This window comes from Nocardia inohanensis NBRC 100128, from assembly GCF_001612945.1.
GTDB lineage: Bacteria > Actinomycetota > Actinomycetes > Mycobacteriales > Mycobacteriaceae > Nocardia > Nocardia inohanensis.
In genome coordinates, this window is record NZ_BDBK01000010.1 from 56,256 (window position 1) to 113,926 (window position 57,671).

General features: G+C 67.6%; 54 protein-coding genes and 1 tRNA gene (1 of these 55 only partly in view). 21 read left to right on the forward strand and 34 right to left on the reverse strand.

The annotated features are described in order from the left end of the window. On the reverse strand, window positions 1-211 hold the start of the coding sequence (gene hutH, locus NI1_RS19925; protein WP_067822961.1) for a histidine ammonia-lyase. Its footprint begins 1,343 nt before the window's first position; 211 of the gene's 1,554 nt are visible here — the first part of the coding sequence; its start codon is at window positions 209-211; its stop codon lies off the left edge, out of view. A gap of 89 nt (window positions 212-300) precedes the next feature. Then, window positions 301-1,071, reverse strand: a complete 771-nt coding sequence (locus NI1_RS19930; RefSeq protein WP_157535219.1) for a hypothetical protein — start codon at window positions 1,069-1,071, stop codon at window positions 301-303. A gap of 78 nt (window positions 1,072-1,149) precedes the next feature. On the opposite strand from NI1_RS19930, the gene NI1_RS19935 reads away from it, so the two are divergent. Further along, window positions 1,150-1,881 (forward strand): DUF7873 family protein, encoded by a 732-nt coding sequence (locus tag NI1_RS19935; RefSeq protein ID WP_067822967.1) that lies wholly within the window; start codon window positions 1,150-1,152, stop codon window positions 1,879-1,881. A 560-nt stretch (window positions 1,882-2,441) separates the two neighbouring features. Beyond that, window positions 2,442-3,365, forward strand: coding sequence for a cutinase family protein (locus tag NI1_RS19940; RefSeq protein WP_084523451.1), 924 nt, complete (start codon window positions 2,442-2,444; stop codon window positions 3,363-3,365). 13 nt (window positions 3,366-3,378) lie between these two features. Here NI1_RS19940 and NI1_RS19945 read toward each other — a convergent pair whose 3' ends face one another. From NI1_RS19945 to NI1_RS19960, 4 genes are all read right to left on the reverse strand, one after another. Next, complete coding sequence (locus tag NI1_RS19945; RefSeq protein WP_245663314.1) at window positions 3,379-4,236, reverse strand: 1-acyl-sn-glycerol-3-phosphate acyltransferase; 858 nt, start codon at window positions 4,234-4,236, stop codon at window positions 3,379-3,381. A 29-nt stretch (window positions 4,237-4,265) separates the two neighbouring features. Then, window positions 4,266-4,727 (reverse strand): SRPBCC family protein, encoded by a 462-nt coding sequence (locus NI1_RS19950; RefSeq protein WP_067822969.1) that lies wholly within the window; start codon window positions 4,725-4,727, stop codon window positions 4,266-4,268. Window positions 4,728-4,898: 171 nt separating this feature from the next. Next, window positions 4,899-5,432: a hypothetical protein gene (locus tag NI1_RS19955; protein WP_067822972.1), complete on the reverse strand. Its 534-nt coding sequence runs from the start codon at window positions 5,430-5,432 to the stop codon at window positions 4,899-4,901. A 59-nt stretch (window positions 5,433-5,491) separates the two neighbouring features. Further along, on the reverse strand, window positions 5,492-6,118 hold the full coding sequence (locus NI1_RS19960) for a maleylpyruvate isomerase family mycothiol-dependent enzyme (protein ID WP_067822975.1): 627 nt from the start codon (window positions 6,116-6,118) through the stop codon (window positions 5,492-5,494). A 72-nt stretch (window positions 6,119-6,190) separates the two neighbouring features. Here NI1_RS19960 and NI1_RS19965 point away from each other — a divergent pair, with 72 nt between their 5' ends. Continuing rightward, window positions 6,191-7,123: a MerR family transcriptional regulator gene (locus NI1_RS19965; RefSeq protein WP_218026789.1), complete on the forward strand. Its 933-nt coding sequence runs from the start codon at window positions 6,191-6,193 to the stop codon at window positions 7,121-7,123. On the opposite strand, the gene NI1_RS19970 is transcribed toward NI1_RS19965, so the two are convergent. The 3 genes from NI1_RS19970 to NI1_RS19980 form a co-directional block, all read right to left on the reverse strand. Then, window positions 7,113-7,583: an RDD family protein gene (locus NI1_RS19970; protein ID WP_067822978.1), complete on the reverse strand. Its 471-nt coding sequence runs from the start codon at window positions 7,581-7,583 to the stop codon at window positions 7,113-7,115. The two genes, NI1_RS19965 and NI1_RS19970, sit on opposite strands and share 11 nt — an antisense overlap. A 192-nt stretch (window positions 7,584-7,775) precedes the next feature. Next, window positions 7,776-9,242, reverse strand: a complete 1,467-nt coding sequence (locus tag NI1_RS19975) for a glyceraldehyde-3-phosphate dehydrogenase (RefSeq protein WP_067823819.1) — start codon at window positions 9,240-9,242, stop codon at window positions 7,776-7,778. A gap of 105 nt (window positions 9,243-9,347) precedes the next feature. After that, window positions 9,348-11,396 carry a M3 family metallopeptidase gene (locus NI1_RS19980; protein ID WP_067822981.1) on the reverse strand — a complete coding sequence of 683 codons (2,049 nt, stop codon included), beginning with the start codon at window positions 11,394-11,396 and terminating at the stop codon, window positions 9,348-9,350. A 141-nt stretch (window positions 11,397-11,537) separates the two neighbouring features. Between NI1_RS19980 and NI1_RS19985 the strand changes: the two genes are divergently transcribed. Then, complete coding sequence (locus NI1_RS19985; RefSeq protein WP_067822984.1) at window positions 11,538-12,395, forward strand: SGNH/GDSL hydrolase family protein; 858 nt, start codon at window positions 11,538-11,540, stop codon at window positions 12,393-12,395. A 9-nt stretch (window positions 12,396-12,404) separates the two neighbouring features. On the opposite strand, the gene NI1_RS19990 is transcribed toward NI1_RS19985, so the two are convergent. From NI1_RS19990 to NI1_RS20005, 4 genes are all read right to left on the reverse strand, one after another. After that, complete coding sequence (locus tag NI1_RS19990) at window positions 12,405-13,094, reverse strand: hypothetical protein (protein ID WP_067822986.1); 690 nt, start codon at window positions 13,092-13,094, stop codon at window positions 12,405-12,407. Between the two features lie 248 nt (window positions 13,095-13,342). Continuing rightward, complete coding sequence (locus NI1_RS19995; protein ID WP_067822989.1) at window positions 13,343-14,854, reverse strand: hypothetical protein; 1,512 nt, start codon at window positions 14,852-14,854, stop codon at window positions 13,343-13,345. 150 nt (window positions 14,855-15,004) lie between these two features. Continuing rightward, window positions 15,005-15,874 (reverse strand): 3-hydroxyacyl-CoA dehydrogenase family protein, encoded by an 870-nt coding sequence (locus NI1_RS20000; protein WP_067822992.1) that lies wholly within the window; start codon window positions 15,872-15,874, stop codon window positions 15,005-15,007. 36 nt (window positions 15,875-15,910) lie between these two features. After that, entirely contained in the window at window positions 15,911-16,651 is a 741-nt protein-coding gene (locus NI1_RS20005) for an acetoacetate decarboxylase (RefSeq protein ID WP_067822995.1), read from the reverse strand. Window positions 16,652-16,782: 131 nt separating this feature from the next. Between NI1_RS20005 and NI1_RS20010 the strand changes: the two genes are divergently transcribed. Together NI1_RS20010 and NI1_RS20015 are read left to right on the forward strand one after the other, a co-directional pair. After that, window positions 16,783-17,664, forward strand: coding sequence for a LysR substrate-binding domain-containing protein (locus NI1_RS20010; protein WP_067822998.1), 882 nt, complete (start codon window positions 16,783-16,785; stop codon window positions 17,662-17,664). Window positions 17,665-17,719: 55 nt separating this feature from the next. Beyond that, window positions 17,720-18,631 carry a 2-hydroxyacid dehydrogenase gene (locus NI1_RS20015; protein ID WP_067823001.1) on the forward strand — a complete coding sequence of 304 codons (912 nt, stop codon included), beginning with the start codon at window positions 17,720-17,722 and terminating at the stop codon, window positions 18,629-18,631. A gap of 3 nt (window positions 18,632-18,634) precedes the next feature. On the opposite strand, the gene NI1_RS20020 is transcribed toward NI1_RS20015, so the two are convergent. After that, window positions 18,635-19,378 (reverse strand): VOC family protein, encoded by a 744-nt coding sequence (locus tag NI1_RS20020; protein WP_157535220.1) that lies wholly within the window; start codon window positions 19,376-19,378, stop codon window positions 18,635-18,637. A 156-nt stretch (window positions 19,379-19,534) separates the two neighbouring features. Here NI1_RS20020 and NI1_RS20025 point away from each other — a divergent pair, with 156 nt between their 5' ends. After that, the gene (locus tag NI1_RS20025) at window positions 19,535-20,113 is read left to right on the forward strand and encodes an NADPH-dependent F420 reductase (protein ID WP_067823007.1); all 579 of its coding nucleotides are present in this window, start codon (window positions 19,535-19,537) and stop codon (window positions 20,111-20,113) included. 69 nt (window positions 20,114-20,182) lie between these two features. Here NI1_RS20025 and NI1_RS20030 read toward each other — a convergent pair whose 3' ends face one another. The 3 genes from NI1_RS20030 to NI1_RS20040 form a co-directional block, all read right to left on the reverse strand. After that, window positions 20,183-21,514, reverse strand: coding sequence for a lipase family protein (locus NI1_RS20030; protein WP_084523453.1), 1,332 nt, complete (start codon window positions 21,512-21,514; stop codon window positions 20,183-20,185). Window positions 21,515-21,794: 280 nt separating this feature from the next. After that, the gene (locus tag NI1_RS20035; protein ID WP_067823014.1) at window positions 21,795-22,994 is read right to left on the reverse strand and encodes a lipid-transfer protein; all 1,200 of its coding nucleotides are present in this window, start codon (window positions 22,992-22,994) and stop codon (window positions 21,795-21,797) included. Further along, window positions 22,987-23,436 (reverse strand): Zn-ribbon domain-containing OB-fold protein, encoded by a 450-nt coding sequence (locus tag NI1_RS20040; RefSeq protein ID WP_067823017.1) that lies wholly within the window; start codon window positions 23,434-23,436, stop codon window positions 22,987-22,989. The genes NI1_RS20035 and NI1_RS20040 overlap by 8 nt, the downstream gene beginning before the upstream one ends. Window positions 23,437-23,564: 128 nt before the next feature. On the opposite strand from NI1_RS20040, the gene NI1_RS20045 reads away from it, so the two are divergent. Next, window positions 23,565-24,302 carry a GTP-binding protein gene (locus NI1_RS20045; RefSeq protein WP_067823020.1) on the forward strand — a complete coding sequence of 246 codons (738 nt, stop codon included), beginning with the start codon at window positions 23,565-23,567 and terminating at the stop codon, window positions 24,300-24,302. Here the strand turns inward: NI1_RS20045 and NI1_RS20050 are convergent. Genes NI1_RS20050 through NI1_RS20070 form a run of 5 tightly spaced genes read right to left on the reverse strand, consistent with a single transcriptional unit; the run spans window position 24,296 to window position 29,513 of the window. Next, on the reverse strand, window positions 24,296-25,177 hold the full coding sequence (locus NI1_RS20050) for a MerR family transcriptional regulator (RefSeq protein ID WP_084523454.1): 882 nt from the start codon (window positions 25,175-25,177) through the stop codon (window positions 24,296-24,298). The genes NI1_RS20045 and NI1_RS20050 overlap by 7 nt on opposite strands. Then, complete coding sequence (locus tag NI1_RS20055) at window positions 25,177-26,700, reverse strand: flavin-containing monooxygenase (RefSeq protein ID WP_067823022.1); 1,524 nt, start codon at window positions 26,698-26,700, stop codon at window positions 25,177-25,179. The genes NI1_RS20050 and NI1_RS20055 overlap by 1 nt, the downstream gene beginning before the upstream one ends. After that, a complete protein-coding gene (locus NI1_RS20060; protein WP_067823027.1) occupies window positions 26,697-27,617 on the reverse strand; it encodes a ferritin family protein in 921 nt (306 codons plus the stop codon). Before NI1_RS20060 ends, NI1_RS20055 begins: the two co-directional genes overlap by 4 nt. Before the next feature lies 1 nt (window position 27,618). Next, window positions 27,619-28,500: an SDR family NAD(P)-dependent oxidoreductase gene (locus NI1_RS20065; RefSeq protein ID WP_067823030.1), complete on the reverse strand. Its 882-nt coding sequence runs from the start codon at window positions 28,498-28,500 to the stop codon at window positions 27,619-27,621. A 2-nt stretch (window positions 28,501-28,502) separates the two neighbouring features. Beyond that, window positions 28,503-29,513, reverse strand: coding sequence for an alpha/beta hydrolase (locus NI1_RS20070; protein ID WP_245663316.1), 1,011 nt, complete (start codon window positions 29,511-29,513; stop codon window positions 28,503-28,505). 400 nt (window positions 29,514-29,913) lie between these two features. Between NI1_RS20070 and NI1_RS20075 the strand changes: the two genes are divergently transcribed. Beyond that, window positions 29,914-31,437 carry a mannitol dehydrogenase family protein gene (locus NI1_RS20075; protein WP_067823036.1) on the forward strand — a complete coding sequence of 508 codons (1,524 nt, stop codon included), beginning with the start codon at window positions 29,914-29,916 and terminating at the stop codon, window positions 31,435-31,437. After that, window positions 31,434-32,144 (forward strand): HAD family hydrolase, encoded by a 711-nt coding sequence (locus NI1_RS20080; protein WP_067823039.1) that lies wholly within the window; start codon window positions 31,434-31,436, stop codon window positions 32,142-32,144. The genes NI1_RS20075 and NI1_RS20080 overlap by 4 nt, the downstream gene beginning before the upstream one ends. On the opposite strand, the gene NI1_RS20085 is transcribed toward NI1_RS20080, so the two are convergent. Next, window positions 32,123-33,256 (reverse strand): GGDEF domain-containing protein, encoded by a 1,134-nt coding sequence (locus NI1_RS20085; protein ID WP_157535222.1) that lies wholly within the window; start codon window positions 33,254-33,256, stop codon window positions 32,123-32,125. The two genes, NI1_RS20080 and NI1_RS20085, sit on opposite strands and share 22 nt — an antisense overlap. A 228-nt stretch (window positions 33,257-33,484) precedes the next feature. Between NI1_RS20085 and NI1_RS20090 the strand changes: the two genes are divergently transcribed. Together NI1_RS20090 and NI1_RS20095 are read left to right on the forward strand one after the other, a co-directional pair. Further along, on the forward strand, window positions 33,485-34,192 hold the full coding sequence (locus NI1_RS20090; protein ID WP_067823042.1) for a response regulator: 708 nt from the start codon (window positions 33,485-33,487) through the stop codon (window positions 34,190-34,192). A gap of 82 nt (window positions 34,193-34,274) precedes the next feature. Continuing rightward, window positions 34,275-35,258 (forward strand): Acg family FMN-binding oxidoreductase, encoded by a 984-nt coding sequence (locus tag NI1_RS20095; RefSeq protein WP_067823045.1) that lies wholly within the window; start codon window positions 34,275-34,277, stop codon window positions 35,256-35,258. 83 nt (window positions 35,259-35,341) lie between these two features. Here NI1_RS20095 and NI1_RS20100 read toward each other — a convergent pair. The 4 genes from NI1_RS20100 to NI1_RS20115 form a co-directional block, all read right to left on the reverse strand. After that, window positions 35,342-35,413 (reverse strand) — tRNA-Val (locus NI1_RS20100). A gap of 59 nt (window positions 35,414-35,472) precedes the next feature. Beyond that, entirely contained in the window at window positions 35,473-35,937 is a 465-nt protein-coding gene (locus NI1_RS20105) for a peroxiredoxin (RefSeq protein ID WP_067823048.1), read from the reverse strand. A gap of 131 nt (window positions 35,938-36,068) precedes the next feature. Beyond that, the gene (locus NI1_RS20110; RefSeq protein WP_067823828.1) at window positions 36,069-36,491 is read right to left on the reverse strand and encodes a DUF3052 domain-containing protein; all 423 of its coding nucleotides are present in this window, start codon (window positions 36,489-36,491) and stop codon (window positions 36,069-36,071) included. A 239-nt stretch (window positions 36,492-36,730) separates the two neighbouring features. After that, the gene (locus tag NI1_RS20115; RefSeq protein WP_067823051.1) at window positions 36,731-37,282 is read right to left on the reverse strand and encodes an Rv2240c family protein; all 552 of its coding nucleotides are present in this window, start codon (window positions 37,280-37,282) and stop codon (window positions 36,731-36,733) included. Between the two features lie 168 nt (window positions 37,283-37,450). On the opposite strand from NI1_RS20115, the gene aceE reads away from it, so the two are divergent. The 8 genes from aceE (at window position 37,451) to dctA (ending at window position 49,533) form a co-directional block, all read left to right on the forward strand. Further along, window positions 37,451-40,372, forward strand: coding sequence for a pyruvate dehydrogenase (acetyl-transferring), homodimeric type (gene aceE / locus NI1_RS20120; RefSeq protein ID WP_084523456.1), 2,922 nt, complete (start codon window positions 37,451-37,453; stop codon window positions 40,370-40,372). Window positions 40,373-40,417: 45 nt separating this feature from the next. Further along, window positions 40,418-41,722, forward strand: coding sequence for a PucR family transcriptional regulator (locus tag NI1_RS20125; protein ID WP_439957287.1), 1,305 nt, complete (start codon window positions 40,418-40,420; stop codon window positions 41,720-41,722). Window positions 41,723-41,849: 127 nt separating this feature from the next. After that, window positions 41,850-42,764 (forward strand): ACP S-malonyltransferase, encoded by a 915-nt coding sequence (locus tag NI1_RS20130; protein WP_067823057.1) that lies wholly within the window; start codon window positions 41,850-41,852, stop codon window positions 42,762-42,764. A gap of 106 nt (window positions 42,765-42,870) precedes the next feature. Beyond that, a complete protein-coding gene (gene acpM, locus NI1_RS20135; protein WP_067719315.1) occupies window positions 42,871-43,173 on the forward strand; it encodes a meromycolate extension acyl carrier protein AcpM in 303 nt (100 codons plus the stop codon). Between the two features lie 8 nt (window positions 43,174-43,181). Next, window positions 43,182-44,432, forward strand: coding sequence for a KasA/KasB family beta-ketoacyl-ACP synthase (locus NI1_RS20140; protein WP_067823060.1), 1,251 nt, complete (start codon window positions 43,182-43,184; stop codon window positions 44,430-44,432). 162 nt (window positions 44,433-44,594) lie between these two features. Then, entirely contained in the window at window positions 44,595-46,025 is a 1,431-nt protein-coding gene (locus NI1_RS20145) for an acyl-CoA carboxylase subunit beta (protein ID WP_067823062.1), read from the forward strand. A 302-nt stretch (window positions 46,026-46,327) separates the two neighbouring features. Further along, a complete protein-coding gene (locus tag NI1_RS20150) occupies window positions 46,328-48,091 on the forward strand; it encodes a penicillin-binding transpeptidase domain-containing protein (protein WP_067823065.1) in 1,764 nt (587 codons plus the stop codon). Between the two features lie 86 nt (window positions 48,092-48,177). Further along, window positions 48,178-49,533 (forward strand): C4-dicarboxylate transporter DctA, encoded by a 1,356-nt coding sequence (gene dctA, locus NI1_RS20155; RefSeq protein ID WP_067823068.1) that lies wholly within the window; start codon window positions 48,178-48,180, stop codon window positions 49,531-49,533. Here the strand turns inward: dctA and NI1_RS20160 are convergent. From NI1_RS20160 to NI1_RS20190, 7 genes are all read right to left on the reverse strand, one after another. Then, the gene (locus tag NI1_RS20160) at window positions 49,530-50,927 is read right to left on the reverse strand and encodes an FAD-binding oxidoreductase (RefSeq protein ID WP_067823070.1); all 1,398 of its coding nucleotides are present in this window, start codon (window positions 50,925-50,927) and stop codon (window positions 49,530-49,532) included. The genes dctA and NI1_RS20160 overlap by 4 nt on opposite strands. Before the next feature lie 218 nt (window positions 50,928-51,145). Continuing rightward, window positions 51,146-52,693, reverse strand: a complete 1,548-nt coding sequence (locus tag NI1_RS20165; RefSeq protein ID WP_157535223.1) for a TY-Chap domain-containing protein — start codon at window positions 52,691-52,693, stop codon at window positions 51,146-51,148. Between the two features lie 94 nt (window positions 52,694-52,787). Then, window positions 52,788-52,952 (reverse strand): hypothetical protein, encoded by a 165-nt coding sequence (locus NI1_RS20170; protein ID WP_157535224.1) that lies wholly within the window; start codon window positions 52,950-52,952, stop codon window positions 52,788-52,790. A gap of 431 nt (window positions 52,953-53,383) precedes the next feature. Beyond that, on the reverse strand, window positions 53,384-53,917 hold the full coding sequence (locus tag NI1_RS20175) for a DUF3145 domain-containing protein (RefSeq protein WP_067823833.1): 534 nt from the start codon (window positions 53,915-53,917) through the stop codon (window positions 53,384-53,386). Between the two features lie 138 nt (window positions 53,918-54,055). Continuing rightward, a complete protein-coding gene (locus NI1_RS20180; protein WP_067823078.1) occupies window positions 54,056-54,868 on the reverse strand; it encodes a serine hydrolase domain-containing protein in 813 nt (270 codons plus the stop codon). Between the two features lie 46 nt (window positions 54,869-54,914). Then, window positions 54,915-56,354 carry an amino acid permease gene (locus NI1_RS20185; protein ID WP_067823081.1) on the reverse strand — a complete coding sequence of 480 codons (1,440 nt, stop codon included), beginning with the start codon at window positions 56,352-56,354 and terminating at the stop codon, window positions 54,915-54,917. A gap of 106 nt (window positions 56,355-56,460) precedes the next feature. Further along, window positions 56,461-56,826 (reverse strand): MerR family transcriptional regulator, encoded by a 366-nt coding sequence (locus NI1_RS20190; RefSeq protein ID WP_067823836.1) that lies wholly within the window; start codon window positions 56,824-56,826, stop codon window positions 56,461-56,463. A gap of 60 nt (window positions 56,827-56,886) precedes the next feature. Between NI1_RS20190 and NI1_RS20195 the strand changes: the two genes are divergently transcribed. Beyond that, entirely contained in the window at window positions 56,887-57,654 is a 768-nt protein-coding gene (locus tag NI1_RS20195) for an alpha/beta fold hydrolase (protein ID WP_067823084.1), read from the forward strand. Window positions 57,655-57,671 lie beyond the last annotated feature (17 nt).

Here is a 57,671-nt window from a genome sequence, read left to right on the forward strand (position 1 = left end):
GCAGCGCCAACGCCCCGAAGCCGGTCGACACCCCGTACACCGGTTTCGGACTCTCCGCCAGCTCATCGATCCGCCCGCGCACCACCCGCAACCGCTCCAGCGCCGACTCGTCCAGGGTCACCCCCGCCCCGCCCCGGGCGACGGCCACCACCTCTTCCCGCCGCAGCGGATTCGCACCGACCAACAACCGTTCTTGCCCGATTCGCGTCATCCAGCCATTCCAGTCGCTCCGGGCCCGGAGATCGAGCAGGCGCGAGGAATTCGTCCCTGCTATTTCACAATGGGACTCGGCGCGCGGCGCTACCTGGCGGCGGTGGCCTCGGTGCAGAAGTGCTGGCGTGCGGCTTCGCGGGAGGCGAAGCCGGTGGCGGCGAGGCTGGGCAACTGCACGATCACGCATTCCTTCTCGGTGATCCGGTTGTTCGCGTCGGTGGCCAGGGCGCGCTCGGCCACCTCGACGACCGGGACGAGGACGTCGTTCTCGTAGACCAGGAAGGTGTAGTTCCACTGCGTGGGCGGGTTGCGCTTCGCGGTGAGGGTGTAGCCGTCGGAGGTGGGATCGAAACCGTCGCCGGTGATCTCGCCGGCACGGGTGAACTCCTGGGTGTCGGCGGCGGCGCGGTACACCACGTTGCGGGTCCAGTAGGGACCGAATTCCACCGGCAGGATGAGCTCTTCGCGGCCGTCGCCGTCGGTGTCTTTCAAGGTCGGCTCGGCCTGGCGGAGTTCGGCGTCCGGTTCGGTGATCGTCTGCACCCGGCGGCCGTTCGCGGCGATGACATCGATGGTGACGGTCCCGGTCCGGCCGGATCCGGTCTCGCGCCACTCGAAGCTCAGGCCGGTCGCATCGCGCGATCGCAGCCGGACCGGGCCGGGGGCCGAAGTGGTTGCGGCCGTGGTGGTTCCCGCCGGCGTGGGCCGGGCCGGGGTGGTGGCCGCGGGGGTCGCGACCGTGGTCTCGGCCGCGTCGCGGTGCGATCCCGCGTCCTCCACCCCGCTGACGCTGTCACACCCCGCGACCGAGACGACGATGGCGGCGAGCAGCGAGCAGAGTGAAGATTTCCTCCCCATGCCGGTGATCATAGGGCCCCTCGCCGCTTCCCGAAAATCACTGGTAGACCGGCCTCGATCCGCACTACAGTCCCGGCCATGACGCGTTTGAATCAGATTGTCGCCGTAGAGAAAGGGATCAAGTCCCGGACCTTCTCCGAGCTCACCGAGGCCCATCACCGGCTGGCCAAAAACCCGCTGCTGAGCGGCATTTCGCGCACCTATCGCCCCAAGGACGAAGAGGGTGAGCAGCTTCCGCCCGAATCGACGCGCGTGCAGGTGAAGTCCGAGGAGGTCTTGAAGACCACGGCGGAGATTCTGACCAAACTCTTCGATGTGGTGGCGACCAAGGATTGGGCCAACACCACCGCCAAGGCCGATGTGGTGGTGGACGGCCGCACCTTGATCGAGGGGGCGCCGGTCACCTACCTGCTGTTCCTGGAGAAGCAGCTGGTCGACCTGCACACCTTCGTGCGCAAGCTGCCGACCCTGGACGCCGCCGAGCACTGGGAGTACGACGCCTCGGCCGACTGCTACGCCACCGAGCCGGTGCAGACGGTGCGCACCAAGAAGATTCCGCGCAATCACGTGAAAGCCGAAGCGACGGAGAAGCATCCGGCGCAGGTCGAGGTGTATCACGAGGATGTGGTGGTGGGTTACTGGCGCACCATCAAGTTCTCCGGCGCGCTGCCGGCCAAGCGGGTGAACGAGCTGACCGAGCGGGTCGAAAAGCTCCAGCAGGCAGTCAAGTTCGCGCGCGAGGAGGCGAACAACGCCGAGATCACGCAGCGCAAGCTGGGCGAGAACGTCTTCGGATATTTGTTTGGCTGACCCGGCGCGCACCGGCTAATGTCGGTAGCGCGCCAGGAGCGCAAGCTGAATCAGAAGTTCAATGTGACAGGCAACGGTCCAGTGGGGGTTCGAGTCCCCCTCCCGCCACCACCCGGCGGGATAGCCCAACGGTAGAGGCGCCACGCCCATCAAACTCACGTTATCGCTCCAGTTTCAGCATTCGCCGCCGAACGCCGAATCGAGAGAACGGACTTTCCACCCGGAGGTTGCGGGTTCAACTCCCGCCGGCCCAGCCACTCATTGGGCCGTAGCTTCAAACGTAGAGCGCCGGGCAACCTGAGACTGAGTCCGTTCTTAAACGTGTCGGCGTGCCGCAATTGGGCGGCCACCGAGGCCCCGGGGCAGGCTAGTCCCCGGGGCTTCCCCAACTCTCCCCGCAGCGGAAGCTTGTCCGGTAAGCGAACTTTGCGTTACCAACCGTATCCGCGCGGCGTTTTCCGGCCAGCAAACGATCAGACCATTCTGTTTCTTTGGTATCTTCGCTGGACGCGCATCCGGACGTTCTGAAACAAGGGGTGTGAGCCTTGTCCTTTCGAACAATGCGATCTTTCAAAGCCGCCTGCGGCGTTGTCACAGCGGTGGTGGCGACGACTGCCGGCATCCTCTCGGCAACCAGTGCGCCGCCCGCGGCCGCGGCGCCCGCCGATTGCCCCGGCCTCAATGTCATAGCCGTGCCCGGCACCTGGGAAACCTCCCGCGAGGATCCCGGACAGGGCATGCTCGCCCAGGTGACCCGCGGCCTGCCGCCCGGCAAGGTCCGCACCGATTACGTCAGCTACGCCGCCACCGCACTGCCCTGGGAGGGCGAGGTGTACGGCCGCTCCAAACGCGAGGCCGTCAACAATGCCCGCGGCATGATCTCCGGCATGGCATCGCGCTGTGCCGCCACGCGTTTCGCCATCATCGGCTACAGCCAGGGCGCGGACGCGGCCGGCGATCTGGCCGCCGAGATCGGCACCGGGCTGGGCGTGGTCGCGCCCGACCGGGTGGCCGCGGTCGGCCTGCTCTCCGATCCGCGCCGCTCCCCCACCGACGCCCTGGTCGGCCCGGCGGTCCCGGGTGCGGGCGCGGGCGGTGCGCGGGTCGGCGGGTTCGGCTGGCTGACCCCGAAGGTGCGGACCTTCTGCGCGGAGGGCGATCTCTACTGCTCGGTTCCGAACGACGATCTGGCCGGGCGCTTCGCCGGGTTCGCCACCCAGTTGTCGGCCCCGGATCCCCTCCAGGTCCCCAACTACGCGTTCACCCTGCAATCGATTCTGGCCGAGGCGCTCATCCCGGGCAGCAATGCCATCATGTCCGCGCCGGCCGAGAATCCGGCGGGCGAGCAGTGGGTGCGCCAGGTGCAGGACTTCCTGAAATCCGGCATCCACCAGTCCTATCCGAGCTACATCGTCGATCCGAACGGCGCCACCGCCACCACCTGGTTGCACAACTGGCTGGCCGATGCCGCCGAAATCTCCTGATCCACACCGGTTCTCAGCCGAGCACGGGTAGCGTGCGCTCCTCGGCGAGTTCGGAGAGATGGCATTGCATGCGGCCGGTGACCAGGTCGTAGGCCGCGTCGAGGTCGTCGGGTTCGCGCCCGGCGGCCTCGAGCTCTGCCGGCAGGTCGATGGGGTCGCGGAACTCCACCACCACCTTGGCGGGCAGCGGGATGTGCCCGAACGCGTCCCCGATGTTGATCCCCCACGGCAGCGCCAGCGAGATCGGGAAGACCTTCACCCGCGCCAGCCGATCCAGGCGCAGCGCGCGGGCGATGCGATCACCCCGGGTCAGGATGTACAGCGTCTCCTGCCCGCCGATGGTCACCACCGGCACGATCCGCACCTGTTCCTCCAATGCCAAGCGCAGGAACCCCTTTCGCCCCGCGAAGTCGATGCGATCGGATTCGCTGGTCGGCCGCATCACCTCCCAGTCCCCGCCCGGGTACACCAGCACGGCCGCCCCCATCCGCAGCGCGGCGCGCGCGTTCTCCGGCGCGGCCGCCAGCGTCCCGTACTTGCGTGCCAGCCGCCCGACGCCCGGCGCGGAGACCACCAGATCGTGGGCCAGTTGATAGAACGGCCACTCCGGCCCGAAGTGCCGGAAGATGGCGAGCGCGGTGATCGGCACCTCCGGCGCGGTGATGCCGCCGGTGTGATTGCCCACCAGCAGCACCGGACCCGCGGCGGGCACCTTCTCGATCCCCCGGACCTCGGCCCGGAAGTACATCCGCACCAGCTGCCAGCCGAGATCGACCGTGCGAGCGATGAATTCGGGATCCCGGGCGGCGAGATCGGCGCGCGGAACCAGTCCGCGCACCCATCCCGCCAGCGCATCCACCGGCGATGTCACCGGCCACAGCGTTTTCATCGAACGGTCTCTCAGACTCCGGGCCGCGGCACATCCCCACGCCACGCGCCGGTTTCGTACCCCTGCGCCTCGATGAATTCCTTGAACCGATTCAGATCGCCCTTGACGCGCCGATCCAGCAGCCCCAGTTTGTCGCCGACGTTCTCGACGAATCCCTCCGGGTCGATATCCATCTGCGTGATCACCCGGGTGGTGTTGTCATCGATCCGATGGAACGTCACCACCCCCGCGTGCTCGGGCCCGCTGTCGGAGCGCCAAGCCACCCGCTCCTCCGGATGCTGCTCGGTGATGGTGGCGTCGAACTCGCGCTCCACCGGCCCGAAATGCACCTTCCAGTGCGTATGGGTGGCGTCGAGCTGCGAGACCTGCTCGACCCCCTCCATGAACCGCGGGAACGATTCGAACTGCGTCCACTGGTTGTATGCCGTATGAATCGGCACCTTGACCTCGGTCGAAGCAGTGACTGTGCTCATGAGCAACCTCGCTTCCTGATCCTGCGCACCGAGATTTTCGGCGACATCGAGCGCCTACCCGCCCGCCGCGGAGGTAAACGGATCCGGCTCCGGACCTGCTCGAAGAAACACCGGTCACCTCCCGAAAGCTGCTGCACCGCAACCGATCTCGATGCCGAATCGGGCCACCGGCTACGACGCGCCGGTTACGGCCACCGGGGTTCGGACCGCATTCGGCCGCGCGAATCGCCGCTTGCCCGCGCGCAGCAGCCGCACGTATCGGCTCCAGCGGGCGGGTTCGCGCACGGTTCCGGTGAGATCGCGTTCGACCCGGTCCAGGGCGTCCTCGGCTACCGCGTCGTGCATCCAGCGGAAGAACAGCGGCCAGGTGAGGCGAGCGGGGCCGTGGGGTTCGACGATCAGCAGATGGGCCAAGACGGCCGAGTCGTCGTCACCTTCGACGGTGAACTCGTGGAAACCGTCGAAACCCCGGGGGCCGGTGAAGCGGAACCGGACCCAGCGGCCGGGCACATACTGCTCGACCCGGTAGCGGACCGGGCCGTGCCCGCCGACCGCACCGACCGCCAGGGGCCGATCCAGCCGCATTCGCGGCCAATGATCCGTCGGCCACACGCGATCGTCATCGCTTGCGAGGGTGTCCAGCAACGCTCCGGCCTCCTTCACCGACAACGGGATTCGACGCGAATGCACGTTCAGTACTGCCATCTCGACTCCAATGTAGAGCGTTCCTTCCAATTAATTAGAACATACGCTCCACATGGGGACTAGGCACCGGTGAGCTGTCGCCACGCCTGTTCGCGCCCGGTCGAGAGCAGCAGCAGAGCGGAGATCGGACCGGTCACGACGGCCGGCCCGTCCCCGGCGGACCAGTCGATATCGGTGGCGACCAAGCGTTTACCGGCGAGGCGCTCGCGCACGTGAAAAGGAGCGCCGGTCGACCAGATCCGGTCGATCGCCGATCTCGCTGCGGGCAGCGGCATTTCGCGCGGGATACCGAGCGGGAGCGCGATGTCCTGGCCGTGCACCAGCAGATCCATCAGGCGATCGGCGGGCGTGGTGCCGATGACCGTCACGCGCGCGTCGATCCCGGCACGCAATTCGGCGAGCAGCTCGCCCGTGGTGGTGCGGGCGGCGAGCCGGATCGCGGTATCGCGGATGGTGCGATCCAGATTGCCGCGGGCGCGAATCAGATTGAACAGAATCGATGCGATATTCGGGGTCGTGGAGAGCACGATGTGCGCGACCACCTCCCGCACCCGCCACTCCCCGCACAGCGACGGCTCATCCCACTGCCGCTCGGTCAGCCCCGCCAGCATCTCCACCAGGGTGACCCGCTCGGCCCGCACCGCCTGCCAGATCTGCTCGTCGTGCAATGCTTCGTACTCGCTCATCAGCGCATCTCCTTGTCCCACCGGGTGTTCCAGTAGGCTAAAAACTCCACCCGGGCGGAGGTTCCAGAGCTTGTGACCGAGAACACACGTCACGCGTCCCGCCTGACCATCGGCGAACTGTCGCGGCTGACCGGCGTCCCGGTCCGCACCCTCCGCTTCTATTGCGACAACGGCATTCTGGATTCCCGGCGCAGCGGCGGCGGCCATCGCATGTTCGATTCGTCGGCAGCCGAACGCGTGCGGCAGATCCGCCGGCTGCGGGCGCTGCACGTGAGCCTGCCCGCCATCCTCGCGGTGCTCGACGACGACCGCTCCCTCACCGACGCTCTCCGCGCCGAACGCACCGCACTGGAACTCGAGCTCGACGGACTGTCCTGGCGGCGGGCATCACTGCTGGCCTTGGAAGCCGCCCCGCCCGAACAACGCGCGGCCCGCCTGGAACTGCTTGCGGCCGTGCAGGATCGCCGGCACGCCTACGACACCTTGATCACCCGCTGGCGGAGCCTGCTCGGCCCGCTCCCGGCGGACATGTTCGATGGTTTCGCCGCCATGAACATCCCCCGCCCACCCGCCGATCCGACTCCGGCCGGCGTGGTCGCCTACGCCGAAATCGCCTCGTACGCCACCGATCCCGGCTGGTCGGCCGCCATGTCGCGACTGCTCTGGCGCAGCGACCCGTCGGCTATCCGGGACCGCGCGGGGTTGACCGTCGAACTCGCCGCGATCTGCACGGACGTGGACGGACTCTGCGCCGCCGGCACGGCACCGCGCCCGGGCCCCGAACTCGACCGGTTCGTACGCGCCCACGCCGCCGCCCGCCGCACCGCGGACACCCCGGCCCTGCGGCGGCGACTGCTCGGCGACTCGAACAATGCGGGCGCACAACGCTATTGGCAACTCACCACCGAGATCACCGGCGAACGCACCACCGGAGCAGCCATGTCCTGGCTGCTCCGGTCACTCGAACGATGGGCGGCCGAACCCGGCCCGCAGGTCAGCGCTTGACCACCTGGGTGCCGCCCGCGAAGTTGTCGTGCCAGCCCTGCTTGGCGGGGCTGGTGCCCACCGTCACCGCGATGGCGAGCGCCGCACCGGCCCACAGCACGTTGCCCAGCCACGGAATCAGATTGAGCAGCATGTACGCATTGCGCTTGGCGGACTCCGCGATGCTCGGCTTCGCCGCGCCGCCCGCCCCGTTCACGTGCAGGCCGAGCAGTTTCTTGCCGGGCGTCGCCCCGCTGCTCACCTCGAAGCACACGAAGTAGAGGAACCCGAACCCGGCGCCGGGCAGGGCCGCGATCCAACCGGGCAGGTCGGCCACGATCCCCAAGAGCCAGAACATGATCGCGCCGACGATGCCGGCGATGATCCAATCGATGAACCTGGCCGCCGCGCGGCTGCCGATCCCGGCCGGGTGCACGCCGACCGCCTGCCCGAAGTAGGGCTCGTAACCACCCGTGGTCATGGTTTCCTCTCGATGCGGAATCTCGCGGCGCTCGACCGGCTTTCGACCAATACTGGCCCGGTCCGCAGCTCGCGGGCATCGGGGAAGACCCGGAATCCGACCCTGAATCAGGCTCGCCGCGCTTCGGTCCGCATCAGAACAGGCCGCGCCGGAGAGCAGGGAAAGCTCTCCGGCGCGGCCTGGTAACCGTTGCTAGTGCGCTTCGGCCAGTTCCGGCGTCTCGGCGGTCAGCTGCGGGTACGTCGGGTACTCGATGCCCGAGATGTACTGCACGGTGCGGACGACCTGGCAGGAGTAGCCGAATTCGTTGTCGTACCAGAGGTACAGGATCGCGGTGTCGCCGTCGATGATGGCGGCATTGGCGTCCACGATCGACGCCGCGCGCGAGCCGATGAAGTCGCTGGAGACCACATCGGTGGCGGCGGTGTAGTCGAGGTTGCGGCTCAGCGGACCCGACAGCGACACCTGACGCAGGTACTCGAGCACCTCGGTCTTGGTGGTCTCGCGCTTCAGCTGGGGATTCAGGATCGCGACCGAAACATCCGGCGTGGGAACGCGAATCGAGCTGCCGGTGATCTTGGCCTGGAAGTCCGGCATGGCCTTCTTCACCGCGGACTGCGCGCCGGTCTCGGTGAGCACCAGGTTGAACGGCGCGGAACGGCCGCGGCGATCGGCCTTGTGGAAGTTGTCCAGCAGGTTCTGGTCGTTGGTGAACGAGTGCACCGTCTCGACATGCCCGCGCACGATGCCGAATTCGTCGTCCATCGCCTTGAGCGGCGGCACGATCGCATTGGTGGTGCAGGAGGCACAGGACACGATCTGCTCGGTCTGATCCAGCCCGAGGTGGTTGACGCCGTGCACGATATTCGGCACGTCACCCTTGCCGGGTGCGGTCAGCAGCACCTTCGCGACGCCCGGGCGCAGATGCTGCGCCAGCCCCTCGCGGTCCCGCCACTTACCGGTGTTGTCGATCAGGATCGCGTCCTTGATCCCGAACTCGGTGTAGTCGATGGTGGCCGGGTCGTTGCTGTAGATGAACTTGATGACATTGCCGTTGGCGATGATGGTGCTGTTCTCGGCATCGACCTTGATGGTGCCGTTGAACTGCCCGTGCACCGAGTCGCGGCGCAGCAGCGACGCGCGCTTGACCAGATCGCCCTCGCCGCCCTTGCGCACCACCACGGCGCGCAGGTTCAGGCCGTTGCCGGAGCCGGTCTTCTCGATGAGCAGGCGCGCGACCAGCCGGCCGATGCGGCCGAAGCCGTACAGCACCACATCGCGCGGGCCCTGCGGCTCGGCCTTGTTGCCGTCGGTGATGTCGCCGAGCACGTCGGCGGTGAACTCCGGGATGGACAGTCCGCGCTCGTCGGCGCGGTAGGCCATCACCAGGCGGCCGAGGTCGATCTTGCTCGAGCCCAGGTCCAGCGCGCTGAGCGCCTCGAGGAAGGGCAGCGTCTCGTCGATCGACAGCTCTTCGCCCTCGATCTGGCGGGCGAACCGGTGCGTGCGCAGAATGCTGATCACCGACTTGTTCACCAGCGACCGGCTGTGCAGGAGGATCGTCACCCCCTTCTCGCGGTACAGCCGTCCGATGATCGGAATCATCGCCTCCGCCGCAGCCTCGTGAGCGTTCCAGCGGTCAAGATGGTCGTTAGTCAACACAAGTCCTCGGGGTTCCCTTGATCTCTACGTAGATCGATGCTAGTCAGCCCCGCACCTTCACTTACCCCGGGTTCCCCCTTGTGAGCTGGATGGCGATGCAGGTCACACCGTCAGGCCGCGCCGGGTCAGCAGCGGTTCGATCATGGGCGGGCGGCCGCGGAAGGCCGCGAAAGCGTCCAGCGGGTCGACCGAGCCACCGCGGGAAAGCAATTCGCGGCGGAAGTGTTCGCCCTTCTCGCGCAGCGACTGCTCGCCCTCGTCGAACCAGCGCACGGTGTCGGCGTCGAGCACCTCGCTCCAGATGTAGGAGTAGTAACCGGCCGCGTAGCCGCCCGCGAAAATGTGCGAGAAGTAGGCGGTGCGGTAACGCGGCGGGATGGCGTCGAGGGCGACGCCGGCCTTGCGGAGCGCTTCGGCCTCGAAGGCTTCGGCCTCGATTCCGGCGGCGGCGTCCGCGGGCAGCCGATGCCAGGCCCAGTCCAGCAGTGCCGCGGCGAGGTATTCGACGGTCCGGAAGCCTTCGCCGAACTGCCCGGCGGCCAGCATGCGGTCGGCGAGTTCAGCGGGCATGGGCTCGCCGGTCTCGACGTGTTTGGCGTAGTTGGCCAGGATTTCGGGGCGGGCCATCCACATCTCGTTCACCTGCGAGGGGAACTCGACGAAATCGCGCGGCACGGCGGTGCCGGAAAAGAACGGATAGCGCACGTTCGAGAACAGGCAGTGCAGGGCGTGGCCGAACTCGTGGAAGAGAGTGCGGACGTTCTCCCAAGTCAAAAGGGCCGGTTCACCTTCCGGCGGTTTCACGATATTGAGATTGTTGACCACGACCGGGCTCGTGCCCAGCAGCGTCGACTGCGTGACCAGGCTCCGATTCCAGGCGCCGCCGCGCTTGGACGGGCGGGCGAAGAAGTCGCCGAGGAACAGGCCCAGGCCGGAGCCGTCCCGGTCGAAGACCTCGAACACCCGCACCTCGGGGTGATAGCCGAGCAGGTCGGTGCGCTCGCGGAAGGTGATGCCGTACACCTGTCCGGCGGCGTAGAACACGCCGTCGACGAGCACTCGTTCGAGTTCGAAGTACGGGCGCAACTGTTCGGCGTCGACCGAGAACTGTTCGGCGCGCACCTTTTCCGACCAGTACTGCCAATCCCAGGAGCGGAGTTCGGCATTCGGATCGCCGGTGGCGGCGCGCAGCACGGCGGTGAGTTCGGCGGCTTCGCGTTCGGCATTGGCGACGGCGGGCGGAACCAGTTGCGCCAGCATCTCTTCGACGGCCGCCACCGTCTCGGCGGTCTGATCCTCGACCGTGTAGGCCGCGTGATCCGGGTAGCCCAGCAGGGCTGCGCGTTCGGCGCGCAGCGCGGCCATGCGGACGGCGAGCGCGGCATTGCGGCCGTCCGGGCCGAAGCCGCGATTCAGGGAGGCGGTCATCAGGCGTTCACGCACCGACCGATTGGCGAGCTGGGCCAGCACCGGCTGATTCGACACATTCTGCAAACTCAGCGCCCACGACCCGGAATGCCCCAGCGCGCGGGCGTTTTCGGCGGCGGCCGTCACCGCGCCGGCCGCCAGCCCCGACACCTCGTCCGCGCTGCCCAGAATCAAGGTGGCGGCATTGGTGTCGTCGAGATTGTTCTGCTTGAACTCCGTTGCCGCCACGGCGAGTTCGGCGTTGAGTTCCCGCAATCGCGCCTGCTGCTCGGCATCCAGCCGCGCGCCCGCGCGCACGAACCGCAGCCGGTACTGCTCCACCAAACGCGTCTGCTCGGCAGCCAAGCCGAGTTCGGCACGGCGCCGGTACAACTCGTCGACGCGAGCGAACAGCGAGCGATCGAGATTGATCGCGTCCTCGTGCGCGGCCCAGCGCGGCGAGATCTCCGCCTCGATCTCGCGGATGCGCGCACTCGAATCCGACGAGGCGACATTGAAGAACGCCCGCGCCACCCGATGCAGCACTTGACCCGAACGCTCCAGCGCCTCAATGGTATTCACGAACGAAGGCGGCTCCGCCGCGCCCGTGATCGCCGCGATCTCGGCCAGTTGCTCGGCCATGCCCCGTTCGAACGCGGGCAGATAATGCTCATCGTCGATCTCGGCGAAGGCCGGGAGTTCGTACGGCAGCGCACTGCGCTCGAAGAAGGGGTTGCTCGCCATACGGCAACCCTACGCATCCACCGCCGCGACGAGGGCGCACACCGATCGATAGATAACGATTCAGCAAAGCTACCGACCGGTCACTCGGTCCTCTCATAAGGTCAGCCGCGATTCACTCCAGCTCCACCACAAGGACCATCCGTGAAACTCGCTCACCGCCTGCCCCTGGCCGCGATCATCACCGCCGGCGCCCTCGCCGGCATCACCCCCGCCACCGCGGAACCCGCCAACAGCTATGTGGCCCTGGGTGATTCGTACGCGGCCGGAGTCGGCATCTCCAATATCCTCGATACCGCCTGCTCCCGCTCCGATCGCAATTACGCGCATCTGTTCGCGGCGCAGCGCGGCTACCAGCTCACCGATGTCACCTGCGGCGGCGCCACCACGAAATCCGTTTCCGAAACCCAGCTCTCGGCCGTCACCGCCGACACCACCCTGGTCACCCTGGGCGTCGGCGGCAATGACATCGGCTTCACCGATATCGTCCGCGACTGTGTCATGGCGGGCACCCTCGGTTCGGGCAGCTCCGGAACCGGCAGCGCGAGCGGCAGTTTCAGCGGCAGCGTCGAAGCCCTGCTGGGCTGTAAGAACAAGTACGGCGATGTCATCCCCGGTCGTATCGCCGAGACCTCGGCCAAGGTGACCAAGCTGGTCGCCGACATCCGTTCCCGCGCACCGCGAGCCCGCGTCGTACTGGTCGGCTACCCGAAGATCCTCCCCTCCGACACCTCCACCTGCGCGGGCCGCCAACCGGTACTGCCCGCCGACGCCGACTGGGCCCGCGACTCCGTGGTCGCCGCCCTCAACACCATGCTGCGCACGCAGGCGGGCACCGAATACTTCAGCACCTACGAACTCTACGAAGGCCATGACGTCTGCGCGGCCGTCCCCGACCGCTGGGTCAACGGCACCAAGGTCGAGAACGGCGAAGGAGCGCAATTCCATCCCAATCAGTACGGCCACGCCGCCACCGCCGGGCGGATGGCCGTCACCCTCTGATCGGCCCCGTCACTCGGTTCCGGTGAGCTCCACCAGCCCCTTGGGATTCCACGGCATGGGGCCGGTGGGGAAGGAGAAGCGCAGCATGCGATGACCGCGCGCGGCGTCGTAGTGCAGGACGAAGGGCGGCAGCACGCTGCCCATCACCTTGTCCAGCAGACCGTTGATGTGGGCGAAACTGGGGCGCACCCGCACCTGCCAGGCGTCGAAGCGCCCCGCCGGGAGCTCGAGGGTGACGCGCTTGTCCACCTTGACCTCGACCGGCCAGTGCACCGAAAAGCCCAGCCACAGATCGGCATTCTGCTTCGCGCCCTTGGTGAACTCCAGCCCGCGGAAGGCGATGACGCCGCCCAGCAGCGGGACCATGCGATTGGGGAACGGCGCCACCGCCCCGCCGAATTGCAGGTGCGAGGTGTCCGCAAAATTGCCGTACTCGCTGCTGACCAGGGTTTCGCCGTGCCGGCTCTCGGCGCGGTAGTCGCGGCAGGTGAGGGTCTCGCCGGCGCGGTCGAAGGTCTGCTCGACCGTCATGGTGAAATCGCCGGGCATGGTGAGTTCCAGCAGCGACCGATAGCGGTCGTCGGCGTCGCGCGTGACTACGCCGACCATCTCGCTGTTCACACGCTGATCACCGATGCTGATGGCGTAGGCCGACTTCTCGCCGTCGGCGATCTGCGGATCACGAAACGTTGCGGGCACGAAGGAGCTCCTCGGTCGGTCACCGCGCGGAGAGCGGCCCGAATACCCCGGCCGCCACCGGATCCGCGCTTATCGGATGGTCATGCGTGGCGACCCGCGCGTCCCGCCCGGCGGGTACCGGGCGGGCCGCACGTCCCCCCACAGCCCTATTCTCGAATTGCCCCGCCTGCTCGGGCAATGGACGGCGTTCACTTCGAACCCGGGCTTTATTGTGCTGCCGCACAATGACTTCCGAAAGAAGGACGACGTCACGCCGTCCGGCGCGCGACCGCGTGCACGGCAACGAATTGCACGATTTCATCGACCACGAGATCGGGTTGCCGCCCGCAGAGAATGTCCTGATGCGAGTATCCGGTGGCGTCGACCTCGGTCGCCGCCGCGGCCCGGCGCGAGCGGATCGGCGTCCAGACGTCCCCCGCGAGAGTTATGTTCGGCACCATCGCCTCCCAGTCACGATGGCGCAGCGGCTCGCAGCCGGCGGGGATGCCGCCGACCATCGCGAACATCGCCTCATCGCGCAGACGCCGCGATTCGTAGGCGTTCAAATAGCTGAAATCGCCATTGGCCCAAGCCGATACCGTGTCCTCGAAGCTGCTGATCGAGTCCGCCGCCTCCGCCCACCCGGCCACCGCCGCACGCGGATGCGCGGGCATGTACTGCGGTTTACGGCTGAGCAGCGCCGCTACCGGTTCCCCGATGCCCGGCCGGTTGGCCAGCCGGGTGACCAGCCGCCGCTTGGTCCGCACCGGCCCGGTATAGCAGCCGATATCGCTGGAGAGCGTGGTGCCCTGCGCGGCCCGGCCGAACAGTGACCCGAACACCGCCGCATTGGTCAACCGCCAGGACCGCAGGCCGCCACCGGGATACAGCAGCCGCAAAGCCGGATCCAGGGTCGCCGAGTGCGGAATCATCCGGGGCAGTTCACTCTCCGCCTCCGGCTCGAAGCGCGCCCCGACCGCGGCGATGGTGACCAGTAGGGCCACCTCGCTCAAGCGCAGCAACCCCGAACTCGCCGTCGCGGGCAACAGCCGCGATCGCAGCGCGGCGGCGATCGGCGGCACCGTCCGCCCGGCCGCGGCCAGCAGCGCCCGCGAACCCGCCCGGCCCGCCACCCGCAGCGCGTCGACGGCGACCGGGCCGTCCAACCCGATCACCCCCGCCACCTGGCGATACCCCGGCCCTTCCGGAAACTCCCACTGGCAGTAGAAGTTCGCCAGCGGCCCGCCCAGCGAATGCCCGCCGATGACCAGCCGGCGCGCCCGCTCGACGGCATCGGGCAGCTCACTGGTGTGAACGAAATGCCAATCGTCGATCACCTGCCGCACGCCGAGCCCGGACAGGAACCGGGCCGCCCGCGACGGCGGCCAGCCCGCGAAGCGCTCGCCGCCGACCGTCGCCCCCCGGTAGTAATAGTCCAGCGCCACCCGGTAATCGCCCGCCGCGACGGCCGCGCCGACCCCGTGACCGTCGGCCAGCCGTTGACCGCGCCGCTCCATCGCCCATACTTCGCAGCCGATCCCGCGCCGTTCGAGCGTGGCGATCACATTGCGCGCCACCGGATCGAAACTCGAAGGGCCGCCGGTGTTCCCGGGCTGCACCGACAGCACCACATCCGCCGCCCGGGTCCCGCGGAAACGCAGATACGCGACATCGTCACAGGAAGGCGGCCCGGCCACCCCCGGACACGGCCGCCGCCACCGCACCCGGCTGACCGTGATCGAACCGGCCGTATACAGGAACTGCTCTGTTCGGGTGTTCATGGTGCCCCTCGACGGTGAACGACATCGCCTCGTGCTCCGAAACACAAGCCGTAGCAGGATTATCCGGCCATCGCAGTGCCGCTACCAGGGGCGCGTGCACAGCAGCGGGACCACGCCACTGTGCATCGGCCCGCTCGGAAGGCCGGGCCGTTACCGTTTCGGGTAGTCGTCGTAGAAACCCGCCCCGGTCTTGACGCCGAGCTCGCCCCGAGAGATATATTCGCGCAGCAGCTTCCGGGGTCCTTCGGGCAAGTCGGGGTTCTCGGCGGCGTAATGCTCTTCGATATCGAGCACCACATCCAGACCCACCTGGTCCATCAGCCGGAACGGACCACCCGGCGCACCGGTATTGACCTGGAACATGCCGTCCACATCCTGCGGCGTGGCCACGCCCTCGGCGACCACCTCCAAGGATTCGCGCTTGATGGCGGCCCAAATGCGGTTGAAGATGAAACCGGTGCTCTCCCTGCGTACTTCGAAGGGGTGCACACCGAAGCTCGGTAGTACCTTAAGCACGAAGTCCATGACCGCGCGATCGGTCTGCCCGCTGGACATGACATCCACCGCGTTCTGTGCCGGCGGCATGTAGAAGTGCGTATTCAGTACGCGCTCAGGGTGTTCCACCTTCTCCAGGAACAAGCGGCTCGCATACGAGGAGGAGTTGCTGGCCAGGATGGCATCCGGGGCGGCGAGCCGATCCAGCTGCCCGAACACCTCGATCTTCAACGGCAGGCGCTCGGGTACCGCTTCGACCACCAGCCAGGCGTCCCGCAGCGCTTCGGTGAGGTCACCGGTGCTGCTCACCCGGCCCGCTCGCGCACCGGCCCGCGCGGCAACGACGGCCGGGAGCTGCTGCGTCACATAGGCTTCGGCGGCGGTCCGCACCTCGGGCGCGAGATCGTAGATGCGCACCTCACCGCCGGCACTGGCCAGCATCAGGGCGATCCGGCGGCCGAGGGTGCCCGCGCCGACCACCACGGCGGGGCGGGACGCGTAATCCTCGGGAACGGTGAAAGTCATCGGAATCCTCCTCCTGCAACAGGTTTCGGCGAGCGCTCAGGCGCCCGGGTAATAGTTGTGCACCGGCTCGAACAAGCGCAGGTTCAGATCGGTGACCAGATGCTGGCCTTCGATCACCTCGCGCACGGGCAGATCGGCGAGCGGGGCCATCACATGCGGCACCAGATCCAATCGCGCCGGCCCCCGCCACGCCTGCTTCACCTCGATATCGGTGATCTCGGTGCGGACCAGATCGATGGCGAGCACCGTGGCGTTGTGACCGGGAATGGTCTTCACCGCATACGTAGGGCGGCTCAGCGAGGCCTTGGCCTCCTCGAAATCCATTGGCTCCCACTTGTATCGCATGGTGCCGGTGGCCACCCGCTGCGAGCCGTAGTCGAGCGTGCCGACCAGCGCGCCCTGCTCGTTGAACAGCCGCGGCGCGCCCATCGATTTCGGCCACGCGCCGGCTTCGCGGCCGCTGACCGTCGCGCCGATATTGTCCAGATACATGGCGACCAGGTATTCGCCGCGCTCCCCCTCGAATTCGACCTCGACCACCTGTCCGCACTCGGTGTACGGCCCGAAGCCGCCGACATCGCCCATGTGCATGACCTCGAACCGCACCAGCGGCTCCACGATCCGCAGCGGCTCGGGCACGATGGCGCGCAGCGCCTCCGGATCGGTGCGGTAGAGCACGTTGAAGTACTCGCGGTCGTAGAAGCGGTGCCCGCGCATCGGGTAGGCGGGTGCGTTGAGCGGGACTATCGGCTGTTTCACGACGTCTTCGGCGCGCATCGCTGTCCTTTCGAATTGCCCGGTGACCGGTCCGGGGGTGGCGGTATCCGAACATTTGCTAATCACAGCGTGCGCCTTCGTATTGATATGGTCCAATACCGATTTGCCGAAGTATTGATATGTTCTGCCATATGGATCTGACGCAGCGGCAGCTGGAACAGTTCGTCACCGTCGCAGAGGAGCTGCACTTCGGCCGCGCGGCGCAGCGGTTGTCGATGAGCCAGCCGCCCCTGTCGCAAGCCATCGCGCGGCTGGAACGCGGCCTCGGGGTGCAGCTGCTGGACCGCGGCACCCGCAGTGTGCGGCTGACCCCGGCGGGCGCGGCCTTCGCGCAGGACGCTGCCCGGTTGCTCGTCGCCCAGCAGGCCGCCGTCGAACGGGCGCGCAGCATCGGCCGCGGGCTGGCCGGCGAGCTGCGCCTGGGTTCGGCCACCCTCCTCGACTACCACCGCATCCCCGATCTGCTCCGCATCACGGCCGCGGCGCTGCCCGGTCTGCACATGCGCCTGCACCAGGACCCCTCGGCGCAGACCCTGGTCGAAATGGTCCGCTCCGACGCGCTCGATCTCGCCCTGGTACGCGCCCCCGCACCCGGCACCGGCGACCTCACGGTCATCACCCTCGGCCACGAGCACCTGATGGCGGCGCTGCCCACGGCACATCCGCTCGCCACCGAATCGGCGATCGAGCTGTGCGCCCTGCGCGAGGAGAACTTCGTGTTGCCCGGCCCCAAAACGCCCGAGCTCACCCAGCGCATCCAATCCGCCTGCCGCCAAGCCGGTTTCACCCCGCGCGATTACGCCAACGCCGACGCCACCATCGGCCTGCTCAGCTACGTCGCCGCCGGTCTGTGCGTGGCATTGATGCCGCCGATCCCCTTCCCCGGCGTCACCTACCGGCCGCTGCGCAACCCATCGACCTTCACCGACGTGACGTTGATCGCCGTGGTCCGCAAGAACGCCGGCCGCGCGGTGCAGCGCTTTCTCGAGCTCGCCGCACAGGTGCCCGAATAGCGCGTTTTCGTGTGTCGAGCCGGGTTTCGGCGGCCCCGGAACTACCGTGACGAGCATGCCGATCACCGTGTTGGTTCCCGACGAATACGGCGCGACATTGCTGGCCCGGATCCCCGGCGTAGAGGTGATCCGCTTCGAACCCGGTGCGCCGTGGCCGCCGGAGGCCGCGACCGCCCAGGTGCTGGTGCCGGGATTCGAACTCCCGCCCGATTCGGTCGATCCCACGGCGTTACCCGAACTGCGGCTGGTGCAGCTGCTGACCGCGGGCGCGGAGCGCTGGATCGGGTTGCTGCCGAAGGAGATTCAGCTCTCGAATGCCCGCGGCGCACACGGCGGGGCCGTCGCCGAATGGGTGGTCGGCGCATTGCTGAACATCTATCGCGAGCTGGAAGGGTTCGCCGATGCGCGGCGAGACCGGCACTGGACCCAGCATCAGACCGACACGCTATCCGGGAAACGGATTCTCGGGGTCGGCGCGGGTGATCTGGGGAACCGGCTGCACACCGCCCTGTCCGGCCTCGGCGCCGAGGTGACCCTGGTCGCCACCACGGCGCGCGCGGGCGTCCGCGCGGTCAGCGAATTGCCGGAACTGCTACCGGATTTCGACGCGGTCGTCATGATGGTGCCGGTCACCGCCGAGACCCGGCACCTGGTCGATGCGGAGTTCCTCGCCCGCATGCCCGACGGCGCGATCCTGGTGAATGTGGCGCGTGGCCCCATCGTGGTCACCGATGCGCTGCTGGCCGAACTGAATTCGGGGCGGCTCCGGGCCGCGCTGGATGTCACCGACCCGGAGCCGCTGCCGCCGGACCATCCGCTCTGGACAGCGCCGGGCCTGGTGCTCACCCCGCATGTGGCGGGCAGCACGCGCGGCAGTTTCGAACGCGCCTACGCCGTCGCCGCGGACGAGATAGCCCGATTCGCCCGCGGCGAGCAGCCGAAGAACTTGGTGCGCGGCGAGTACTGACCGTCAGAAGGCGATGAAATTGAAGTGCGCCCCGGTCGGGTCGGCCATCCGCGCGCCCTTGCCGGGTCCGACCGGGACGTCGTAGACCGGCCGCACCACCTTCGCGCCGAGCTCACCGGCCCGGTCGACGGCCTGGTGCACATCCGAGACCAGGAAGGCGACCTCCCAGCGCGAGTGCGGCACATCGGCGGCGAGTTCGAAGATGCCGCCGCGCGGGCGTTCCGCATCGTGGATGGTCGCGAACCTGGAACCCGGTGTGCTGGACTGGGTTTCGGTGCGCACCCCGAAGACGCCGGTCACGAAGTCGAAGGTCACCGGCCAGTTCACCGATTCCAGCTCGGTCCAGACCGGCGTGCCCGGCCCGGCGGGCGCGAACTCGGCGTCGGCGAACGGGCGGATGATGCCGATCGAGGAATCGGCCGGATCGGTGATGACAGCGGTCTCGCCGATGCCGGGGAATTCGGTGACCGGCCGCTGCTCCGCGCCGCCCCGGGCCCGTGCGGCGTCGATGGTCGCGGCGAGATCCGAGCTGGCCAGGTAGGTGAGCCAGCCGTTGCGCTGCGGGGTGCCCGGCCGCCGTTCCAGCAATCCGGCCACGGGGCGGCCATTGCTGCGGAAGAGGATGTTCTTGCCGTACTCGGTCTTGTTCACCGGTTCGGCGGTCCAATCGAAGAGCTGGGTGTAGAACCCGATGGCGGCTGGGGGTTCAGCGGTGGTGACGTCGAACCAGGCCGGCATTCCATCCATGACTGTCTCCTGTTCGATCGGTCGCCCGGCGTCGCCGCCGAGAGGGACGATCGGTCCCACCTCGGAGTATGACCGAAATGCCAGATTCTCAATCCAGCTGGGGCAGACTGTCAGAGGTTTGTGTTCGATCGCCATGCCTCACAAATAGGAGCCAGCATGCGTGTCGGATTCATCGGAGTAGGCCGGATCGGCGGCAATCTCGCTCGATTGCTCACCGCCGGGGGCCACGAAACACTGCTCAGCGCAACCAATCCCGAGGGGCCGAAGCAGTTGGCCGCCGAACTCGGGGCCACCGCCTCGGCCGTCAGCCCGCAGCAGGCGATCGCCGAATCCGATGCCGTGGTCATCGCGGTCTGGTGGGAGGCATTCGCGCAGGTCGCCAGCGAGTACGGGCCGCCGCTGCAAGGCCGCCTCGTCATCGACCCGAGCAATCCGCTCACCGAGGTCAACGGGGTGCCGACCCCGGTGCCGATTCCGGGCGGGCTCACCAGCCCCCAGCATCAGCTGCGGATCCTCGGCGATGTGCGGCTGGTACGCACCTTCGGCGACCGGCTCGCCCCGCAACTGCTCATCGACGGCGAACGCGGTCAGCAGGGCGGTGCGCGCAGCGAGATGCGGTATTGGAGCGATGACGCCGCCGCTGCCGCCCTGGTGGTTCCGCTCATCCACGACGCGGGCTTCGATCCGGTGGACGGTGGCGGGCTCGCGCAGTCGAAGAACGCCGGCGAGGGCTGAGCCGGGCCCGGCCGCATGCGAAAGGGCCCCACCGGCGGTGATTCCGTTGGGGCCCTTCGGATTTCCACGCTACTTGACGCCGATCGCCTTACCGAAGAACGAAGCGAAAGTCTCCCCGAAGGCGGCCGCCAGCAGCTGCATTCCATCGGGGTTCAGCATCAGCCAGCCCGCGTCGGAGGTACTGCATCCCTGCTGGGCGGGCACCCCGTCGAGCCGATCCCGCAGCCACAGCAGCGCCGGGGCCGTGCCCGAGAGCTCGGTGGTGACGTGTTCGGCGAAGTGCTCGCGGGTGTACTGGACGCTCGCGCCCGGATTCCGGCAGTAGGTGTCCACCAGCGTGTTGACCGGGCCGACCGGGATCAGCTCGTCGGGGTTGCCCTGCCAGATGTACATCGGCATATCCGGCAGCGTCTTCCCCATCCGGGTCTGGTTCATGACCTCGCGGACCACCGGGTGATCGAGCGGATCACCGTCGGTGTGCAGGAACCCCTTCACGTTCAGGAACGGCGCCAGCGCGGTGTTCCACTGCACGCACAGCCCGCCCTTGACCGTGCTCAACGCCTTGCCGAGCGGATCCATATTGGTGTCGAGCAGCTTTGCGAAATCAGGATATTCACGGCTGAGCCCGATGATCGCCGCCATGATCATGCCTGACCAGAGCCCGTTGTTACCGTTCTCCAGGGTCGGGCCCAGGTCCGCGGGCACCCCGCCCTCGGCCGCGCCGACGATGTTCAGTTCCGGTGCGTAGGCGGCCTTCAGCTCGGCCGCGTGCCCGGTCGCTATGGCCCCGCCGGAGTAGCCGTACATGCCGATCCGGGTATCGGGGGCCAGCCGCATCGGCTCGAAATCCCGGGCCGCGCGAATGCCGTCCAGGGTGATCCGCCCCGCGAGCGGTCCCGCCGCGTACGCCTCGTTCGGTCCCTGATGATCGGGGATCACCACCGCCCAGCCCTGTTGCACGGCGGTCTGCGCGATCACGAACTCGAGCGGGGCCACGATCTGGCCCAGCACGGTGGCGGCCGACCACTGCTGCACCGCGTAGGACGGCGCACAGTAGGCGCCCAGCGAATCCGCTGCGACCTGCACCGACAGCATCTTGTCCGGCGCCGATCCGCGCGGTTTCAGCACCGTGGCCACCGCCGGGATCGCCTCGTCGCGGCTGTTGTTCGACCGGTAGGAGACCTGCCAGGCATCGACATTGATCGGGATCAGGCCGAAATTGGCGACGTTCACCTGCCGCGCCGCGATGATCTCCCCCGGCGCCTTGGCCGCGACGATATCGGCGGACGGGTGATAGAAGCCCGGATCCAATTCCGGGGGCAGCGGAATCGCCGCCGCGGGCTGGACGGCTACCGCCGCGCCTCCCCCGGTCGGTTCCGCCACGGCGACCCCCGCCGTCATTACCACAACCGCCGCGACGATCCCCCCGCCGAGCGCGATCAACCGGTGACTACTTCGTCCTCGGTAGCGCAAAGTTCACTCCCTCGAATCCAATGTGACACCATTCGGTCCCACATCCATGGGCCTAGCCTCACATAGGAGTGGATTGGATCGCAAGAAGCGGCCGAATGCGACGCCGGTCACACTCTCCGCAGCCGCAGCGGCGTGGCGGGCGCGGCCGGATACGCGAAAAGGGGCGACCCACTGTGCAGCGGACCGCCCCTTTCGGTGAGCGCTTGGGTCAGCGGGTGACGATGGTCGCCGAACCGTGCCCGAACAAGCCTTGATTGACCGCGATACCGGCCTGTGCGTTCTCCACCTGCCGGCCGTCGGCCCGGCCGCGCAGCTGCCAGGTGAGCTCGCAGATCTGCGCGATGGCCTGGGCCGGAATCGCCTCGCCGAAGCAGGCCAGGCCGCCGCTGGGGTTCACCGGCACGCGACCACCCAAAGTCGTTGCGCCGCTGCGCAACAACTGCTCCGCACCGCCCTCCTCGCAGAGGCCGATGTCCTCGTACCAGTCCAGTTCCAGCGCGGTGGAGAGGTCGTAGACCTCCGCGAAGGACATGTCCTCGGGGCCGAGCCCGGCCTCTTCGTACGCGGCGTGCGCGATCGCGGAACGGAAAGTGCGCGAAGGCGGTTCGACGGCCACGGCGGAGTCCGTCGCGAAATCCGGGAGGTCGAGCACGGTCTTCGGGAAGGTCGGGGTGACCGTGGAGAGCGCCTTGATCCGGACCGGGTCGGCGCTGCCGTGCTTGCGGGCGTACTCCATGGAGGTCAGCACCAGCGCGGCGCCGCCGTCACTGGTCGCGCAGATGTCCAGCAGCCGTAGCGGATCCGAGACGATCGCGGAGGCGGCGATCTCCTCGGCCGAGACCTCCTTGCGGTACCGGGCATTCGGATTGTTCAGGCCGTGGCGGGCGTTCTTCACCTTGACGGCGGCGAAGTCGTCCAGCGTCGCACCGTGCAAGGCCATCCGGCGACGGGCGTAGAGCGCGAAGTAGATGGGATTGGTCGCGCCGAGCAGGTGGAAGCGCAGCCAGTCCGGATCATCGCGGCGTTCCCCGCCGACCGGCTGGAAGAAGCCCTTCGGCGTGGTGTCCGCGCCGATCACCAGCGCCACATCGGTCAGTCCCGCCAGGATCTGGGCGCGTGCACTGGCGATCGCCTGCGCACCGGAGGCGCACGCGGCGTAGCTGCTGGAGATCCGGGCACCCGACCAGCCGAGCGCCTGCGCGAAGGTCGCGCCCGCGACGAACCCGGGGTAGCCGTTGCGAATGGTGTCCGCGCCCGCGATGTAGCCGACATCGCGGTGATCCACCCCGGCGTCCGCCAGCGCGGCGCGCGCGGCGACCAACCCGTATTCGACGAAGTTGCGTCCCCACTTGCCCCACGGGTGCATACCTGCGCCGAGCACGGCGATATCGCGATTCGTGTCAGTCATTGACCGGCCTCCACATCCACACCGTGCGCTCGGCTTCGTCGTCCTCGTACAGCGTCCCGAGCGTCAATTCGACCGGCATTCCGACGGCCAGATCGTCGACGGTGAATTCGCGCACGACCTGCCCGAGGATCACCATCTTCTCGACCTCGAGCTCCACCGCCGCAACGACATACGGCTCGAACGGATCACCCGAGACATACGGTGCGGGCGGCTTGTACCGCGCGTCCGCGTACGACCAGATCCGCCCCCGCGTGGAGAACAGGTATTCGGCGAGTTCGGAGCCGTCTTTGCTGCCGGTGCACTGCGGGTTGCGACAGGCGAGGGTGTTGCGCGGGAAATACGGTGTGCCGCAATCCTGGCACCGGCTCCCCTTGAGCCGCACCACTCCGTCGTCCGCAGTGAACCAGTCGGCCACGGCGGGGCGTTGTTCTTTCTGCACCATCCGACCGTATAGGAACACGTTCTACTTTGGGAGCGGAATCCCGTCCACCGGTGCGCGCGCGGAGGTACGGTGAACACCGATTGAGGATGTGCTGACATCCTCGAGTCGATCTGGAGTACCACTACGCGATGGGCACCAAAGCCATTGACCCGCAGTCGATCCGCAATGTCACGATCATCGGGGACCCGCGGGAGACGACCGCGCTGATCCGCCGCCTGCTCCCCCGGGCCGCCCGCGCCGATGCGGTTCATCGGGTGACGGACCGGGTCGAGCACACCATTCGCATCGCCGAATTGGCCGGCCCCGCACCCATCGCCGAGCTGGAGCGATCCATCCGGGTGGCCGACGGGGTGATCGCGGTCGTGAACGCGACGACCCGCAGCCCGCGGCTCGAGACGCTGCTGCGGGTCGCCGACGACTATCAAGTCGCCCGCATGTGCCTGGTCAGCGGGCTCGACCGGCCCGCCGCCGACTTCGACCGCTGCGTCCGCGAGATCGCCGACACGCGCGGCGCCGTCCCGCTGCCGCTACAGGTCCCGCACGGCATCGGCCCGGAGTTCGAGGGCGTGATCGATCTGGTGTCGATGTGGCCGCTCGCACCGCTGGCCGCCGAGTTCTACGGCGCGCATTGGCGAGTCGCCGAACAGCGCTACCGGGACCTGGTGGCGACCGTGACCGACCGGGATCCCGGCGACGAGCTGCCGCCCGAGCAGTTGCGCCACCGCATTCGCCGGCACACCCGCATCGGCGAGATCGTGCCCGTGCTCTGCGCCGCGGCCGAGATCGGCCCGCTGCTGGACGCCATCGTCCGGTATCTGCCGTCGCCGCTGGATGTCTGCCAGCCCGAGCACGCGCTCGACTACTGACCGCTGCGCTCGTCCCGGCGGCGGGCGGCGACCTCCAGGTAGTTGCCGAGTTCGGTGTGCAGGACGTGATCGAGGGCCTGGTCGAGACTGCTGCGGACCGCGCGGGTACCCAGATCGCGGAGCTGGTTGAGCATCTTGGTGGTATCGGCGATCTCGGCATCGGATTCGGGAAGCCATCCGGGGCCGTGCTTTTCGACGATGTGATCCTTGGCGGCGACCACCATCAGCCGGGCGATGCCCTCGAGCCGGTCGACCACCGCGGCGTGCAGATCGATCACCTCGGCCAGCCCGAAACCGTAGGTGTTCAGCTGGGCGAAGGTCTCCAGCAGGTCCGGGCGGGTGAATTCGACGGTCTCGCCGTGCAATCGGACCAGGCCCAGCTCGGCCAGGCGGTCCAGCTGGTCGCCGTCCACCGGCCCCTGCTCGGGGTCGCCGAGGAAGGTGTCGACCAGTTCCCGCGGCATCTCCAGGGGCTCGTCCGGTTTACCCCAGGTGGCGGTGACGGCCTGCTGGAGCCCGAGGATCTCGGTCAGGTCCTTGCCGGTCTCCCAGCTGGTGATGAAGTCGGCGATGTGCGCGGTGGTGAAACCGCGTTGCAGCAGCGCGTCGATGATCTTGAGCCGGGCCAGGTGCGAATCGTCGTAGATGTGCGCCCGGCCCTCGCGCTTGGCCGGGGCGGGCAGCAGGCCGCGCTCCTGATAGGCGCGCACATTGCGGGTCGTGGTGCCGGCGGCGCGGGCGAGATCGTCGATGCGGTACTCCGCCACCTGTGTCGCACCCGTCCTCTCCGCCAAGCGTGCACCGACCACGCGCAAAGCCCATGCCCCGGTGCGGGTGAGCACCGCGGGCACGGGCAGTGCGCCTCGTGACGACATTAGCCGAGCGGAGCAGGGATCCGGCCGTCGGCGCTCGCGGGCCGGGCGGCGTCCCGCGGCGTCAGATGGAAATCGGCCGGGTCCACGGCGGCCAGCTGCCGGGTGAACTGGGTGCCGAAGCCGGGATACATGGTGGCGTTGAACCCGTCCTCGGTCAGATACCAGCTGCGGCAACCCGAGTTCCAGGTGGTGGCGCTGAGCCGGCGCTGCAATCCCGCGTTGTAGCGATCCTGGCGCTCCCGGCGGACCTCCAGCATGCGCAGATCCCGGCGCAGCAGCAAGCCGATCGCATCGGTGAGATAGTCGATCTGGGCTTCCATGTAGACCAGCGCCGAATTGTGCCCGGGCCCGGAGTTCGGTCCGAAAGTGAAGAACAGATTCGGGTATCCCGACACCGCCACGCTCTTGAAAGCGTATGCGCCCCTGCTCCATTCGTCATCGAGCACGCGCCCGTCGCGCCCGGTCACCGGCACCGGGGTGCCCTGTTTGGAGACTTCGAAGCCGGTGGCGAAGACGATGCAGTCGAACCGGTGCTCGATACCCTCGGCCGTGCGGATACCGTCCGCCGAGATACCGGCGATGGGCCAGGTCACCAGGGTGCAATTGTCGCGCTGCAAGGCCGGGTAGTAGTCGCTGCTCATCAGCAGGCGTTTGCAACCGGCCCGGAAATCGGGGGTGAGCTGACGGCGCAGCCACGGATCCGGCACCTGAGAACGCAAGTGCAGCAGCGCGACTCGCTCGACGACCCGGGTCAGCGGGGTATTCCACACCACGCCCAGCGCCACCGACTCGTGGCCCCAGAACCAGGCGTCGCGCGCCAGCGACTGGGTAACCGGGAAGCGGCGGTACAGCTTCTTGGTGAGTTCGCCGGTCTCGCGGTTCACGCGCGGCAGCACCCAGCCGGGAGTGCGCTGGAAGACCTTGACGGCCGCGGCTTTCCGGACCAGTTCCGGGATGATCTGCACGGCGCTGGCGCCGGTACCGACGACGGCCACCTTCTTGCCGGTGAAGTCGTAGTCGTGATCCCAACGGGCGCTGTGGATCTTGTGGCCGGTGAAATCGTCGATCCCGGGAATATCGGGGAATCCGGCATTGGACAGCGGCCCGGACGCGATCACCACCGTGCGCGCCTGGATTCGTCCGCGCCGGCCCGCGATCGACACCGCCCACAGGCCACTGGCTTCGTCGAACTCCAGCCCGGTGACGGTATGGCCGAAGCGAATACGGGGCGCGATGCCGAATTCCTCGACCATGGAATCGATGTAGCCGAGGATCTCGGCACTGCCCGAATAGGTCTGCGACCAATCGGGATTCGGCGCGAAACTGTAGGAGTACAGCCGCGACGGGATATCGCAGGCCGCCCCCGGATAGGTGTTGTCCCGCCAGGTTCCGCCCACCCGATCACCGCGTTCGAAGAGGGCGAAGTTGTCGATCCCCTTCTGCCGCAACCGGATCGCCGCACCGATGCCCGCGAAGCCGGCGCCGATGACGGCCACGTCCAGTGGCTGTCGCGCGGCGCTCATGCGACGGGCTCGTAGGTCAGTTCCTTCGACCACGTCGGCTGTGGTCCCAGGAAGCGGTCCGGTATACGTGCGGTCAGTCTGACCATGGCGTCGGCGAACAGGTGGTAGGGGTGCTCGCGGTTGATCACCCAGTTGCCGTGCATCTTCACGATCCGGTACATGGGAACGCGGTTGGCGATGGGCGTGCGTTCACCGACCGCGCGGAAGCGGCGCATGGCGGCGTACAGCTTCTCCTCGTCGACGCCCATGGCCACGATATTGTCGCGCATCTTGTTCAGCAGCGGCACATAGCTCAGCACGCCGATGAGGAAGGTCGGCTTGACCCAGCCGCCCACCAATTCAATGGCGAGCTTGCGCGCATTCGCATGGCCGAGCAGCTCCATCACCGCGAAATCCGTTGCGAGATGCCGTGATTCATCGTTGTTGATCTTCTTGAAGACTTCCTGCGCGACCGGGTCGTCGATCTCGTCGGTGACGAACTTGATCAACGCCCCGTCCAGGGCCACCTCCAGCATGGGGATCACCGTGCCCAGGAACGACAGCGACATCTCGTCCGAATGCTTGTCCAGGAAGTCGATCACCAGCTTCACGTTGATGTTCGGCTCCGGGATCTCGTCACCCTCGAGCATGCCCCAGCGCCGCATCAGCGCCAGTTCGGCATTGGCGTGCCGCTGCTCCTCGGCGTGGAAATACCGGTAGATCTCCTTGAGCGTTTCGGTGGGCGCCTTCTTCGCCATGGCGGCGAATCCGCGCGCGCCCACATTCTCGATCCACATCAGATCGGCCATGAACGGCTTCAGCTTGGCGTGCAATTCCGGGTCGATCAGCTCCACACCCGGTGCGTCCCAATCGATATCGGCCAGCGCCCACTGGCGGGCCTTGATCTTGCGGAGCATGTCGTCGAAGTCGAAGGACATGTCAGACTCCTGTCTTTTCGATACTCGCCCGCGAATCCTGCTGCGGTAACACCCGGTTCAGCAGGCCGAGGGCGGAGGTGTAGGTGGCCGGGAACTGGCGCTTGAGCAGCCAGATCAGCCGGGCGTCCAATTGCGGCAGCACGTGCAGGCGGCCGCGGTCGTGAGCGTCGAGGGTGATGCGGGCGACGTGGTCGGCCGAGTAGCCGGTCCAGCCCATGAGACTGCTCGCCAGGCCACTGGAACCGGCGGTGATGCGGCCGTCCGCGACCACATTGGTCTTGACGAAGGTCGGGCACAGTACCGTCACCGCGACCCCACTGCCCGCGAGTTCGGCCGCCATCGTCTCCGACAGCGACAGCACTCCCGCCTTGGAGGTGTTGTAAACCGCCATCCCCGGTGCGGCGGCGAACCCGGCGGCGGAGGCCACGTTCACGATGCCGCCGCGCCCCGCCGCTCGCAGCCGGGGCGCGAAGATCTCGCACCCGTGCACCACACCCCACAGGTTGATGCCCAGCGCCCACTCCCAATCGCCGAACCCGATCTCCCCCACCGGTTTCCCGCCGATCCCGACGCCGGCGTTGTTGACCACCAGCGTGGGCGGACCGCCGAAGATCCGATCCGCTTCGGCCGCAAGGCTTTCCACGTCCGTACGCTGGGCGACATCACAGAAGAAGGCGTGCGCGGTGCGCCCGTGGGTGCTCTCGATCAGGCGCACGGTTTCGTCGGCGCGCTCCTTGTCGATATCCGCGCACAGCACTTCACCGCCGCGCGCGGCCAATTCGAGCGCCAATGCCCGCCCGATCCCGCTGCCCGCACCGGTGACCACGGCTTTCGCTCCGTAGGTGCGCCGACTGCCCCGCACCAACATATCGATCGGCCACATACTCAGCCCACCTGCTCTCGTGCAACAGCATTCGCCTCGGCCAGCGCCGCTCCGGCAAAGGCCGCCGCCCGCGCCAACGCCGGACCAGCCTCCGGGACCAGCAGCGGCAACGCCTGGAAAACATGGATGCGGCCCGGCCAAAACTCCAGCTCACATCGCGTCCCAGCCGCGACGGCCTCGTCACGCAACCGCCGCGCGTCTCCGGACAGCATTTCCTCGGACGCGGCCTGCACGAACAGTGGCGGCAGCATCGCGCCCGGCGGGATGACCAGCCGCAAACGCGGTGAATCCGACGGCTCAGCACCGGTGTAGTGCCGAATCAGCCTGCGCCCCAGCCAGGCCGGGGCCATCGGATCCGGCCGGCGATCGTCCTCGCGCTGCGCGAGCGTCATGGTCAGGTCCATCAGCGGTGAGAACATGAACGCTCCGGCCGGTTGCGGCGTGCCCGACTCGCGGTTCCGCAACAGCAGATCCAGCGTCAGGTGACACCCCGCGGAATCCCCGCCGATCACCAGGTCCGTTGCGCGGTAACCGTTCTCCAACAGCCAGCGGTACCCGTCGCCGACATCGTCGGCTGCCGCCGGGAACCGATGCTCGGGCGCGAGCCGGTAATCGACGACGAATACCGGCAGCCCGGTCGCCCGCGACAGCCGCGAGGCCAGGCCCCGATGCGTCCGTGCCGAGCACACCACGTACCCGCTGCCGTGCACGTAATAGATTGCCCGCGTTCCGTGTTCGACCCCCGCCGCGCGCACCCATTCGCCGCGGACAGTTCCGGACCGCACCTGGGTGACGGCGGTGCCGGGCAGCGGCGGCCCGAATGCCGCCATGATTCCCGCGATGAGCGCCCGGCCGGCGCCGATCCCGATCCGATTGTCCGGCAGTACGCCGTTGAGTTGTCGCAAACCCAGCACCGACGCCACCGCGGCCACCCGCGACTGCATCGAAGCAGTCGCGGGAATCGCCGGGGTGGCCGTCAGCGGGAAGGTCGCCGTTGACCCTGTTGTCGCCATGTCCACAGAATCATCCACCAATGCGCCAGTTGTCAATGGCACATTGGTTTCGACATACTTACAACCCGGCCGAACAGGCCCACCACCTGCGGATACACCGTCCACAACTCTTGGGCCCACCCCGACCTCCACCTGTCGGACGCCGCCCGCCGCCACCTTCCGAGGCCGATCGAGACACCCCGATTTACGCCTCCGCCCCGGATTCGGGAAATTGAGCTGCGCATTTACGAAATATCTACGGCCGCATACCGATAACCGTGTGACGGAAGGTACACATCGAAATGCGATAGTGCTGTCGAAGTTCCGGAAATTGTGTTCTAAGTTCGGGTTCTGCACCGAGTTCAACGTCGATCGGTCGCATTCATCGCAGCCATTCCGAATGCTCCGGAGGAAACTCGGCATGTCCAGCAATTCGAATTCGGTTACCACTACGTCGATTTCACCACGACTAGGCGTCGGCGCACTGCGCGGATTACCCCGGGAGATCGCCCGGCCGCCGTTCACACCCGGAATCCTGGAGACCGGGATCGTGCACCTGGGGTGCGGGGCCTTTCACCGCGCCCACCAGGCGCTGATCACTCAGCACGCCATGCGCGCCGGCGGGGACCGGCGGTGGGGAATCGCCACGGTGGCCATGTCCCGACCGGATGTGGTGGGTGCGTTGCGGGCGCAGGAGAACCTCTACACGACCGTGCTGCGCGATGAGGGCGCAGTCCGGGCGGAGGTGGTCGGCGCTATCACCGCGGCGGTGCACGCGCCGTCGGATCGGATCGGGGTGGTGCGGCGGGTGGCCGATCCGCGGGTGCGGATCGTGACGCTCACCGTCACCACCGGCGGGTACTGCCTCGCGCCGGCCACGGGACGGCTCGATTCGGGGAGCGATCCGGTGCGGCACGATCTGCGATGCACGGCGAAACCGTGCACGGCCATCGGCATGCTGGTCGGCGGGCTGGCAGCGGTACGGCGGCGGGGCGGGCGGCCGCCGGTGGTGATCAGTTGCGACAATCTCTCGGCCAACGGCAGGCAATTGCGCAGCGCGGTAATGGATTTCGCAGCCCTGCGCGATGACCGGCTGGCGAACTGGATCGGGCGCAATGTGCAGTTCCCGTGCAGCGTGGTCGATCGGATCGTGGCGTCGGACGACGGCGGCGGCGATGCGGCGCGCACGCGGCTCGGCGGCATCGACGACCGGGCGCAGGTCTCCGCCGAACCGTTCATGACCTGGACCATCGAGAATTTCGAGGGGGAACGGCCGCGCTGGGACCTGGCCGGGGCCGAATATGTCGGCGACGTCACCGGGCACGAACTGGCGAAACTGCGACTGCTCAACGGAACTCATCTACTGCTGGCCTATCTGGGCGCGCTGGCCGGGTACGCGACCATCGCGGAGGCGGGCGCGGATCCGGCGTTGAGCGGGCTCGCACGGCAATTCATGCTGTACGAGCAAGGTCCCACCCTGACCCTGCCGGAGGCCGAATTGCACCGCACCGTAAGCGATCTGCTGCGGCGGTTCCGAAATCCCGCCATCCGGCACGAGATGACCCGCGTGGGCCGCAACGGGTCGGACAAGATGCTGCCGCGGGTCACCGCGGCCATGCGCGAGAACCTGACGCAGGGCCGCCCCACACCCGGTGCCGCGCTCCTGATCGCGGCCTGGATCCGCTGGTTCGATCTGTGCGGGACACCCGGTGCCGCAATGGAACTCATCGACCCGCAGGCGGCGCAACTCGCTCAGCTGGCGGCCATCCCCGACCCGCAGCTGCGGGCCCGCGCCTTTCTCGCCCGCACCGATATATTCGGTCCGCTTCCGCACCCGGAGCGTGTTCAGCGAGAGGTCGGCGACGCCTTGACCGAACTCATCCGGGAAAATGTCACCGAGGTGATCGACAGACGGCTGCGGCCGGAAATCGGGAGGGTCGCATGAATAGTGAAAACAGCGTGGAAAAGCCGGTGCGGGCAGTCGTTTTCGATATGGACGGACTGCTGCTCGATTCCGAGCGGCTGGCCGTGGAGTCATTGGCATTATCCGGAACCGAACTGGGATATCAACTCTCGGAGGAGTTCTGCCACAGCCTCATCGGCATGCCCGCCGATACCTGCCGTGCGCTGACCGTGACGGCTTTCGGGCCGGAATTCCCACTCGACGACTTCTTCCACAGGCACGAGACCGTCATCGCCCGCTTGGTCGACGACGGCCGCCTCACCACCAAGCCCGGCGTGTCCGAACTCCTCGACGAGCTGGACCGCCGGGGCATACCGCGCGCGATCGCCACCTCCTCGGGCCGCGACCGCACCCGCCATCATCTGCGCGCCGCCGGTCTCGCCGGACGCTTCGACGCCATCGTCACCCGCCAGGACGTCCAGCGCGGCAAACCTCATCCGGAGCCCTATCTGACCGCCACCGCGGCCCTCGGCGCGGATCCGGAATTCACCCTGGCCTGCGAGGATTCGCCCAACGGCCTGCGCGCCGCCCACGCCGCGGGCCTGCGCTGCCTGCTGATCCCCGACCTGATCCCGGCCACCACCGAGACGAGCCGCCTCGCGCACCGCGTCTACCCGGACCTGCGACAGGTCATCGAGTACCTGGCCGCCGTCAACGACCGTACGAATCACCGGCCGGTGCTGTGGTGATGGACCGCATGGCTTGACGAACGGTCGATCACGACGGCATTGCCGCCCCGCTGCTTCGCCCGGTACATGGCATCGTCTGCGACGCCGATGATTTCGCGCAGCGCGCAGCACTCGCTGCCGGTATCCCGCTCGGCCGCCACCGCCACCCCGATACTCGCGGTCACCGTGATCGACCCGATCGGCTCGGCGATCGCGCGCCGCAGCCGGTCGGCCAAATCGGCCGCCGCCTCGGCCGGCAATCGAACGACCACCGCGAATTCCTCACCACCGAAACGGGACACGATGCTCCCGGCCGGCGCGGCACCGCGCAGCCGATCAGCCGTGCACATCAGCACCTGGTCGCCGAACGCGTGCCCGAACGTGTCGTTGACGGCTTTGAACCGGTCGAGGTCGACCATCAGCACACAGATGGGCATCGGCGTCGACCGCGCGCACAGACTCGCCGAGTAATAGTCGAGCCCACGACGACTCAGCAAGCCCGTCAACGGATCCGACAGCATCTCACCGCGCAGCGCGCCGTAACAGAAGTGCAGCCCCGGCGGCACGACCACCGCCGCGCCCATCCCCAAGATCATGATCACCGCGGACCGCGCGTCGCCGACGCCGAACAACGGCACCGCCAGCACCACCGCCGACGCCAGCGACCACATCGTCTGCACGGCAAGGACTTTCGGCGTATGGAAAGCGCTGACGTAAACCCCCACGATCAGCAGCAGCAACATCCCCACCGACCGGACCACATACCCGGGACTCACCACGCACACGGCGGTGATCGACACATCGGCGATCGCGGCCAATCCCAGCGATTCCCGCTCCCCCGGCCACGGCAGCACCCACCACCGGACCGCCCACACCACACCCACCCCGATCAGCACCCACAGCGTCATCCGCCCCGCCGACCCGTACGGCAGTTCCGGAGACAATACGGTCAGCAATGCGATGACCGGCGCGACCAGCCCGCACAATCCGATGGCGTCCTTCAGCACCCCGAGCGCCGACCGCGCGGCAATGGCATCGACCACCCACCGGTAGTCGACGTCCTCGCACCACCAGTCGCGGAGCATTCGCAGATCAACCCACATGTACTGCCCCTCGGCGCCGAAGGAACCCACCTGCCCGGCTCACCACGCCGGTTACCCCGCTCGGCGCGATAACGAAGTGTATTCAGGCGCAATACCATTCCCGCACGCAGTGTGTGCCACGTCACAACTCCGCATCGGCAGCCCGGAAGAACCGAGGAGATGCGGTCGCCGCGGTCAGTTTCGCCACCGCCCGCACGGGTAGCCGATCAATAGCTACTGCGTGGGTCCAGCACGGTCCGACCGCTGTGAGGAGTGCCGATGATCCGGGTCTTCCTGGTCGACGACCACGAGGTCGTTCGGCTCGGCGTGCGGAGCCTGATCGATTCCCAGCCGGACATGTGCACGGTCGGCGAGGCCGCCACCCGCGCGCAGGCATTGGCATTGCTGCCCGACCGCCACCCCGACGTAGCGGTGCTCGATGTCCGGCTGCCCGACGGCGACGGCATCGAACTCTGCCGTGAACTGCTCGCCGAACACCCAGACCTGCACTGTTTGATGCTGACCTCGTTCGCCGACGAGCAGTCGGTGCTCGACGCCGTCCTGGCCGGCGCCGACGGCTACGCCGTCAAGGACGTCAGCGGCACACAACTGCTGAGCTTCATCCGCGAGATCGCACACGGCCGATCCCTGCTGGACCAGCGCGCCACCGCCGCCCTCCTGCGCAACCTGCGCGCCGGCGACCCCGATCCCGAGGGCCCGCTACAACAACTCACCGACCGCGAGGTCGAGCTGCTGAGCCTGCTCGGCGAGGGCCTGACCAACCGCCAGATCGCACGCCGCCTGTTCCTCTCGGAGCGAACCGTGAAGAACTACGTCTCCCAGCTACTCGGCAAACTCGGCCTGAAGCGCCGCGCCCAAGCCGCGGTCATGGCCGCCGAACACGGCCTCTCCCCCCGCCCTCCGGGCCGCCCGCGCACCACCTCCCCCGGCCCGCACCGCCTGCCCAGGAGTCACAGATTCTCGTGACCTTCGGCTCGATGCCGCCATCCGGACCGTCCGGCAAGACTGGAAAAGACATCTTGTCCGAACGAAAGGCACCCCCGAAATCATGAGGACGCGTCAGGGTCCCACCACCGAAACGATCCGAGCCGCAGTCGAACTCGCACGCCGCGCTCCCTCGGTCCACAACTCCCAGCCCTGGCGCTGGCGCCTGAGCGGCAACGAGCTACACCTGCACGCCGACCAGTCCCGCCACCTAACCGCCACCGACCCCGACCAGCGCGCACTGACCCTCAGCTGCGGCGCCGCCCTGCACCACCTCCGAGTCACCCTCGCCGCCCAAGGCTGGTCCACCGAAGTCGCCTACCTCCCCCACGCCCAGCACCCCGACCACCTGGCCACCCTCCGCCTGGCCCCCCACCACCCCACCAGCACCGACATCTCCCTGACCGCCGCCATCCTGCACCGCCACTCCGACCGCCGCCGCTTCGGCAACGGCCAAGTCCCCAAGACCTACCTCCGCGCCGCCACCGACTACGCCGTCCGCTTCGGCGCCCAAATCCACCCGATCCCCGACGAAACCCGCGACTACCTCGGAAAACTACTGCGCGAAGCGGTAACCCGACACCACAACGACGCCCACTACCAAATCGAACTCTCCGCCTGGAGCGGCCGCCGCGGCGGCGCCGACGGCGTCCCCGCCCGCAACGCCACCACCCCCCGCCCCACCGAAACCCTCCCCACCCGAGAATTCGCCGACCCCGTGCTCATCGACACCCCCCTCACCGACGACGCCGACTGGCTACTCCTGTCCACCCCCACCGACACCCCCCGCACCCGCCTGCAAGCCGGCGAAACCCTCAGCGCCCTCCTCCTAGCTGCCACCGACCTCGGCCTGGCCACCTGCATCCAAACCGAACCCCTGGGAATCCCCGACCTCCGCGAGGAAATCCGATTCTCCCTGTGCGACGGCGCATTCCCCCAAGCAATGGTCCGCGCCGGCTGGATGCGCCCCAGCGCCCCACCCCTCCCCTCGGCCCCCCGCCGCGAAGTAGAAGCCGTCCTCTCCATCACGGATTCCCCCGCCAACTGATCCCCGCCCCATATCTGCCCCACGAATCAGGCTGTGAGACAAAAGAAACCGGCAGATACCTGTCGGTACCTGCCGGTTCTGAGTGGGCGCAGAGGGTTTCGAACCCCCGACCGCTGGTGTGTAAAACCAGAGCTCTACCACTGAGCTATACGCCCGGATCGGTCCGGCCGAGGCCGGTCCGGTTGTCGCGCCCGGTCGAAACCGGGGCGACGGGTTATGAATCTAGTGTGGCGAGGGCTTTTTCCCAAGCTGCCTGGTCACGGGGCTCGCCGGGGCCGTTCATTTCGGCGAAACGGATGATTCCGTCTTTGTCCACTACGAAGGTGCCGCGGTTGGAGTAGCCGGATTTTTCGTTGAAGACGCCGTACTGCTGGGCTACTGCGCCGTGTGGCCAGAAGTCGGAGAGCAGGGGGAAGGTGTAGCCCTGTTCGGCGGCCCAGATTTTGTGGGTGGGGGGTGGGCCTACCGAGATCGCGAGGATTTCGGCGTTGTCGTTCTGGAACTTGGGGAGTTCGTCGCGGACCTTGCAGAGTTCGCCTTGGCAGATGCCGGTGAAGGCCAGGGGGTAGAAGACCAGGAGGACGTTCTTCTTGTCGCGGTAGGACGAGAGGGTTACTTCCTGATTGTTCTGGTCCTTCAGCGTGAAGTCCGGTGCGGGCGTGCCCACTTCGAGTGGCATGCGGGAACCTCCATCCTGTTGGGGCGAACCTGGGCATCTCGACGCCGAGTGGTACGGGGACACAGGAGTGTCGGCACCGTGGTCCACTCGGCGGGAGGATGCGTCGGCTAAGACCTTAGTTAAGGGAAGGGTCAGCGCTGCTTCGAGGGCGTCTTGGGTTGCACCAGGCGGCTGCCGGACCAGTCGCCGAGGCTGATCGACGACGTTTGGGTCAGGCCGGCCGGTGAGGCCGATTCGGCGATTTCAGCGGGATCCACGTGGCCGGTGTGGCCGGTTTTCGGGGTCAGGACCCAGACGATGCCGTCATCGGCCAGGGGCGTGATGACGTTGAGGAGTTCGTCGACCAAGTCGCCGTCGCCGTCTCGCCACCAGAGGAGCACCACGTCGACCACCTCGTCGGTGTCCTCATCGAGCAACTCGGAGCCGATGGCTTCCTCGATCGCTGCCCGCAGGTCGTCGTCGGTATCCTCGTCCCAGCCCAGTTCCTGAACCACCGATCCGTGTGAGATCCCGAGCTTCTGAGCGTAGTTCTGCGCGTCCGCCGCGGCGACCACGGTGGTGTCCTCCTCAACTCCCGACATTAGGTAGTTGCAAGCGAACATGGTAAACGGCCATAGCGCAAGCCGATCGGCCGAATTCGCGGTGGAAATGTCGTAACGGTGTCCGCCGGCGCGGCCGTGAAATCAGGTTCGGAGGCCCGTGACCTGCGACGGAAACACGGACAAGTCGGACAGAAAAGAATCTGCGAACAGAACTCTCGAGGACGCGCCGATGACCGTGAGATGAAGCGCGGCTACGCCGGACAGGCGCTGCGGGCCGCGTTCAAGGCGTCGTTCACCTTCCGGCTGGCATCGTTGAGCGGACCCACCAGCGAGGTGCTCGAGGTCTTGCGCACCTCGGCCGCCAAGGCCCGCGCGGCCGTCACATAGTCGGTCAGCTTCTGCGAGATCTCCGCCGGCAGATCCGAACCCGAGGCGTTCACCGCCGTCTCCACCGTGCGCGCGGCATCGTCGAGCGCGTTCGCCGCGGTATCGCGTTTGGTGTTCTGGTCGGCCGCGTTCGCATCGTGCGCGTCGACGAAGTCGTTGTAGCGATCTACAGCCGTGCCCGTCGTCTTGCGGAACGGCGTGCAATTGTCCGAAATCGCCTTGGACTTGGCGGCCGCCTGCTTCGACGAGGTCGCGGCCGCCGAGGACGCGGACGCCTCGGCCTTGTAGGAAGTGGCCTGAACCTGATTCGGGGTGGCGGTACCCTCGACCGTGTTGGCACAACCTGCTAGAACGAGGCCGAATCCGATCGCCGCAGTCGCAAGTGCCAACCCGAATCTGCGCGGGTCAAGCTTCATCGTCCTCCCCGTTCCACCACTGGCCGGTTCCCTGGAGAACCGTATCGGATTTCGAGCTGACATGATGACCTGGGACGCACTCTCGACAAGGATGTGAGATGCGCCCCAGAACCAATCGTTACGGGCCGCCGCCCACCACAGTGCCGGCCCGGGGTTTGACGCCATCAGATGTCCCACCCCTGTGTACGAGGAGCAAATGTCTTGACCGACCTGATGCACCCTGTTTCTTCGTCGAGTCCGAACAACGGACCGGCTGGCAAGCGCCCGGCTGGGGGCCGGGTTCGAGTGATTCGCGAGGGGGTGGCGTCATACCTTCCGGACATCGATCCGGAGGAAACCAGCGAATGGCTGGATTCGTTTGACGAGATGCTCGACCGCGAAGGCCCGGGCCGCGCCCGCTACCTCATGCTGCGGATGCTCGAGCGCGCAGGTGAACGCCGTGTCGCCATCCCGGCCCTCACCTCCACCGATTACGTGAACACCATCCCCACCGAGAACGAGCCCTGGTTCCCCGGCGACGAAGAAGTCGAACGGCGATTCCGGGCCTACATCCGCTGGAACGCCGCGGTCATGGTGCACCGCGCGCAGCGCCCGGGTGTCGGTGTGGGTGGCCATATTTCGACCTACGCGTCCTCGTCGGCGCTGTACGAGGTGGGTTTCAACCACTTCTTCCGCGGCAAGGACCATCCCGGCGGCGGCGATCAGGTCTACATCCAGGGCCACGCCTCCCCCGGCATCTATGCCCGCGCCTTCCTGGAAGGCCGCCTGACCGAAGACCAGATGGACGGCTTCCGCCAGGAGTACTCGCACGGCGGCCCCGGCCACGGCCTGTCCTCCTATCCGCACCCGCGGCTGATGCCGGACTTCTGGGAATTCCCCACGGTGTCAATGGGTCTGGGCCCGATGAACGCCATCTATCAGGCGCGCTTCAACCACTACCTGCACGATCGCGGCATCAAGGACACCTCGGATCAGCACGTCTGGGCGTTCCTGGGCGACGGCGAGATGGACGAGCCGGAGTCGCGCGGCCTGATCCAGGTCGCCGCCAACGAGGGCCTGGACAATCTGACCTTCGTCATCAATGCCAACCTCCAGCGCCTCGATGGCCCGGTGCGCGGCAACGGCAAGATCATTCAGGAGCTGGAGTCGTTCTTCCGCGGCGCCGGCTGGAATGTCATCAAGGTGGTGTGGGGCCGGGAGTGGGATTCGCTGCTCCAGGCCGACCGCGACGGCGCGCTGGTGAACCTGATGAACACCACGCCCGACGGCGACTACCAGACCTACAAGGCCAATGACGGCGCGTATGTGCGCGAGCACTTCTTCGGTCGCGATCCGCGCACCAAGGAGCTGGTCAAGGGCCTGTCCGACGGCGATATCTGGAACCTCAAGCGCGGTGGCCACGACTACCGCAAGATTTACGCGGCGTACGCGGCGGCCATGGCGCACAAGGGCCAGCCGACGGTCATCATCGCCAAGACCATCAAGGGTTACGGCCTGGGCAAGCACTTCGAGGCCCGCAATGCCACGCACCAGATGAAGAAGATGACCCTCGATGATCTGAAGGCGTTCCGCGACGTGCAGCGCATTCCGATCACCGATGCCGAGCTGGAGAAGAACCCCTACCTGCCGCCGTACTACCACCCCGGTATGGACGCGCCGGAGATCCAGTACATGATGGGCCGCCGCCAGCAGCTGGGCGGTTTCGTGCCCGAAAGGCGTACGGCAGCAAAGCCTCTGCAACTGCCGGGCGATGAGGCCTACCGCTCCATCCGCAAGGGCTCGGGCAAGCAGTCCGTCGCCACCACGATGGCCTTCGTGCGCCTCATGAAGGAACTGTTGCGCGACAAGGAGATCGGCAAGCGCATCGTGCCGATCATCCCCGACGAGGCCCGCACCTTCGGTATGGACTCGTGGTTCCCTTCGTTGAAGATCTACAACCGCAACGGCCAGTTGTACACATCGGTCGACGCCGAGTTGATGCTTGCCTACAAAGAATCCCCCGTGGGCCAGATCCTGCACGAGGGCATCAACGAGGCCGGCTCGACGGCCAGCTTCACCGCGGTGGGCACCTCCTACGCCACCCACGGCGAGCCGATGATCCCGCTCTACATCTTCTACTCGATGTTCGGTTTCCAGCGCACCGGCGATGGAATCTGGGCCGCGGCAGACCAGATGGCCCGCGGATTCGTGCTCGGAGCAACCGCCGGGCGAACCACGCTGACCGGTGAGGGCTTGCAGCACAACGACGGTCACTCGCTGCTGCTGGCCTCCACCAACCCGGCGTGTGTCCCCTACGATCCGGCCTTCGCCTTCGAGATCGCCCACATCGTGCGTGACGGCATGCGCCGCATGTACGGCGGCGGCGTCGGCGGCACCGGTTACCAGGAAGCCCTGCCGGGCACCGATCCCGAGGCGCATTCGGTGCACCACGAGTTCGGCGGCGAGGACATCTTCTACTACATCACCCTGTACAACGAGCCACAGCAGCAGCCGGCCGAGCCGGAGAACCTCGATGTCGAGGGTCTGCTCAAGGGCATCTACCGCTACAAGGCCGGTGCCGGGGGCGATTTGCGCGCGAACATCCTGGTCTCGGGCGTGACCATGCCCGACGGTCTGCGCGCCCAGCAGATGCTGGCCGAGGACTGGGGTGTGCAGGCCGATGTCTGGTCGGTGACCTCGTGGGGTGAGCTCCGCAAGGACGCGCTCGCCAAGGAGATCGCGAAACTCCGTCACCCGGACCAGGATCCGGGCCTGCCGTACATCACCCAGGCGTTGTCGGCGGCGCAAGGTCAGACCTTCGTCGCGGCCTCGGACTGGATGCGCGCGGTGCCGGATCAGATCCGCCAGTGGGTTCCGGGCCAGTACGTCACGCTCGGCACGGACGGTTTCGGTTTCTCCGACACCCGCCCGGCCGCGCGGCGCGTGTTCAATGTGGACGCGGCCTCGATCGTGGTCGGCGCGCTGCAAGGACTCGCAGCTCAGGGCCGGATCGCCCCGTCCACGGTGGCCGAAGCGGCGGCCAAGTACCGCATCGACGATGTCAACGCCGCGCCGACGGCGGCACCGGGTTCCGAAGGCGGCGACGCATAACGGACCATTGACATCGTGGAACGCAAACCGCCGAGGCCGCGCCGGATAAACGAAGAAGGCACCTCCTCCTCACACGAGGTCTACCTACCCACCGGCGCACTCTCCCCGAATCGGCAGACGCGCGATCCGCTTCCGGACACCCTCCTGAAGCGGGTCAAGCAGTTCTCCGGTCGCCTGTCGACCGAGGCCGTGTCGTCGATGCAGGATCGGTTGCCGTTCTTCGCCAATCTGGACGCCGCCCAGCGCGCCGGCGTCCAGATGCTGGTGCAGACGGCGGTGGTCAACTTCCTCGAGTGGTTGCAGGACCCGGAGAGCGATATCAGGTTCAGCCTGGACGCTTTCCAGGTCATCCCCGACGATCTGGCGCGGCGGCTCACGCTGCGCCAGACCGTCGATATGGTCCGCGTGGCCATGGAGTTCTTCGAACAGTGGCTGCCGGCGCTGGCCCGCAACGACCGGCAGCTGGTGGCGCTCACCGAGGCGGTGCTGCGCTACGGGCGCGAGCTCGGTTTCGCGGCCGCCTCGGTGTACGCCAGCGCCGCCGAATCCCGCGGCGCCTGGGATACCCGCCTGGAAGCCCTGGTCGTCGATGCCGTCGTACGCGGCGACACCGGCCCCGAAATGCTTTCCCGCGCCGCCACTCTCAACTGGGATGCCACCGCCCCCGCCACGGTCCTGGTCGGCACGCCCCCGAAAGACCAAGTGGCCGTCGGCAGTTCCGTGCACAGCGTCGCCGCCCGCCACGGCCGCAATGCCCTCGCGGTGGTCCAGGGTTCGCGCCTGGTGATGGTCGTCAGCGGCCATCTGGGCGATCCCTTATATCCCTCGCCGTTCCTGGCCGATCTGCTCGCCGAGGTCTTCTCCGATGGCCCCGTAGTAATAGGCCCGACCATGCGCACGCTCTCCGCGGCCCACCACAGTTCGGTGGAGGCGATGGCCGGTATGGAGGCGGTGGTCGGCTGGCGGGGCGCGCCACGCCCGGTGCATGCCACCGAACTGCTGCCGGAGCGGGCACTACTCGGAGACCGTGCCGCCGTGGAGGCCCTCAACGAACATCTCGTGCTACCGTTGGCCGCCGCGAGCGCCGACCTGTCGGACACCCTCGACGCCTATCTCGATTGCGGCGGAGCCGTCGAGACCTGCGCCCGCCTGCTGTTCGTTCATCCAAATACGGTCCGCTATCGGCTGAAGAAAATCGCCGACATCACGGGCCGGGATCCGATGAATCCGCGCGATGCCTACGTGTTACGTATCGCTGCCACAGTAGGTCGGCTGACTCGAACTCGTAACGAATCACCCTCACCAGCCACAGATGTGACTCCCGTCACAGAACCCCATGATGGCATGTAACGCGAATAGCCAATCGGGCGATCCGGACGACCCACTAGGTCTTTTGTGGACACCTCACAAAACTGCCACCGAAGCTTCATTCGCGCCGACATCTTCCGAGAGCCGCCTCACAGTGTTTTCTTAAGGCGTGATCGCATTGCTCGCCCCCGGACAGGGCTCCCAGACACCCGGCATGCTCACCCCTTGGCTCGAACTTCCCGGTGCGGTCGACCGCATCGAGTTGTGGTCGAAGGCCTCGGGGTTGGACCTGCTGCGGCTGGGCACGACTGCGACCGCTGAAGAGATCGTCGATACCGCGGTCACTCAGCCGCTCGTCGTCGCTGCCGCACTGCTTGCTTTCGCGGAAATCCCCCAGGATTCACTTCCCGCGGATACCATCGTCGCCGGACACTCGGTCGGCGAATTCGCCGCCGCTGCCGTCGCCGGAGTCATCTCCGCCGACGACGCGGTGGCACTGGCCGCCATCCGCGGAGCGGAGATGGCCAAGGCTTGCGCACTCGAGCCGACCGGTATGTCCGCGCTGCTCGGCGGTGAGGAAGCCGCCGTGCTCGCCCGGCTCGAGGAACTCGGCCTGATCCCGGCCAACCGCAACGCGGTCGGCCAGATCGTGGCAGCGGGTAAGCTCGAGGCGCTCGAAGCCCTCGCGGCCAACCCGCCCGAAAAGGCGCGCGTGCGCGCCCTGCCGGTCGCCGGCGCCTTCCACACCGCGTTCATGGCACCCGCCCAGGACGCCGTGGCCGAGGCTATTTCCAAGATCGTGCCCAGCGCACCGACGCGCACCCTGCTGTCGAACTTCGACGGTCAGCCGGTCGCGTCGGCCCAGGATGCGATCGATAAGCTCGCGGCCCAGGTCACCCGCCCCGTGCGGTGGGACCTGTGCACCGAAACCGTCCGTGCGGCAGGCGTTTCCGCGGTGGCAGAGTTGCCGCCGGCGGGCACCCTGGTCGGCATCGCCAAGCGGGAGCTCAAGGGCACCCCGAATCTGGCGCTGAAGACCCCCGCGGACCTCCCCGCGTTCGCCGAACTCGTTTCGGCGGGCTAGCTTGGCTCGCGGTCCTGCTTCCCCTCAACGGCGTGGGGAGCGTCCGGACCGCAACTGCAATACAACAACAAATCCGACCCACAACAGCTAGAAGGGAGCCACTGAAGTGGCCGCTTTGACCCAGGAACAGATCGTCGAAGAGCTTGGCAAGATCATCGAAGAGGTGACCGGCATCGAGCCCTCCGAGGTCACCATCGAGAAGTCCTTCGTCGACGACCTGGACATCGATTCGCTGTCGATGGTCGAGATCGCCGTTCAGACCGAGGACAAGTACGGCGTCAAGATCCCGGATGAGGATCTGGCCAGCCTGAAGACCGTCGGCGACGCCGTGTCGTACATCCAGAAGCTCGAGGCCGAGAACTCCGACGCGGCCGCCGAGCTGAAGAGCAAGTTCGGCGCGGGCGAGTAGGACCCACCGTGACCACTCCTTCCACATTGAATGGGAACTTCCCCAACGTCGTCGTAACCAGCATGGCGGCGACCACGTCGATCGCCGGTGACGTCGATGCGACGTGGAAGGGCCTCCTCAACGGTGAGAGCGGCATCGACACTCTCGAGGACGACTTCGTCACCGAGTACGACCTTCCGGTCCGCATCGGCGGTCACCTGAAGGTGCGTCCCGACACGCTGCTGAGCCGGGTCGAGGCCCGGCGCATGGCGTACGTCGAACAGCTGGCCATGGTGCTCGGCCGCGAGGTGTGGAAGAACGCCGGTACCCCGGAGGTCGACCCGCTGCGGCTGGGTGTGGCAATCGGTACCGGCCTCGGTGGCGGCGACGCCCTCATCGATTCGGTCGACAAGCTGAAGAACGGCGGCTACCGCAAGATCTCGCCGCTGGCCGTTCAGATGGTCATGCCGAACGGTCCTTCCGCTGTCGTCGGTCTCGAATTGCAGGCGCGCGCAGGCGTTATCACCCCCGTCTCGGCGTGTTCGTCGGGCTCGGAGGCGATCGCCAACGCGTGGCGCATGATCGCCATGGGTGACGCCGACATCATGGTCACCGGCGGTGTCGAGGGCTTCATCGATGCGGTGCCGATCGCGGCGTTCTCCATGATGCGCGCCATGTCGACCCGCAACGACAACCCGAAGGGCGCCTCGCGTCCGTTCGACAAGGACCGCGACGGCTTCGTCTTCGGCGAAGCGGGCGCGCTCATGGTCATCGAGACCGAGGAGCACGCCAAGGCTCGTGGCGCCACCATCCACGCCCGTTTGATGGGCGCGGGTATCACCTCCGACGGCTACCACCTGGTGGCGCCGGATCCGGAGGGCACGGGCGCCGGTCGTGCCATGTCCCGCGCGATGCAGACCGCAGGTCTGACCGCCAAGGACATCACGCACGTCAACGCTCACGCGACCGCCACCCCCATCGGCGACCTCGCGGAGAAGAACGCGATTCACAAGGCCGGCGTCAGCCACGCCTCGGTGTACGCGCCCAAGTCCGCCCTGGGCCACTCGATCGGCGCCGTCGGCGCGCTCGAGTCGGTGCTCACGGTCCTCAGCATCCGGGACGGCATCGTCCCGCCGACGCTGAACCTGGAGAACCAGGATCCGGAGATCGACCTGGATGTCGTGCACGGCGAGGCTCGCCGTCAGGACATCGAGTACGCGATCAACAACTCCTTCGGTTTCGGTGGGCACAATGTCGCGCTCGCCTTCGGCCGGTACTGACGCGCATCTCTAGAAAACCGCGCAGTTCTAGAACCGGTCAGTAGACAAGCGGTCCCGGCGGGGATCTGGATGGCGATCCCGCACCCAGATCCCCGCCGGGACTTCGACATTTTCGCAGCCGCTCTCAGCGACCGCACTTCCCTTTTCACAGGAGAGTTCGCGATGACCATAATGGCTCCCGCTCACGCTGATACCAACACCGATCCCCGTGATCCGATGGGGCGTTTGCAGCGCTTCTTCGACCCCGGCACCGTGCTGCCGCTGCATCCGCGCGACAAGTCCGGCGTGCTGGCCGCGATCGGTGAGGTCGATGGTGTGCGCACCGTGGCCTACTGCTCCGATGCCACCGTCATGGGCGGCGCCATGGGCGTCGAGGGTTGCAAGCACATCGTCGATGCGATCGATACCGCCATCGACTCCAAGATTCCCGTTGTCGGCCTGTGGCATTCGGGCGGCGCCCGGCTCGCCGAGGGCGTCGAGGCCCTGCACGCCGTCGGACTGGTCTTCGAGGCCATGGTCCGCGCGTCCGGCCAGGTCCCCCAGATTTCCGTGGTGCTCGGCTTCGCCGCCGGCGGCGCCGCCTACGGTCCCGCGCTGACCGATATCGTGATCATGGCTCCCGAGGGGCGCGTCTTCGTGACCGGCCCGGACATCGTCAAGACGGTGACCGGCGAGAGCGTGGACATGGCGACCCTGGGCGGCCCGATCACGCACGGTAAGAAGTCCGGCGTCTGCCATATCGTCGCCGATGACGAGCAGGACGCCATGCATCGCGCCCGCCGCCTGGTCTCGATGTTCGCCGAACAGGGCGAGTTCGACCTGGCCGCCGCCGCGCACGGCGATGTCGATCTCAAGGCCATGATGCCGGAGTCGGCCAAGCGCGCCTACGACGTCAAGCCGATCATCAACGAGCTGCTCGACAATGTCGACGGCGAAAGCTCTTTCGAGGAGCTCCAGGGTGGATACGCCCGTTCGATGGTCGTCGGCCTCGGCCGCCTCGGCGGTCGCACCGTCGGCGTGCTGGCCAACAACCCGATTCGCCTGGGCGGCTGCCTGAACTCCGAAAGCGCCGAGAAGGCTTCGCGTTTCGTGCGGCTGTGCAATGCCTTCGGTATTCCGCTGATCGTGGTCACCGACGTCCCGGGCTACCTGCCGGGCGTCTCGCAGGAGTTCGATGGCGTGGTGCGGCGTGGCGCGAAGCTGCTGCACGCCTTCGCCGAAGCCCGCGTCCCGCGCGTCACGCTGGTGACCCGCAAGATCTACGGCGGCGCCTACATCGCCATGAACGCCCGTTCGCTCGGCGCCACCGCGGTTTACGCGTGGCCGGGGTCGGAGGTCGCGGTCATGGGCGCCAAGGCCGCGGTCGGCATCCTGCACAAGAAGGCGCTGGCGGCCGCTCCGGAGGAGGAGCGCGAGGCCATGCTCGAGCGTCTCACCGCCGAGCACGAGGCCATCGCCGGTGGTGTGCAGCGGGCCATCGACATCGGGGTGGTGGACGCGGTCATCGATCCGGCCAAGACCCGCTCCACCATTGCCTCCGCACTGGCCGCCGCGCCTTCGCGGGCGCAGCACAACAAGAACATTCCGCTGTAAGCCGCTGTAGCGCAATGCAATAAAGGGCCGCCTCATCCGAGGCGGCCCTTTCGCTTCCGGAAGCGCACTGCGATCGGGGCGCGCTTTGCGGGCGGGGTACGCCACGCCGTCGTTCCACCGCGGCGGCGCCTTCACCGCTCCCGGCAGGGTTCGCGGCGTAGTCACCGATGCCGAGCCGCCCGCATGCGACAAGCCGGTGCCGCCGCGAGCGGCGTCTGCCGCGCGCTTGCGATCACGCGATCAGCCGGGGCGCATCGGTGCGGCACCGGGCCGGCGGCGAGATCATCGGTATGGTCGGGTGAGTGCGTACTCCCACCAGGATTCTCACCTTGCTCGCGGTACCCGTGCTGGCCGTGGCGGGCTGCTCGTCGGGGCCGGACCAGCCGAAATCGGTGGCGGAGCGGTTCGCCGAGGCGCTGACCGCCGATGATGTGTCGGCCGCGGCGGCATTGACCGATGATCCGAAGTCGGCGGCCGATGCGCTCGCGCCGTTGTACGACGGGCTCGGTAAGCAGGTGAAGTTCGAGGTTCGCGAATCCAAGAAGGACGGCGGGGACGGGACTTTCACCCTCGCCGCCACTTGGAAGCTGGGGCAGGACGGCAAGAACGAGTGGACCTACACCACTTCCGGCACCGCCAAGGATGCCGACGGGTGGAAGGTGCATTGGAATCCGGCGACGGTCGCGCCGGGGCTGGATCAAGGGCCGCTGAGTTACGGTGCGGCGTACGCGAAACCCGCGCGGATTCTCGATTCCGGCGGCGGGGAATTGATGACGCAGCAGGTGGTCACGCTGGTGAATCTGGCTCCGGGAGCCGATACCGGGGCGGCGGCAGCGCTGCTGGGTCCGGTGTCGCCGGGCATCACCGCCGACTCCCTGGCTTCGGATCTGGCTGGGGCGCAGGGCAAGACGGTTACCGCGATAACGCTGCGGGAATCCGATATAGCGCCGATCGAACAACAGCTGGCGGCGGTGCCGGGCGTCACGCTGTCGAAGCAGACGCGCTTGCTCACCAACGATCGGGCACTGGCCTCGCCGACGCTGTCGGGGCTGGCGGAGCTATGGCAGCAGCAGGCGGACGCCGCGGCCGGTTGGGCGGTGCGGGCCACCACGACCAACGGCAGTACGGTGCGAGTCGCGGGCCAGGAGGCGAAGCCGACCGAGGATATCCGCAGCACCCTGGATATCGGCTGGCAGCGGGCAGCGGAGGCGGCGCTCGCGCCGATCGGGCAGGCCGCCGCGATCGTCGCATTGCAGCCCTCGACCGGGAATGTGCTTGCCATGGCCCAGAATTCGGCCGCTGACGCGCAGGGGCCGATCGCCTTGACCGGGTTGTATCCGCCCGGGTCGACCTTCAAGACGGTGACGGTGTCGGCGGCGCTGCAAGCCGGTCTGGTCACCCCCGACACCGTGGTGGCGTGCCCGGGCAGTGCGGATATCGAAGGCCGGCGGATCCCCAACGACAACAACTTCGACCTCGGGAACGTCCCGCTGCACGCCGCGTTCGCCAAGTCCTGCAACACCACCATGGGCAAGCTGGCGGTGCAGCTCCCGGCCGATGGATTGACCGATGCCGGACTGCAACTCGGCCTCGGAATCGATTATGTGACACCGGGTTTGACGACCGTCACCGGAAAGGTCCCGACCGCGGACACACCCGCCGCACGGGTCGAAGCGGGCATCGGGCAGGGCAAGGTGGTCGCGACCCCGTTCGGTATGGCGCTGGTGGCGGCCTCCATCGCACGCGGTTCGGTACCCGCCCCGGTGGTGGTGACCGGACAGCCCGGCAAGCCGGACCGCACTCCCCCGGCATTGCCCGCCGACATCCCCGCTCAGATCAAACCCATGATGCGCGAGACGATCACCGGCGGCACCGCCACCGCGCTCAACGACATCCCGGATCTGATGGGCAAGACCGGCACCGCCGAGTACATCGACGACAAGCACGCGCACGGCTGGTTCGTCGGCATCTCCGGCGATCTGGCCTTCGCTGTATTCATCAGCGACGCGGGCAGTTCCGCCCCGGCGGTGGAGGCGGCGGGGCGGATGCTGCGCGCACCCCGCTGACCAGGGCGATGGGATCATCGGATGATCTTGCAGGGCGGTAACGACGCGGACACCCCGGTGATACACCCCCTCCCTACCGTTCCGGCATGTCGGATTTACTGGAGCAACCGGTCACGTCCGCACCGGACGCGCGCACGCCGTGGTACCGATCCCTGTTCACCCAATTGGTGGTGGCGGTGGTCGGCGGCATTCTCGTCGGCGCGCTCTGGCCGGAGTTCGGCGCGGATCTGAAACCGTTGGGCGACGGCTTCATCAAGCTGATCAAGATGGTGATCGCGCCCATCGTGTTCTGCACCGTGGTGCTGGGCATCGCGCACGTGGGGAATCTGAAGTCGGTGGGCCGGATCGGCGTGAAGGCGCTGATCTACTTCGAGGTGGTCACCACCTTCGCGCTGGCCTTCGGGCTGGTGGTGGGGAATCTGGTGAAGCCGGGGTCGGGTTTCAGCATCGACGCGGCGACCCTGGCGTCCGGCGCGGACCAGGTCGCGAAGAAGACCCAGAACGGGGAACTGCCGCACACCGTCGAGTTCCTGATGAACATCATCCCGACCTCGCTGATGTCGGCGTTCGCCGAGAACAAGCTGTTGCAGGTGCTGTTCATCGCGGTGCTGTTCGGGTTGGCGCTGGCCAAGTTCGGCGAGAACGGCCCGCCGGTGGTGCTGGAGCTCATCGATCACACCAGCCGGATCCTGTTCATCGTGATCGGCTGGATCATGCGGCTGGCGCCGCTCGGGGCGTTCGGCGCCATGGCCTACATCATCGGGCAGTACGGGCTGAAAACCCTTGGCAGCTATGGCAAACTCATCGCCTGCTGCTATGGCGCGGCGTTGTTGTTCCTCCTGGTGCTGGCGGTCATCACCCGGGTTTTCGCGGGGGTGAGCCTGTGGAAGTTCGTGCGCTACATCAAGGACGAGCTGTTCGTGGCGCTGGGCACCGCGTCGACCGAGGTGGTGTTGCCGCGCATCATGACCAAGCTGGTCGATGCGGGCGCGTCGCGGGCCACCACCGGATTGGTGGTGCCGACCGGCTATTCGTTCAACCTCGACGGCGCCACCCTGTACCTGGCGATCTGCGTGCTGTTCCTGTCGCAGGCGGTCGGGGTGGATTTGAGCCTGGGCGAGCAGGTCACCGCGCTGCTGGTGCTGATGCTCACCTCGAAAGGCATGGCGGGAGTGCCGGGTTCGTCGTTCCTGGCGCTGTCGGCGACCATCAGCGCCATCGGGCACGGCTCGATTCCGGTTGCGGCCGTGGCGATTCTGCTCGGCGCGGATCGGATCATGGATTCCATGCGGGTGACGGTGAACCTGCTCGGGAACTGTGTGGCGACCCTGGTGGTGGCCAATTGGGAGGGGCAGCTCGACCGGGATCGCCTGCGCAAGGTTCTGGCTGGCGAACCGGTCGAACCGTTGCTCGACCCCGATCCGATGGCGGCAGCCGGCTAGTCCGACGCCGGGCGGATATTGGCGTTGTGGTGGAAGACGTTGTCCGGATCCCAGGTCGATTTGAGGGCGGCCAGGCGGGAGTACTTGTCGCCGTAGCTGTCCCGGACGCGTTGCTGGTCGTCGTCGACGAGGAAGTTGATGTAGCCGGCGTCGGAGCGTGCGTACGGGCGCAGGGCGTCCCAGCAGTCGCGGACCCATTGCCGTTCGGCGTCGAAGGTGGACGGGTCGGGGCAGATGGCACTGATGTTGACGGCCCAGCAGGGGCGGCGTGAACCGCCGAAAGCCGTTGCGGCGTCTACAATCTCGGTGTATCTGCCCCGCAACGGGAAGATCGGGAGCAGCGAGAGCGGGGAGCTGCTGCGCGGGAATTGCTCGACCAGGGTCGAGATCACCTCATCGCTGAGATCGTCTACGTAGAGCGCCTTTTCGTAGGCGGGCAGGCCACGCGGCGCGGCTTCGTCGAACATCTGCTGGAGCGCGGTGTAAGGCATCGGCGTGACGAGTTCCCAAGCGGGAGTGGGGGTTGCGTCGCGCAGGGGTTGTACGACGGTGGCCAGTTCGGCGGGTTCCCCGAAGCCGACCACGGCCACCACGAATCCCGGTGCGAAATGGTATTCCTCGGGCACGAACGGCGCGGGCGGGGCGTGGACGGCCAGGATGGCGGCACAGTATCCGGCGGGCAGGGCCTCGATGAGGTCGCGGCCCGCCGCCAGCCCGGCCACGCCGTGCTCGGGCGTCCAGTACAGCATGGTCGCCTGCGCCAGCGGCGGCAGATCGTGCAGGGCGAAGGTGAATTCGGTGACGATGCCGAAGTTTCCGCCGCCCCCGCGCAGCGCCCACAGCAGGTCCGGGTGCTCTTCGGCGGAGGCGGTCACGATCCGGCCGTCGGCGGTGACGACCTCGGCGGAAATCACACTGTCGCAAGATAATCCGGCGCGCATGGTGATCCACCCCATGCCACCGCCCAGGGTCAGCCCGCCGACCCCGGTATTGCTGATGAAGCCGCCGGTCACGCCCAGGGCATGGGCGGCGGTCGCGCTGTCGACCAGTGCCCAGGTCGCTCCGCCGCCGACCCGCGCGAGTTTCGCGCCGGGATCCACGGTGACGGCGTTCAGCCCACCCAGGTCGATCAGCACGGCATTGTCGGCGACCGCGTGCCCGGCATAGTTGTGCCCGCCGCCGCGCACGGTCAGATCCAGTCCGGACTGACGCGCCTGGCGCACCGCCTCGGCGACCCCGGCCGCGCTACCCGGACGCACGATCAGCGCGGGTCTGCGGTCGATGCCGCCGTTCCAGACCTGGCGGGCCGATTCGTACTCCGCATCGCCCGGGGCGATCACCGGCCCGCCGATACCGGCCCGCAGCTTCTCGATATCCATTCCGACAGTGGTCATGGTGCAGCTCCTTCGATCCGGTACGCCGCGGCCGGCGCGAAGGCCGGATCGCGTTCCGGAGCGTGCTCCGCGCATCGGTCGTTCGGCCCATCCGTCGACTTCGGTGTCACTTCCCGCTCCGGACATACGTAACCGGCGGGCCGGAAGGTTCAGCCTCCGGCGAGCTGCTGCGGCATCCGGGCCGGGTGGCGAACACCGCTTCCGGGAGCGCCGGCCCGCTATCCGAGCAATTGGACGTCCGCGACGAAGTCGACGATGCGGCCGTCTTCGACCAGATACGCGCCGGGGGTCAGTGGCGCGTTGCCGTAGGAATCGTCGTCGTAGGTGAGCTGGACCAGATGCTGGAAGATCAGCGTCTGGCGGGCGTCCAGCTCGTAGGGGACCGCGAGCAGGCAGGTGCGGCGGGGAACGGCGATCCAGAGCCGATTGCTCTCCAAGGCGTCGTGGGCGTGGCGGAGGGCCTGCGCGTCCAGGATCTTCTCGGCGGAGAAGTCGTATCCGGAGCAGTTGGCGACGTGCAGGCCGAAGTGATCGCTGAGTTCCCAATCGTATTGGAGCAGAGCCAGACTCGCGACGGCCGAGGGGTAGAGCATCGGGTTCGCGAGGGCTTCGGCGGTGAGGTCGGCCATGGCGTAGCCCTCGCCGGTATCGGTGGCCAGCACCGCGATCGGGGCGGTGGGGGCATTCGCGGTGCGCCAGTGCGGGATTCGGTCCAGGTCCGGCCGATCCGGCGGCTGTAGCACCGGATAACGGTGGGCGTCCATCCGATACGCCTGATAGGCGATATCGGGATCTTGGAACTGGTCGAGGTCGTAGCGGTGGACGTGCACCCGGTCGTCGGGGTCCATCACCAGCAGCAGGTATTCGATGTGCAGCTGTTCGAGGACGCCGAGGTCGGGGCGGCCGCGGACGGCGTCGCCGAGGTCCGGGTCCGCCGCGATGACCTGCATGACATGGGATCGACTGCCCCGCTGGACGATTCGGCCGTCGATCGGATAGTTCGTCTCGGGCAGCCGGCCGGTGCCTTCGAAGTCCAGATGCACGTCCACCAGCAGCAGATGCCCGGGCCCGCCGGAGACGATGAAGTCGGCGGTCCGCTCCCGGACCGGCCAGTCCGCGAGGCCGCCGGTGAGGATCTCGAGCTCCGGCCGTTCGGCCAGATAGTCGGCGCCGACGGCCACCCGCCCCTCGTGCAGGGTGCGCTGAAGCTCCAGCCGGTCCTCGAAGGCGGTTCGCACCGTCTGGATGTGGTCCAGCAGCGTTTTCGGTGCGGCGGAACCCATCTCGTCCTCGGTGAATCCGTTGGGTGCGAGCAGCCCGGTATCGAGTTCGGTCTCGTGCAATCGCCCCTCGGCCGCGAGCTCCAATGGGGTCGGCAGCCCGGAGGCGTCCTGGAGCACGGCCGCCACCAGCCCCGCCACGTATTCGAAATCCTCGTAGCGGGCGGGCCACGGCAGCCACCGCTGCCAGCCGCCGTCCTGATCCATGCCCCAGCCGCCGCGTTGCAGCTCCGGCACCCAGTGCTGCGGAAACCGGTGCCGCCCCGGATAATTCGCGTTCGCGGGCAATATGCAGCGCAGGCTCTGCCCCGGCCGGTCGAAGACCACGAAGCGCGCCCCCCGCGCCGACAGCTCGACGCTACCGCCGGCCGGGAGCGCGAACATCTCCCAGGCCAGGTTGATCGGGAATTCCCGCCAGGCTTCCATCGCGACGGTCTCCCACAGCGCGTCCGACCGGTCACGTCCCAGCCATCCGCCGATCCCCACCCGAAACTCCATCTACTCCGAACAACCGGCGAAACTTAGCACGACATTTCGGACATCTGAAGCACCCGAATTCCAGTGTCTCGCCGGGCGATCGTCAAGAGTAGAGCCGCACCTTGTCGGCGGATTCGTTCTGGCTGGAGCATTCCTGATACGGATTCGGCTCACCCTGCCGTTCCCCGCACACCCACCGCACGTTCTCCACGACGACCGCGATATCACCGCTCGACTGTCCCGCACGCTGATCCGCGTAAGCCGTCACGACAGCGGATGCGTTGGGACAGAACTCATTTCCCTTCGCGGTCGAAGCGACCACCGCCAGCCCCCAAGGCCCCGTACCGCATCGCACGATCTCGTGCCCCGCCGCAGGAAAGGCCGCAGCGGAGGTAGCCGGCGCCACCGAACTCGCCGCCCCACTGGGCGCGGAGGCGGTTAAAGAATCGTCATCACAGGCCGTCACCCCGCAGCCGAGCACGGCGACAAGGGTTCCGAAAGCGAGCCGTCCAGCCAATCCACGCACCAGCGCCTCCCAAATCGTCAGGCCACCCCCTCGCGATTCTGCCCCGCCCCGCCGCGACACGTCGCACGCCACGCGGGCCCACTCCCCACCCCACCGCGAGCGTGCTTTGGTTGCGGGGGTCTCTCGGCCGATGCCGCAACCAGTTCACAGTGATCGGCCGACCAGGTCGTGGGTCAGCCGACGTCGCGGCGGAGCCAGGTCACTTCGGCTCCTTCGCCGCCGAGGCGGAAGGGTTCCAGGGCGTCGTCCCAGGGGGTGCCCAAGGCGCGGTCGAGTTCGGCGGCGATCTCGTGCGCCGAGTTGCGGCCTTGTGCGCGGGCCTCGGTGACGATGGCGCGCAGGCGCATCTCGCCGACCATGACGTCGCCGTTGGCGCTCATGGGGGCGTTCCACAGGCCGAGGCCGGGGACGAAGCTGTAGCGCTCGCCGTCTACGCCTTCGGAGGGGTCTTCGGTGACTTCGAAGTAGAGGACGGGCCAGTCCCGCAATGCTTTGGCTAACCGGCCGCCGGTACCGACCGGGCCATACCAATCGGTGGTGGCGCGGAGATGGCCGGGGTCCGCGGGCTGGGCGGTCCATCTGAGTTTCGCCGGTGATTTCAGGGTCGAGGTGAGCGCCCATTCGATATGCGGGCACAGCGCGGCCGGCGACGCATGGATGTAGACGACTCCAGACGTCGCCTCCGCGAACTGGTTCGACGCGCGCACCACTGACACCTCCGGCTGGACGAGGGACGTCTTCCCCAACGACCCGACAGCCGGCGTTGCCCGAGTTTACTGGAGTGCCCGGTGTTACGTGTGTTGCTTTCGAGACGTGTCGCGCGGCGATGCGGACGCGCCGGGGCGCTACCCGAACTCGGCGATGACGGCGTCACTGAGGGTCGGCCACGCCGCCCGGGCCCAGTCACCGAAATTTTCGTCCGCCAACCCGAGACACGCCATGCCGACTTCCGGGTCGATCCACAGGAAGGTGCCCGATTGCCCGAAGTGTCCGTAAGTCCGCGCCGAATTGGCCCCGCCGGTCCAGTGCGGGATTTTGTGATCGCGGATTTCGAAGCCCAATCCCCAGTCGTTGGGGCGCTGCGACCCGTAACCGGGGAGTACGCCATTGCGTCCCGGGAATTGCACTGCGGTTGCCTCGGAAAGCAATTCGGCACTTACGATTCGCGGGTTGAGCAATTCTTCAGCGAATCGCAGTAGGTCTGCGACGGAGGATTGCGCGGCATGCCCCGCCGGGCCCGCGAGCACCGACGATCCCATGCCGAGCGGTTCGAAGACCGCCTCGTGCAGGTAGCGATCGAAGGGGATCCCGGTCTGGGCGGCAACGAAATCCGCGAGCACCTCGAACCCGGCGCTGGAGTAGATCCGCCGCGCGCCCGGCTCGGCGAGCACCTCGCCGGTGTCGAACGCCAGCCCGGAGGTGTGCGCCAGCAGATGCCGCACCGTCGATCCGGGCGGGCCGGCGGGCTGCTCCAGCTCCACCGCACCCTCCTCGACCGCGACCAGAACCGCGTACGCCACAAGGGGTTTCGTCACCGACGCGAGCCGGAAGACCCGCTCGGTATCGCCTTCGGTGTCCACGGTTCCCTTACCGCGCACCGCCACCCCGGCCGCCGCATGCCGGACCGGCCACTGTCGAATCTGCTCGAGCGCTCGCACTCCCCGAGCCTACGAGCCGGTCCGCGTCGAGTCGCTGCGGGGCGCGCTACGCATCGGAGCCGGAGGGGGTGAGTTGCTGGGCGGGCGCGCGGTTGAGCGCCGAGCGGCGGCGACCGTAACCGAAGTAGATGACCAGCCCCACCGCGGACCAGAGGGTGAAGGCCAGCCAGGTGACGCCCGGCAGATGCAGCAGCAGCCACCCGCACATGAGGACGCCGAGCACGGGCACCAGCGGGACCAGGGTGCGGAAGGTGCGCGGCAGCTCGGGTTTGGTGCGGCGCAGCACGAGCACGCCGATGTTCACCAGGCCGAAGGAGACCAGGGTGCCGATATTGGTGGCATTGACGAGCTCGCCCAGCGGCACCAGCGCCGACAGCACCGCGACCACACCGCCCACGATGAGGGTGTTCACGGTGGGCACCCGCTTCTTGCCGACCTTGGACAACACCTTCGGCATCAGCCCGTCGCGCGACATCGAGACCAGGATCCGGGTCTGCCCGTAGAGCACGGTGAGCACCACCGAGGCGATGGCGATGACCGCGCCCGCCGCGAGAATCGTTGCGGGCCAGCTGCGCCCGGTCACCTGCTCGAGCACGGTGGCCAGGGAGGCGCCGGAGCCGCTGACGTCGTCCACGCCGACCGCGCCGACGGCGGTGAGCGCCACCAGCACGTACACGATGGTGACGATGCCGAGCGAGATGATGATGGCGCGCGGCAGATCCCGCTGCGGATTCTTGGCCTCCTCACCCGCGGTGGAGGCGGCATCGAATCCGATGAAGGAGAAGAACACCATGGAGGCCGCCGCCCCGATACCGGCCACGCCCATCGGCGCGAAGGGGTGCAGGTGCCCGGAGTCGAAGGCGGTGACCGCGACGACCACGAAGAACACCAGCACCGCGATCTTCACCATGGTGGTGATGGTGGTGACCCGCGCGCTCTCCCGGATGCCGTCCAGCAGTACGCCGGTGGCGAGCAGAACCACCACGGCCGCAGGCAGATTGACGATCCCACCCGCACCCGGCGGCGCGGACAGGGCTTCGGGAATCCGCCATCCGATGGTGGAGCCGAGGAATTCGTTGAGGTAGGACCCCCACCCGACGGCGACCGCCGCCACCGACACCCCGTACTCCAGCAGCAGGCACCACCCGCACACCCACGCGATGATCTCGCCGAGCGTGGCATAGGTGTAGGAGTACGCCGACCCGGAAACCGGTACGGCCCCCGCCAGTTCCGCGTACGACAGCGCCGAGAACAGGGCGGCCAGCGCCGCGATCACGAACGACACCACCACCGCAGGTCCGGCCAGCGGCGCGGCCTCCCCCAGCACCACGAAGATGCCGGTGCCCAGCGTCGCACCGACCGACAGCGAGATCAGCGCGACCAGGCCCATACTGCGCTTCAGCGCGGTGTGCTCACCATCCGAAGCGAGCTGTTCGACGGGCTTGGTCCGCAGCAAAGAAGTGGTAATCCGAGAGAGTCCGGGCACGTACTGCGACGCTACCTGGTGAGACCCCGGAAACCGACTCAGGGGTCCCGTGTCAAGCGCGCTTTCAAAACCCGAGCTACCCACCGGCTTCCAACCGGATGGCGGCTCAGTGCGTGGCGTCGTAGGGGCCGGCGTGGATCGCGGACTGGTGCTGGGCGAGCAGATCGCGACGGCGGGTGAGGTCGGCGATCTGGTCGTCGAGGCGGGACAGGCCGTCGTGCACGATCTTTCGGGTGCGATCACAGTGCTGGATGCCGGTGGCCACGGCGCAGGGCAGGAGTTCGCGGATGGCGCGGGTGTTGAGGCCGGCCCGGAGCAGTTCGCGGATGCGCTGGACGCGGGTGGGGGCCTCGGCGTCGTAGCTGCGGTAGCCGTTGGAATCGCGGTGCGGGACAAGTAGTCCCTGCTCCTCGTAGTAGCGGAGCAGCCGCGGGGCGACGCCGGTGGTCTGCGACAGTTCTCCGATCAGCACTGTGACCTCCGGCACTCGGGGTTGACGTTCACATCCATGTGAATCCCTAACGTCGCTGCCATGACGAACATTTCGCTCTCCACCACGGTCACCGGATCCGGCCCCGCCATCGTGCTCGCGCACGGGGCCGGGGGTGGCATCGCCGCCAATTTCGGTGGGCTGATTCCGCTGCTCGCCGCGGCCCATACCGTCATCGGCCCGGATTACCCGGCCGACGACACCCCGCTGGATCTGGACGAGCTGGCCGACGCACTGGTGGCGGCGGCCGTCGCCGCCGGGGCGGAGGAGTTCACCATCGTCGGCTATTCGCTCGGCACCGCGGTGGCGGTGCGGGCGGCGGTGCGGCATCCGGAGCGGGTGCGCGGGCTGGTGCTCACCGCGGGATTCGCGCGGGCCGACAATCGCACCGGGCTGACCGCCGAGCTGTGGCAGCGCCTGCTGGCCGCCGGTGATCGGGAGGGCTTCGCCCGCCTCGTGCTGCTCTCCGGTTTCGACCGGGACTTCGTGAATTCGATTCCCCCGGAGCAGCTTTCGGCGGCGATCGCGATGACCGCCGCGAACATCCCCGGCGGGACGGCCGCGCAGGCCGCGCTCGTACTGGCCGCCGATGTGACCGCCGACCTGGCGCGCATCACGGTGCCGACCCTGGTCATCGGGTTGACCGGCGACCTGCTGGTCGATCCGGCCAATGCCCGCGCCCAGGCGGCGGGCATCCCCGGCGCGGAGTATCTGGAGCTGCCGGGCGGCCACGTGATCATGCTCGAGCAGCCGGCACCCTGGCATGCGGCCATCCTCGAATTCCTGAGCCGGCAGCCGGTCCGGGGCTGAACCTGACCGGCCGGTAA

Coding starts and splice junctions, on each gene's coding strand:
- NI1_RS20015 (WP_067823001.1), top strand. CDS start 17,720: ATGCCGATCACCGTGTTGGTTCCCGACGAATACGGCGCGACATTGCTG.
- NI1_RS20025 (WP_067823007.1), top strand. CDS start 19,535: ATGCGTGTCGGATTCATCGGAGTAGGCCGGATCGGCGGCAATCTCGCT.
- NI1_RS19930 (WP_157535219.1), bottom strand. CDS start 1,071: ATGGGGAGGAAATCTTCACTCTGCTCGCTGCTCGCCGCCATCGTCGTC.
- NI1_RS20065 (WP_067823030.1), bottom strand. CDS start 28,500: ATGTGGCCGATCGATATGTTGGTGCGGGGCAGTCGGCGCACCTACGGA.
- NI1_RS20060 (WP_067823027.1), bottom strand. CDS start 27,617: ATGTCCTTCGACTTCGACGACATGCTCCGCAAGATCAAGGCCCGCCAG.
- NI1_RS20195 (WP_067823084.1), top strand. CDS start 56,887: ATGACGAACATTTCGCTCTCCACCACGGTCACCGGATCCGGCCCCGCC.
- NI1_RS19980 (WP_067822981.1), bottom strand. CDS start 11,396: ATGGCGAGCAACCCCTTCTTCGAGCGCAGTGCGCTGCCGTACGAACTC.
- NI1_RS20000 (WP_067822992.1), bottom strand. CDS start 15,874: ATGACTTTCACCGTTCCCGAGGATTACGCGTCCCGCCCCGCCGTGGTG.
- NI1_RS20030 (WP_084523453.1), bottom strand. CDS start 21,514: ATGACGGCGGGGGTCGCCGTGGCGGAACCGACCGGGGGAGGCGCGGCG.
- NI1_RS19960 (WP_067822975.1), bottom strand. CDS start 6,118: ATGAGCGAGTACGAAGCATTGCACGACGAGCAGATCTGGCAGGCGGTG.
- NI1_RS19935 (WP_067822967.1), top strand. CDS start 1,150: ATGACGCGTTTGAATCAGATTGTCGCCGTAGAGAAAGGGATCAAGTCC.
- NI1_RS19970 (WP_067822978.1), bottom strand. CDS start 7,583: ATGACCACGGGTGGTTACGAGCCCTACTTCGGGCAGGCGGTCGGCGTG.
- NI1_RS20020 (WP_157535220.1), bottom strand. CDS start 19,378: ATGGATGGAATGCCGGCCTGGTTCGACGTCACCACCGCTGAACCCCCA.
- NI1_RS20040 (WP_067823017.1), bottom strand. CDS start 23,436: ATGGTGCAGAAAGAACAACGCCCCGCCGTGGCCGACTGGTTCACTGCG.
- NI1_RS20055 (WP_067823022.1), bottom strand. CDS start 26,700: ATGAGCGCCGCGCGACAGCCACTGGACGTGGCCGTCATCGGCGCCGGC.
- NI1_RS20070 (WP_245663316.1), bottom strand. CDS start 29,513: ATGGCGACAACAGGGTCAACGGCGACCTTCCCGCTGACGGCCACCCCG.
- NI1_RS19995 (WP_067822989.1), bottom strand. CDS start 14,854: ATGAACACCCGAACAGAGCAGTTCCTGTATACGGCCGGTTCGATCACG.
- NI1_RS20075 (WP_067823036.1), top strand. CDS start 29,914: ATGTCCAGCAATTCGAATTCGGTTACCACTACGTCGATTTCACCACGA.
- NI1_RS19940 (WP_084523451.1), top strand. CDS start 2,442: ATGCGATCTTTCAAAGCCGCCTGCGGCGTTGTCACAGCGGTGGTGGCG.
- NI1_RS20035 (WP_067823014.1), bottom strand. CDS start 22,994: ATGACTGACACGAATCGCGATATCGCCGTGCTCGGCGCAGGTATGCAC.
- NI1_RS20045 (WP_067823020.1), top strand. CDS start 23,565: ATGGGCACCAAAGCCATTGACCCGCAGTCGATCCGCAATGTCACGATC.
- NI1_RS20080 (WP_067823039.1), top strand. CDS start 31,434: ATGAATAGTGAAAACAGCGTGGAAAAGCCGGTGCGGGCAGTCGTTTTC.
- NI1_RS20115 (WP_067823051.1), bottom strand. CDS start 37,282: ATGAAGCTTGACCCGCGCAGATTCGGGTTGGCACTTGCGACTGCGGCG.
- NI1_RS20010 (WP_067822998.1), top strand. CDS start 16,783: ATGGATCTGACGCAGCGGCAGCTGGAACAGTTCGTCACCGTCGCAGAG.
- NI1_RS19955 (WP_067822972.1), bottom strand. CDS start 5,432: ATGGCAGTACTGAACGTGCATTCGCGTCGAATCCCGTTGTCGGTGAAG.
- NI1_RS20145 (WP_067823062.1), top strand. CDS start 44,595: ATGACCATAATGGCTCCCGCTCACGCTGATACCAACACCGATCCCCGT.
- dctA (WP_067823068.1), top strand. CDS start 48,178: ATGTCGGATTTACTGGAGCAACCGGTCACGTCCGCACCGGACGCGCGC.
- aceE (WP_084523456.1), top strand. CDS start 37,451: ATGTCCCACCCCTGTGTACGAGGAGCAAATGTCTTGACCGACCTGATG.
- NI1_RS20105 (WP_067823048.1), bottom strand. CDS start 35,937: ATGCCACTCGAAGTGGGCACGCCCGCACCGGACTTCACGCTGAAGGAC.
- NI1_RS20050 (WP_084523454.1), bottom strand. CDS start 25,177: ATGTCGTCACGAGGCGCACTGCCCGTGCCCGCGGTGCTCACCCGCACC.
- NI1_RS20160 (WP_067823070.1), bottom strand. CDS start 50,927: ATGACCACTGTCGGAATGGATATCGAGAAGCTGCGGGCCGGTATCGGC.
- NI1_RS20095 (WP_067823045.1), top strand. CDS start 34,275: ATGAGGACGCGTCAGGGTCCCACCACCGAAACGATCCGAGCCGCAGTC.
- NI1_RS20005 (WP_067822995.1), bottom strand. CDS start 16,651: ATGCGCGCCGAAGACGTCGTGAAACAGCCGATAGTCCCGCTCAACGCA.
- NI1_RS19950 (WP_067822969.1), bottom strand. CDS start 4,727: ATGAGCACAGTCACTGCTTCGACCGAGGTCAAGGTGCCGATTCATACG.
- NI1_RS20090 (WP_067823042.1), top strand. CDS start 33,485: ATGATCCGGGTCTTCCTGGTCGACGACCACGAGGTCGTTCGGCTCGGC.